General features: G+C 33.9%; 55 protein-coding genes and 2 riboswitches (1 of these 57 cut by a window edge). Of the genes, 35 read left to right on the top strand and 20 right to left on the bottom strand.

Translation table 11 applies throughout. The features are described 5' to 3' along the window. The first annotated feature begins 50 nt into the window (after window positions 1-50). Complete coding sequence (locus NBE98_RS06170) at window positions 51-692, top strand: hypothetical protein (RefSeq protein WP_250813656.1); 642 nt, start codon at window positions 51-53, stop codon at window positions 690-692. A 172-nt stretch (window positions 693-864) separates the two neighbouring features. Here NBE98_RS06170 and NBE98_RS06165 read toward each other — a convergent pair whose 3' ends face one another. Beyond that, window positions 865-1,800, bottom strand: coding sequence for a TDT family transporter (locus NBE98_RS06165; RefSeq protein ID WP_250813654.1), 936 nt, complete (start codon window positions 1,798-1,800; stop codon window positions 865-867). A 12-nt stretch (window positions 1,801-1,812) separates the two neighbouring features. After that, window positions 1,813-2,277 carry a C-GCAxxG-C-C family (seleno)protein gene (locus NBE98_RS06160; protein ID WP_250813652.1) on the bottom strand — a complete coding sequence of 155 codons (465 nt, stop codon included), beginning with the start codon at window positions 2,275-2,277 and terminating at the stop codon, window positions 1,813-1,815. Window positions 2,278-2,573: 296 nt separating this feature from the next. Between NBE98_RS06160 and NBE98_RS06155 the strand changes: the two genes are divergently transcribed. Next, entirely contained in the window at window positions 2,574-3,572 is a 999-nt protein-coding gene (locus NBE98_RS06155) for a DUF4003 family protein (RefSeq protein ID WP_250813651.1), read from the top strand. Between the two features lie 25 nt (window positions 3,573-3,597). On the opposite strand, the gene NBE98_RS06150 is transcribed toward NBE98_RS06155, so the two are convergent. Together NBE98_RS06150 and NBE98_RS06145 are read right to left on the bottom strand one after the other, a co-directional pair. After that, a complete protein-coding gene (locus tag NBE98_RS06150; RefSeq protein ID WP_250813649.1) occupies window positions 3,598-3,861 on the bottom strand; it encodes a thioredoxin family protein in 264 nt (87 codons plus the stop codon). A 48-nt stretch (window positions 3,862-3,909) separates the two neighbouring features. Next, a complete protein-coding gene (locus NBE98_RS06145) occupies window positions 3,910-4,716 on the bottom strand; it encodes a protein-glutamine gamma-glutamyltransferase (RefSeq protein WP_250813647.1) in 807 nt (268 codons plus the stop codon). Window positions 4,717-4,934: 218 nt separating this feature from the next. On the opposite strand from NBE98_RS06145, the gene NBE98_RS06140 reads away from it, so the two are divergent. Further along, a complete protein-coding gene (locus tag NBE98_RS06140) occupies window positions 4,935-6,104 on the top strand; it encodes an iron-containing alcohol dehydrogenase (protein WP_250813645.1) in 1,170 nt (389 codons plus the stop codon). A 48-nt stretch (window positions 6,105-6,152) separates the two neighbouring features. On the opposite strand, the gene NBE98_RS06135 is transcribed toward NBE98_RS06140, so the two are convergent. Further along, a complete protein-coding gene (locus tag NBE98_RS06135; RefSeq protein WP_250817485.1) occupies window positions 6,153-6,614 on the bottom strand; it encodes a peptidylprolyl isomerase in 462 nt (153 codons plus the stop codon). 416 nt (window positions 6,615-7,030) lie between these two features. On the opposite strand from NBE98_RS06135, the gene NBE98_RS06130 reads away from it, so the two are divergent. The 3 genes from NBE98_RS06130 (at window position 7,031) to NBE98_RS06120 (ending at window position 10,988) form a co-directional block, all read left to right on the top strand. Beyond that, on the top strand, window positions 7,031-8,494 hold the full coding sequence (locus tag NBE98_RS06130; protein WP_250813642.1) for a leucyl aminopeptidase: 1,464 nt from the start codon (window positions 7,031-7,033) through the stop codon (window positions 8,492-8,494). 357 nt (window positions 8,495-8,851) lie between these two features. Beyond that, window positions 8,852-8,950: riboswitch (THF riboswitch) on the top strand. 67 nt (window positions 8,951-9,017) lie between these two features. Beyond that, window positions 9,018-9,575: a folate family ECF transporter S component gene (locus NBE98_RS06125; RefSeq protein WP_250813638.1), complete on the top strand. Its 558-nt coding sequence runs from the start codon at window positions 9,018-9,020 to the stop codon at window positions 9,573-9,575. A gap of 225 nt (window positions 9,576-9,800) precedes the next feature. Further along, the gene (locus NBE98_RS06120) at window positions 9,801-10,988 is read left to right on the top strand and encodes an MFS transporter (RefSeq protein WP_250813635.1); all 1,188 of its coding nucleotides are present in this window, start codon (window positions 9,801-9,803) and stop codon (window positions 10,986-10,988) included. Window positions 10,989-11,040: 52 nt separating this feature from the next. Here the strand turns inward: NBE98_RS06120 and NBE98_RS06115 are convergent, their stop codons facing one another. Then, window positions 11,041-11,370: a HesB-like protein gene (locus NBE98_RS06115; protein WP_250813633.1), complete on the bottom strand. Its 330-nt coding sequence runs from the start codon at window positions 11,368-11,370 to the stop codon at window positions 11,041-11,043. Between the two features lie 225 nt (window positions 11,371-11,595). Between NBE98_RS06115 and NBE98_RS06110 the strand changes: the two genes are divergently transcribed. The 4 genes from NBE98_RS06110 to NBE98_RS06095 all read left to right on the top strand — a co-directional run bounded on the left by NBE98_RS06110 (window position 11,596) and on the right by NBE98_RS06095 (window position 16,591). After that, window positions 11,596-13,452: an LTA synthase family protein gene (locus NBE98_RS06110; protein ID WP_250813631.1), complete on the top strand. Its 1,857-nt coding sequence runs from the start codon at window positions 11,596-11,598 to the stop codon at window positions 13,450-13,452. Between the two features lie 93 nt (window positions 13,453-13,545). After that, window positions 13,546-14,091, top strand: coding sequence for an MORN repeat-containing protein (locus tag NBE98_RS06105; protein ID WP_250813630.1), 546 nt, complete (start codon window positions 13,546-13,548; stop codon window positions 14,089-14,091). Between the two features lie 253 nt (window positions 14,092-14,344). Next, window positions 14,345-15,586: a serpin family protein gene (locus NBE98_RS06100; protein ID WP_250813629.1), complete on the top strand. Its 1,242-nt coding sequence runs from the start codon at window positions 14,345-14,347 to the stop codon at window positions 15,584-15,586. A 120-nt stretch (window positions 15,587-15,706) separates the two neighbouring features. After that, complete coding sequence (locus NBE98_RS06095) at window positions 15,707-16,591, top strand: DegV family protein (RefSeq protein WP_250813627.1); 885 nt, start codon at window positions 15,707-15,709, stop codon at window positions 16,589-16,591. Between the two features lie 80 nt (window positions 16,592-16,671). Here the strand turns inward: NBE98_RS06095 and amrS are convergent, their stop codons facing one another. Both amrS and amrA read right to left on the bottom strand, forming a co-directional pair. Beyond that, window positions 16,672-17,526, bottom strand: a complete 855-nt coding sequence (gene amrS / locus NBE98_RS06090; RefSeq protein WP_250813625.1) for an AmmeMemoRadiSam system radical SAM enzyme — start codon at window positions 17,524-17,526, stop codon at window positions 16,672-16,674. A gap of 19 nt (window positions 17,527-17,545) precedes the next feature. Continuing rightward, a complete protein-coding gene (gene amrA, locus NBE98_RS06085) occupies window positions 17,546-18,952 on the bottom strand; it encodes an AmmeMemoRadiSam system protein A (RefSeq protein ID WP_250813624.1) in 1,407 nt (468 codons plus the stop codon). A 152-nt stretch (window positions 18,953-19,104) separates the two neighbouring features. Here amrA and NBE98_RS06080 point away from each other — a divergent pair, with 152 nt between their 5' ends. Continuing rightward, window positions 19,105-20,349 (top strand): ATP-binding protein, encoded by a 1,245-nt coding sequence (locus tag NBE98_RS06080; RefSeq protein ID WP_250813623.1) that lies wholly within the window; start codon window positions 19,105-19,107, stop codon window positions 20,347-20,349. A gap of 16 nt (window positions 20,350-20,365) precedes the next feature. Next, on the top strand, window positions 20,366-21,049 hold the full coding sequence (locus NBE98_RS06075; protein WP_250813622.1) for a response regulator: 684 nt from the start codon (window positions 20,366-20,368) through the stop codon (window positions 21,047-21,049). Between the two features lie 237 nt (window positions 21,050-21,286). Here the strand turns inward: NBE98_RS06075 and NBE98_RS06070 are convergent, their stop codons facing one another. Next, window positions 21,287-21,436 carry a hypothetical protein gene (locus tag NBE98_RS06070; protein WP_250813621.1) on the bottom strand — a complete coding sequence of 50 codons (150 nt, stop codon included), beginning with the start codon at window positions 21,434-21,436 and terminating at the stop codon, window positions 21,287-21,289. 373 nt (window positions 21,437-21,809) lie between these two features. Here NBE98_RS06070 and NBE98_RS06065 point away from each other — a divergent pair, with 373 nt between their 5' ends. The 10 genes from NBE98_RS06065 (at window position 21,810) to NBE98_RS06020 (ending at window position 33,287) form a co-directional block, all read left to right on the top strand. Further along, window positions 21,810-23,231 carry a flavocytochrome c gene (locus tag NBE98_RS06065; RefSeq protein ID WP_250813617.1) on the top strand — a complete coding sequence of 474 codons (1,422 nt, stop codon included), beginning with the start codon at window positions 21,810-21,812 and terminating at the stop codon, window positions 23,229-23,231. A 98-nt stretch (window positions 23,232-23,329) separates the two neighbouring features. Next, entirely contained in the window at window positions 23,330-23,674 is a 345-nt protein-coding gene (locus NBE98_RS06060; RefSeq protein ID WP_250813613.1) for an FMN-binding protein, read from the top strand. A 119-nt stretch (window positions 23,675-23,793) separates the two neighbouring features. Continuing rightward, window positions 23,794-24,999, top strand: a complete 1,206-nt coding sequence (locus tag NBE98_RS06055) for a LysM peptidoglycan-binding domain-containing protein (RefSeq protein WP_250813611.1) — start codon at window positions 23,794-23,796, stop codon at window positions 24,997-24,999. A 186-nt stretch (window positions 25,000-25,185) separates the two neighbouring features. Next, a complete protein-coding gene (locus NBE98_RS06050; protein ID WP_250813609.1) occupies window positions 25,186-27,147 on the top strand; it encodes a WG repeat-containing protein in 1,962 nt (653 codons plus the stop codon). Window positions 27,148-27,312: 165 nt separating this feature from the next. Beyond that, the gene (gene trhO, locus NBE98_RS06045; RefSeq protein WP_250813607.1) at window positions 27,313-28,314 is read left to right on the top strand and encodes an oxygen-dependent tRNA uridine(34) hydroxylase TrhO; all 1,002 of its coding nucleotides are present in this window, start codon (window positions 27,313-27,315) and stop codon (window positions 28,312-28,314) included. A gap of 119 nt (window positions 28,315-28,433) precedes the next feature. Continuing rightward, window positions 28,434-29,423, top strand: a complete 990-nt coding sequence (locus NBE98_RS06040) for a hypothetical protein (RefSeq protein ID WP_250813603.1) — start codon at window positions 28,434-28,436, stop codon at window positions 29,421-29,423. Then, on the top strand, window positions 29,392-30,057 hold the full coding sequence (locus NBE98_RS06035; RefSeq protein WP_250813600.1) for a DUF4129 domain-containing protein: 666 nt from the start codon (window positions 29,392-29,394) through the stop codon (window positions 30,055-30,057). The genes NBE98_RS06040 and NBE98_RS06035 overlap by 32 nt, the downstream gene beginning before the upstream one ends. Continuing rightward, on the top strand, window positions 30,047-31,039 hold the full coding sequence (locus tag NBE98_RS06030) for a DUF4350 domain-containing protein (RefSeq protein WP_250813598.1): 993 nt from the start codon (window positions 30,047-30,049) through the stop codon (window positions 31,037-31,039). Before NBE98_RS06035 ends, NBE98_RS06030 begins: the two co-directional genes overlap by 11 nt. Then, window positions 31,018-31,956: an AAA family ATPase gene (locus tag NBE98_RS06025; RefSeq protein WP_250813596.1), complete on the top strand. Its 939-nt coding sequence runs from the start codon at window positions 31,018-31,020 to the stop codon at window positions 31,954-31,956. The genes NBE98_RS06030 and NBE98_RS06025 overlap by 22 nt, the downstream gene beginning before the upstream one ends. Window positions 31,957-31,973: 17 nt before the next feature. Continuing rightward, a complete protein-coding gene (locus NBE98_RS06020) occupies window positions 31,974-33,287 on the top strand; it encodes a DUF58 domain-containing protein (protein ID WP_250813595.1) in 1,314 nt (437 codons plus the stop codon). 180 nt (window positions 33,288-33,467) lie between these two features. Here the strand turns inward: NBE98_RS06020 and NBE98_RS06015 are convergent, their stop codons facing one another. Then, window positions 33,468-34,430: a stage II sporulation protein M gene (locus NBE98_RS06015; protein WP_250813594.1), complete on the bottom strand. Its 963-nt coding sequence runs from the start codon at window positions 34,428-34,430 to the stop codon at window positions 33,468-33,470. Window positions 34,431-34,500: 70 nt separating this feature from the next. On the opposite strand from NBE98_RS06015, the gene NBE98_RS06010 reads away from it, so the two are divergent. The 6 genes from NBE98_RS06010 (at window position 34,501) to NBE98_RS05985 (ending at window position 39,852) form a co-directional block, all read left to right on the top strand. Further along, window positions 34,501-35,193: an RDD family protein gene (locus tag NBE98_RS06010; protein WP_250813593.1), complete on the top strand. Its 693-nt coding sequence runs from the start codon at window positions 34,501-34,503 to the stop codon at window positions 35,191-35,193. Window positions 35,194-35,210: 17 nt separating this feature from the next. After that, window positions 35,211-35,591: a PH domain-containing protein gene (locus NBE98_RS06005; protein ID WP_250813591.1), complete on the top strand. Its 381-nt coding sequence runs from the start codon at window positions 35,211-35,213 to the stop codon at window positions 35,589-35,591. A 193-nt stretch (window positions 35,592-35,784) separates the two neighbouring features. Next, window positions 35,785-36,234, top strand: coding sequence for a hypothetical protein (locus NBE98_RS06000; RefSeq protein ID WP_250813589.1), 450 nt, complete (start codon window positions 35,785-35,787; stop codon window positions 36,232-36,234). Between the two features lie 115 nt (window positions 36,235-36,349). Then, complete coding sequence (locus NBE98_RS05995) at window positions 36,350-37,357, top strand: AI-2E family transporter (protein ID WP_250813587.1); 1,008 nt, start codon at window positions 36,350-36,352, stop codon at window positions 37,355-37,357. Window positions 37,358-37,455: 98 nt separating this feature from the next. Continuing rightward, window positions 37,456-38,382, top strand: a complete 927-nt coding sequence (locus tag NBE98_RS05990) for an alpha/beta hydrolase (protein ID WP_250813585.1) — start codon at window positions 37,456-37,458, stop codon at window positions 38,380-38,382. Window positions 38,383-38,406: 24 nt separating this feature from the next. Beyond that, on the top strand, window positions 38,407-39,852 hold the full coding sequence (locus NBE98_RS05985; RefSeq protein ID WP_250813583.1) for an NAD(P)/FAD-dependent oxidoreductase: 1,446 nt from the start codon (window positions 38,407-38,409) through the stop codon (window positions 39,850-39,852). A gap of 105 nt (window positions 39,853-39,957) precedes the next feature. On the opposite strand, the gene NBE98_RS05980 is transcribed toward NBE98_RS05985, so the two are convergent. Continuing rightward, window positions 39,958-40,947 carry a metallophosphoesterase family protein gene (locus NBE98_RS05980; protein WP_250813580.1) on the bottom strand — a complete coding sequence of 330 codons (990 nt, stop codon included), beginning with the start codon at window positions 40,945-40,947 and terminating at the stop codon, window positions 39,958-39,960. Window positions 40,948-41,101: 154 nt separating this feature from the next. Here NBE98_RS05980 and NBE98_RS05975 point away from each other — a divergent pair, with 154 nt between their 5' ends. From NBE98_RS05975 to NBE98_RS05965, 3 genes are all read left to right on the top strand, one after another. Beyond that, on the top strand, window positions 41,102-43,009 hold the full coding sequence (locus tag NBE98_RS05975; protein ID WP_250813576.1) for an ABC-F family ATP-binding cassette domain-containing protein: 1,908 nt from the start codon (window positions 41,102-41,104) through the stop codon (window positions 43,007-43,009). Further along, window positions 43,006-44,310: an alkaline phosphatase family protein gene (locus NBE98_RS05970; protein WP_250813574.1), complete on the top strand. Its 1,305-nt coding sequence runs from the start codon at window positions 43,006-43,008 to the stop codon at window positions 44,308-44,310. The genes NBE98_RS05975 and NBE98_RS05970 overlap by 4 nt, the downstream gene beginning before the upstream one ends. A gap of 108 nt (window positions 44,311-44,418) precedes the next feature. Further along, complete coding sequence (locus NBE98_RS05965) at window positions 44,419-45,699, top strand: MFS transporter (protein ID WP_250813573.1); 1,281 nt, start codon at window positions 44,419-44,421, stop codon at window positions 45,697-45,699. A gap of 52 nt (window positions 45,700-45,751) precedes the next feature. Here NBE98_RS05965 and NBE98_RS05960 read toward each other — a convergent pair whose 3' ends face one another. Further along, complete coding sequence (locus tag NBE98_RS05960; protein ID WP_250813571.1) at window positions 45,752-46,666, bottom strand: resuscitation-promoting factor; 915 nt, start codon at window positions 46,664-46,666, stop codon at window positions 45,752-45,754. A 282-nt stretch (window positions 46,667-46,948) separates the two neighbouring features. Here NBE98_RS05960 and menA point away from each other — a divergent pair, with 282 nt between their 5' ends. Both menA and NBE98_RS05950 read left to right on the top strand, forming a co-directional pair. After that, the gene (gene menA, locus NBE98_RS05955; protein WP_250813569.1) at window positions 46,949-47,896 is read left to right on the top strand and encodes a 1,4-dihydroxy-2-naphthoate polyprenyltransferase; all 948 of its coding nucleotides are present in this window, start codon (window positions 46,949-46,951) and stop codon (window positions 47,894-47,896) included. A gap of 20 nt (window positions 47,897-47,916) precedes the next feature. Beyond that, window positions 47,917-48,099, top strand: coding sequence for a cysteine-rich CWC family protein (locus NBE98_RS05950; RefSeq protein WP_250813567.1), 183 nt, complete (start codon window positions 47,917-47,919; stop codon window positions 48,097-48,099). 73 nt (window positions 48,100-48,172) lie between these two features. Here NBE98_RS05950 and NBE98_RS05945 read toward each other — a convergent pair whose 3' ends face one another. The 3 genes from NBE98_RS05945 to NBE98_RS05935 form a co-directional block, all read right to left on the bottom strand. Further along, complete coding sequence (locus NBE98_RS05945; protein WP_250813565.1) at window positions 48,173-48,859, bottom strand: DUF4367 domain-containing protein; 687 nt, start codon at window positions 48,857-48,859, stop codon at window positions 48,173-48,175. Further along, window positions 48,852-49,412, bottom strand: a complete 561-nt coding sequence (locus NBE98_RS05940; protein WP_250813564.1) for a sigma-70 family RNA polymerase sigma factor — start codon at window positions 49,410-49,412, stop codon at window positions 48,852-48,854. Before NBE98_RS05940 ends, NBE98_RS05945 begins: the two co-directional genes overlap by 8 nt. Window positions 49,413-49,616: 204 nt before the next feature. After that, on the bottom strand, window positions 49,617-50,126 hold the full coding sequence (locus NBE98_RS05935; protein ID WP_250813563.1) for a hypothetical protein: 510 nt from the start codon (window positions 50,124-50,126) through the stop codon (window positions 49,617-49,619). A 276-nt stretch (window positions 50,127-50,402) separates the two neighbouring features. Here NBE98_RS05935 and NBE98_RS05930 point away from each other — a divergent pair, with 276 nt between their 5' ends. After that, entirely contained in the window at window positions 50,403-51,977 is a 1,575-nt protein-coding gene (locus tag NBE98_RS05930) for a DEAD/DEAH box helicase (RefSeq protein ID WP_250813562.1), read from the top strand. 80 nt (window positions 51,978-52,057) lie between these two features. Here the strand turns inward: NBE98_RS05930 and NBE98_RS05925 are convergent, their stop codons facing one another. From NBE98_RS05925 to NBE98_RS05905, 5 genes are all read right to left on the bottom strand, one after another. Continuing rightward, window positions 52,058-52,891, bottom strand: coding sequence for a DegV family protein (locus tag NBE98_RS05925; RefSeq protein WP_250813561.1), 834 nt, complete (start codon window positions 52,889-52,891; stop codon window positions 52,058-52,060). Window positions 52,892-53,116: 225 nt separating this feature from the next. Next, window positions 53,117-55,264 (bottom strand): HAMP domain-containing sensor histidine kinase, encoded by a 2,148-nt coding sequence (locus tag NBE98_RS05920; protein WP_250813560.1) that lies wholly within the window; start codon window positions 55,262-55,264, stop codon window positions 53,117-53,119. Further along, window positions 55,242-55,934: a response regulator transcription factor gene (locus tag NBE98_RS05915; RefSeq protein ID WP_250813559.1), complete on the bottom strand. Its 693-nt coding sequence runs from the start codon at window positions 55,932-55,934 to the stop codon at window positions 55,242-55,244. Before NBE98_RS05915 ends, NBE98_RS05920 begins: the two co-directional genes overlap by 23 nt. Before the next feature lie 178 nt (window positions 55,935-56,112). Next, the gene (locus tag NBE98_RS05910; RefSeq protein ID WP_250813558.1) at window positions 56,113-56,592 is read right to left on the bottom strand and encodes a CD3072 family TudS-related putative desulfidase; all 480 of its coding nucleotides are present in this window, start codon (window positions 56,590-56,592) and stop codon (window positions 56,113-56,115) included. Window positions 56,593-56,652: 60 nt separating this feature from the next. Beyond that, entirely contained in the window at window positions 56,653-57,219 is a 567-nt protein-coding gene (locus NBE98_RS05905; RefSeq protein ID WP_250813557.1) for a CD3073 family putative ECF transporter S component, read from the bottom strand. A gap of 237 nt (window positions 57,220-57,456) precedes the next feature. Further along, window positions 57,457-57,545: riboswitch (cyclic di-GMP riboswitch) on the top strand. Window positions 57,546-57,656: 111 nt separating this feature from the next. On the opposite strand from NBE98_RS05905, the gene NBE98_RS05900 reads away from it, so the two are divergent. Continuing rightward, a protein-coding gene (locus NBE98_RS05900; RefSeq protein WP_250813555.1) for a hypothetical protein crosses the window boundary here: on the top strand, window positions 57,657-57,671 show its 5' end (the start). Its footprint extends 372 nt past the window's final position; 15 of the gene's 387 nt are visible here — the first part of the coding sequence; the start codon lies at window positions 57,657-57,659; the stop codon falls past the right edge of the window.

Raw genomic sequence — 57,671 nt, 5'->3', positions numbered from 1 at the left:
AAAAGGATTAATAACCTTTTAGTATAGGGTAAAATTAACGGAGGGTTAAAGTGGACAAGATATACAACGGAATAGTCATATTTGGTGAAATGGGTGCAGGTAAGGATGCTCTTGCTGAGTTGATTTGTAAGTTAAGAGAAAAAGCTAAAATATATAAGATAAGCGTATTATGCAGAGAAATGATGAAAGTATCTAAGGTTAACCCAATGTGGAGAGGTAAAGAAAGATATATAGGTCAAACTCTTGCAGATAGAATAAGGGATTTAGATATAGATATAATGTGCGATTATATACTCACTCTTATCTATGAAAAAGGGCAAAGAAAGTATGGATGGGATAACAGCCATCTTAAAGTAGAAGACTTTAACAACGCCCTTTTAGAGCAGCTTTCAGTAATAAGAAACGATGAACTTTCAATCGTTGTAGGTGGGCGAACTATAACTGATTTAAATTATTGGAGAAATAAAAACTATTTAATTGTAGGAATAAAGGTAAGTGAAGAGGTTAGAAAGGATAGGCTGATTTCTAGGGACGGACAAGAGATGGTTAAAAACAGCAGCTCTCAGCATAATACTGAGATTGATGTGCCGTACATTATAAGTAATCTTTGCCACGAGGTTATCTTAAATGATGGAACCTTGGAGGACTTAAAGGACTCAGCTGAAAAAGTACTACTTAAGTACAACTTTTAGATTTTCACCTAAATAATTATCAATCCTAAGTAAACTATATCCTTATAGATTCGTTTTAATTAATGCTAATATAAACAGCATGCTGGATATTGAACTGCTCACTGCCAAGTAGACAGGGGGCAGTTCATATATACCAGCATGCTGTTTTTGTGTGTGCTAAGCTTTTGCTGAACTACTTTTTTTCTATAGCGCGTTCATTTGCAAAAATGAATTTAACGTATCTATATAGAACATACAAAACAATAGCAACAGCTATTATTTCTTCAAAACTTACTATATACTTTAGAAATCCGATACTCTTGCCGCTTTTAATTAAAAATCCATTAGTAAGCTTAATAGCTATTCCACTTATTACAAAAGGAAAGGTAAAGGATGAATAACTGGGATAAAATTTAAGTGTAAGCATTTTTGGCATAAGTAAAAGTGCTGCAATAGTCATAATTAGTGACAAGCAAGCTAGAAAAACTATAATTAGCATGCTCTTTGTCTGAAAGGAGTTCATGTAGCCAGCTAAGCAAAGGCTTGCAGGAGCTGCAAATATAATTATGGTTGGAAGTGCTGGCTCTGGAATTTCCTTAACTACTAAAACTCTATATAAAACTATGGGAAGTAGAATTAAATAGCCTATAAATGCAAACCAAAATATATATCTTCCAAGAGCAGATAAGCTATAAGTTGGTGCAGTTACACTTGCTGCTGCAATTCCAACATAAACAATAAAGCTGCTTGGAAAGATTTTTTTGATATTGAACTTGACAATATATTTTAATGTAAAATAAACAATCATTACGCAATGAAGCAGCACTCCTATGATCCAAGCTGCGAAAGCTAAGCTGGACGCATAAGGCTTTACATTAGTGGATAGAAGCATAACTCCCATTGGAAAGGTACACATAACACCACATACTACTGGATTATTTAACCCTTCAGTGACAGCTTTAGGCTCAGTTAGTGCTTTTAGAAGTAAAAGCACTAAAATAATTGCGGAAACAAACCCGAAAACATTTCTGTATATGTTTCCATAGGACAATACTAGATTTCCTGCTGCTGCTAATCCAAGCATGAGTCCTGATATAGGGATAGGTAGTTTTTTAAGTATTGATCTCATACTGCTACCTCATTATTCATCAATATTTTTTAGATTAAGTTCTCTAACTATTATTTCAGCTGCCTTTTGTGCAATCTCGCCAGTAAAGGATATGCATTGAGCTTTATGTTCTCCAGAACCCATATCCATTCCATGAGTTAAAACCTTGCAGCATAAAACCTTGTGATTACTTTTGAAGCTTTCTTGAAGTTCGTTAGCAAGCTCAAGATTTCTTTGAACCTTTGGATCTCCACCTTTTGTTCTCCCAAAGAAATAGCTTACAGACATTACTCCTCCGGATACTGCTCCACATACGCATTTTGATTTGCCTATTCCAACTGGAAAACCTGAAGCCATTGCAATCATTTCATCAGGCATATCAAGTTCAAAATTATTTTTTATAGAACTGACAATTGCCTCTGAGCAGTAGAAATCTCCTCTTCTAAAAGCATCCTCTGCATCTTGTCTTATTTTTTTAATGCTAACTTCTTTTTTCATAATTATTTATTCCCCCTAATCATTGTTAAAACTAAAACACCATGTTAAGTATACTATCTTTTAAGACATTCTTAAAACTATTATTTGTATTTATGATAGATGCTTGGCTAACTATAGAAAATTATAATAAAACGAAGAAAACTTTCGATAACTAAAGCTCTGATGCATTATTTTTGAAAATCAGTCCTATATAATTAATTGTAAGGAAATTTAATTCTAAATAACGTAAGCAATTATTGAAATATAGTAATTAATAACTTATAATAGAATTAATAAAAACATTTTTGGAGGGTATTATGGATCTATTATTAAAAGAAAAAGCTGACTTAATGATCGAGAATTATCATGAGCTTAAGAATACTTTCAAATGGGATACAAATCTTTTTAAACATTTTGCAGCTATGATATACGCTACAAAGGGAAAAAGAGTGAAAGCGGATAAAATTAAAGAAGTGAAGAATTTTATAAAGAATGAAACAAGCTGGACGTCTTATTTTAGGGGAACGAATGAATTTATGCTAGCTAGCTTGTTAAGCATTGAAGAAAACTACGAGGAATTTTTTAGAAATATGCTTCAGGTTTATGACAAAATGAGAGACAAAGGACTAAAGAGAAGTGTTCAGCTGCCAATAGCAGCTTATACAATAGTCAAGGAAGCATCTAGAGAACAATGGGATGATAAGATTGTTAGAATGACTGAATTCTATAGTAAAATGAAAGAGAATCACTTTTGGATTACATCAGCAGATGATTATGTTTTTGCAGCTGTTTTAGCATCAACAGATTTAAATGTATGGGAAACAACTAACGATATGGAGAGGTGCTACAACTATCTTAACAGTGAAGGATTTTACAAGGGAAACTATCTTCAGACCTTATCACATATTCTTGCAATTGGTGAAGAGACTGTAGATGAAAAATGCAGTAAAGCAATTAAGTTAAATGACAAGCTTAAGAAACAAGGCTGTAAGCTTCAATATCATGGTTTAGCAACATTAGGGTTGTTAGCACTCATAACCACTGACCTTGATAGTATAGCAAAAGATATTAGAGATGTTTATGACTATATTTATGCAGAGGATGGATATGGCTTGTGGAGCCTTGATAAAAATATGAGAACAATGCTTGCTGCTACAATAGTATCAGACGTTTATGTTGATGAAGTCAAAAGAGGTGTTATGCAAGTAGCGCTGGGAAACAGCATAAGTGCAATAATTATTGCTCAGCAGCAGGCTGCGGTAGCGGCAGCTTGTGCTGCCAGCGCCTCAGCGGCTGCTTCAGCTAGTTCCTCATAAGCAAACAAATTATAAAAGCTGCAGATTATTCCTCTGCAGCTTTTTCAAACACGTTTTTAACTATTTCCTTAGTAGGCACGCCCTCATGAACCTTTGTATCTCCAACATAATAAGTAGGAACATAATAATAATCAAATTTCTTAGCTTTCTCAGGTTCTGACTCTTCATCTATGATTTCAACTTGAAGATCCAGGTACTTAGGATTTTCTTGTACCAATTCCTCCATCCATCCAAGTGCTCTTTTACAGTGAGGGCACCAGTCTGTTATGAGCATATATATAGGCTTCATATTGCTTCAACTCCAATCTACAATAAATTATTTTAAAAGTATTATACCTTAGTATCTGTAGAAAGGATAGTATCTAAACATTTCAAGACGTAATCTTTCTAGAGAATTAATATATATGTCTGCCAGATGCCTGAAATTAGGGCGGGCAACATTTTTTGTTAGATAGGCAGACTTTTCTGCATGAGATTTTCTATGCTTGTTTAGTGATTTAATAATGTTATTAGCATCCTCAATACCTATTCCATGACCATAATATTTTCCATTTCCTAAATCTATGGCATTTTCTCCCTGCCATTCATGTTCTTTTGGATTATAATCTGGATTTTCAAAGTATAGACAGTCTCCAGGAATAAAATCTCCTTCAATTTCGCTGCTAAATACTCGAAGGTCATTATCAAAATAGTGCCAATTGAGAAGAATAATATTATTAAATAATTTATCAAATAGGTCCTCAGGATATATATTCAGTATAGCCTTGTAGTAAAGCATGACTATAGCTGTAGAACACTCGGTTCCATATTTTGAACTGTTTTTAAAAATATCATTTATGCCTTGGGAAGATGCTGCACTAGTTTTAAGCTTAAAACCGCCTTCTTCAGTTCGTTCCCAAAACGTAGGATTGCAAAATGATTCCTTAAAAACCTTAAATTTAATATTCCCATCATTTAGCTCTATAGAGGAGGTGATAATATTTTTTCTCATATTCAGCTCGAACTTAAGCTGGTTTAAGGAACTATATTTATAAATATCTTTGCTTGCAGCCATTGTATTAATAATTTTAGTTTCTAAACTATCATCAGAGTATTCGCTTGTAAGAGTTTTAATATCAGCTTCGTATCCAGGAAACTTTAACATGCAGGCTTCTCCTTAACAATTACTACCCATAATATAATGTATTATTGTGTGTTGTTGATTGTTACTGGGAAGATTTATGAAGAACATTTAAATGCATATCCGATAAATATATGTTAGTTATTTTCACTTCATGTAGTAGAAATGGTATTTTCTTTTATAAGAAATATGGCTATAATATAATTTGCATGGAAATATATAGAAAAGGCTAGGTGATAAGTATGCAAAACTTTACTTTTAAAGTTGCAACGAAAATCATTTTTGGTAAAGAAACTGAAAATAACGTAGGTACCGAAGTTAGAAGATATACAGACAAAGTTTTATTTGTTTCAGGAGGAGGCAGCATAAAAGCTAGCGGGCTTTACGATAAGGTCATAAAGTCTCTTAAGGAAAGTAGCATTGAAGTTATAGAGCTTTTTGGAGTTAAGCCGAATCCAAGATTAAGTCTTGTAAGAGAAGGCATAAAGCTCTGTAGAGAGAATAATATTAACTTCGTATTGTCAGTTGGCGGAGGAAGTGCTGCAGACACTGCTAAAGCCATAGCTGTAGGTGTTCCTTATGATGGTGACGTATGGGACTTTTATACTGGAAAAGCTATTCCGCAAGAAGCTCTTCCAATAGGTGTTGTTTTAACCATTCCTGCCACAGGAACTGAAGCCAGCACAAGTTCAGTTATAACAAATGAAGATGGCTGGTATAAGAAAGGGGTTAACTCAGAATTTATTAGACCTGCGTTTTCAATATTGAATCCAGAGCTTACATACACACTTCCGCCATATCAAACTGCCTGTGGGGCTGCTGATATTATGGCACATATAATGGAAAGATATTTTACCAATGAGAAGAATGTAGATTTAACAGACAGACTTTGTGAGGCAACCTTAAAGACTATTATTAACAATGCTCCAATAGTCTTAGATAAGCCAGACGACTATGCAGCAAGAGCAGAAATAATGTGGGCTGCAACTATTGCGCATAACGATTTGTTAAGCACAGGCAGAATTGGGGATTGGGCTTCACACAGAATTGAACATGAATTGAGTGCTATATATGACATTGCACATGGAGCTGGACTTTCAATAATTTTCCCAGCTTGGATGAAATATGTTTACAAGCACGATATAAATAGATTTGTGCAATTTGCAGTAAGGGTATGGGATGTAGACTTATCATTTGGAAATTTAGAAGTTGTTGCATTTGAAGGCATTAAAAGAATGACTGATTTCTTTAAAAGAATAGGGCTTCCAGTAACCCTAAGAGATGCAGGAATTGATGTTGAAAGATTTGAAGAAATGGCTGACAAAGCAACCGCTTCGGATACGCTTACACAGGGAAGTTTTGTTAAGCTAAATAAGCAAGATATAATCAATATTTATAAGCTAGCAGAATAATAATGAAAGAGGTTCCTAGGTGGAGCCTCTTTCTATTTAAATAAATTATTATTTTATTTCTACAGTAACCTTTTTCATTTTTTGAGGTTCAACTGGTTTATCGTTTTGTCCTCTTTTAACATTTACTATCTTATCAACAATTTCTATGCCTTCAATGACTTTGCCAAAGGAAGCATACTCTCCATCAAGACCAGGATAGTCCTTATGCATTATGAAAAATTGTGATCCAGCAGAATTAGGACTTTTTGATCTAGCCATGGAAAGAACCCCTCTTGTATGCTTTAAATCATTTTTAAAACCATTGTTTGTAAACTCCCCGGGAATGCTGTAACCAGGGTTTCCAGTACCATTACCATTTGGGTCGCCGCCTTGTATCATGAAACCTGGAATAACTCTATGAAAAATTAAACCATCATAAAAATTCTTTTGAATTAGGCTTATGAAGTTATCTACAGTTTTTGGAGCTATATCAGGGTAAAGCTCTGCCTTTATTTTTGAACCATCTTCCATTTCTATTGTAACAATTGGCTTTTTACCACTGTATTGGCTTTTATAATTTGGATCTGGTTTATTATCAGAGTTTTCAGTGCTGTTAGGCTTTTGAGCAGAATTTGAGTTAGCTGTGTTTTGCTTATCCTCAGAAGCTGGTTTTGGAGAACAGCCTGACAGAATAAAAATAGTAAGTAATGTCATAGGCAGAATTAATTTTTTAATTACTTTAGTAATATTCATTGTGTTAGCCTCCTTAGTATGTTGCAGTTGTGAACATACATATATTACCAGAGCTTTTGATTAAATTCAATACTATATTTACAGATAATTGTTTAATTGATAATCATGTTTAGTTGATAAACTTTATGTGGAATGCTATAATCACAATAAACATATACTAAATGGGTATTGATTAAGAAACGGAGGAGATAAGAATGAATATAGACTTAAACAATATAAAACCCCAAGATGCAGAGGCAGTTATAGTTCCGGTTTTACTAGATAGTGATAAGCTGGCAACAAAGGATACTGCAGAGCTTTTAAACAGGCTTAAAACTAAAGGGAAAATTAAAGGTGAGCATGGTGAGGTATTCAGCACAATGACTGCTTCACAGGATATCATATTTATTGGTCTTGGAAAAGAAGAATTGCTTAATGGTGAAAAGGTAAGAATAGCTTCAGCAAAAGCAGTTAAAAAAGCTAGAGAGCTTAAAGCAAAATCACTTTATGTTCAGCTTATAAACAGTGACAAGCTTTGCTACGGGACTATAGTAAAAGCCATGGTGGAAGGCTTAAGATTTGGAGATTATAAATTTGACAGATACAAAACAGATAAGAAGGAACATACTGATTTAGATATATGTCTTGGTGGTGTATCAGAGGATAAATTAAAAGAAACTGAAGAATACATAAAAGAAGCTAATAACATTTCCAATGCAACCATAATAGCTAGAAACTTGGTTAATGAACCTTCAAACGTATTATATCCAGAAACTCTAGCAGAAGAGGCTTTGGAGTATGGAAAACAGTTTGGTTTTGATGTTGAAGTATTTGATGAACTTCAAATAGATGAGCTAAAGATGGATGCGTTTTTATCTGTAGCTGAAGGCTCAAACAAAGCTCCAAGACTTATTGTTATGAGATACTTTGGAAATGAAGATAATAAATCAGAGATTCTTGGACTTGTAGGTAAAGGCTTAACTTATGATTCGGGCGGATATTCAATAAAACCAACTGATGGAATGGTAACAATGAAATCAGATATGGGCGGTGCTGCAGCGGTTATTGGTGCTATGAGCGCTATAGCCAATCAAAAGCTTAAGATAAATGTAGTGGCAGTGGTTGCTGCCTGTGAAAATATGATTTCTGGTGGAGCTTATAAGCCTGGAGATATTATTGGTTCCATGGCAGGAAAGACTATTGAGGTACTAAATACAGACGCAGAAGGAAGATTAACTCTTGCTGATGCAGTTTACTACATTGTGGAGAAAGAAAAAGCTTCTAGAGTTATAGACTTAGCAACCTTAACTGGAGCAGCTTTGATAGCGCTTGGAACTACAACAACTGCGGTAGTAACTAACGATGATGCATTTTATAAAGAACTTGAAGCAGCTTCAGCGAAATCAGACGAAAAGGTATGGCAGCTTCCTGCTTTTGAGGACTACAAGAAAATGCTTAAGTCTGATATAGCAGATTTAAAGAATATTGGAGGAAGACATGCAGGAACAATAACTGCTGGCTTATTCATTGGCGAATTTGTTCAGAGCAAACCATGGCTTCACCTTGATATAGCAGGTACTGCTTGGACGGATGCTGACAAGGATTACTTCTCAAAGGGCGGAACAGGAGCAGGAGTTAGAACTCTATACTATCTTGCTAAAAATACAGCTAAAAAATAAGTTGGTGATAATATGAATATAAGATTTAATGCTGAGGCAACAGAAGCTCTAAAAGCTTTTGCTGCTCAGCAGCCTAATAAAGTTATAAAGCTAAAGGTTTTATCAAGGGGCTGAGGAAAGCCGGCGCTTGGGCTTGCTCTGGAGGAGCAAAAAGAGAAGGATATAGTTAGAACTATAGAGGGGATAACCTTTGCAATTGATTCCAAAGAAGAACTAGAGCTAAAAAATGTTGAGATTCTTCATAGTCCGTACTATATAAACCATGGTTTCTATGTCAAAACTTTTAGTGGAAGAAAATAAATTTATATATTGTATTTAGTAATAAAGAAAAATAAGATATAATATAAAGTATAGAAAGGCAGAGTAGATAGTTGTGCGTTAAGTGCTAGTTGGACGGGAAGTTGCCACTGGACGAAAGCTTTAAAAGCTGCGGTACAATTGTCGCATTCCGCTGCCACAGAATAGAGGCTCAACCTCTTTTTGTGGCGTATTGCCATTAATATTAAGAGGAGGAGTTTTTTTTATGCAAAAAATTATTGATTCTATCAAAAAACACTTGGGCGTTATGAGAAATCCGAGGATCATAGTATTCATGGGATTATTCGTTGCGATGGAGGTAGTGCTGACAAGGTTTGTTGCAATACAAACACCAATAGTAAGAATAGGCTTCGGGTTTATTCCAATTGCTTTAGCAGCTATAATGTTTGGTCCTATGGTAGGTGGAATAACTGCAACACTTTCTGATTTAATAGGTACATTTCTCTTTCCCAAAGGACCATTTTTTCCAGGATTTACTCTTAGTGCGTTATTAGGCGGAGTTATCTACGGCTTATTTCTTTATAGAAAGCAGGTTACAGTAGTAAGAGTTGGAGCAGCAGTTTTAACTATAAAACTATTTATTGATTTAGGACTTAATACCCTTTGGCTGAATATCCTCTATAAGAAAGCCATATTTGCAATACTGCCAACTCGTTTAGTAACTAGTGGTATAATGTTTCCAATACAAACATTGCTTATATTTTTGGTGTGGAGGTATGTAGGTCAAGTACTTCTAAGGCAGACTGCCAGCAGTAATATTTAAAAATTAATTTATGAAATTTAAGCCCTCAAGCATTAACTTGCGCGAGGGCTTTCTTGCTCAGTATATCCTAAAATACCTTTTGATATATAAACCTTTTTAAATTACGTAATTTCTACACTTAGGTTTAAAATATTTAAGTTAATTATCTTAATTTTATTAATAACTACTAGCTATTTATTTGCTGTGGTATACTTTATTAGAATATTAAAGAAATGCATAGAGGGGATGGTTCTAATTAACAAAGAGATAAAGAAATTTAGAATTTATATGTTTTTTTATTGGGCAATGATGTTAAGTGTGGTAGGAATGTATACTATGTATATTCTAGAGCTTGGTTACTCAAAACGAGAAGTAGGTATTGCAGTTACAATATATACTATGTCAAGCCTAGTTGGACAAAGCTTTATCGGATATTTAGTAGATAAATTTGGACATATAAAAAATATAGTCTTAGTTTCAATAAGCATGGGAGTAATAGTTGGTATAGGATTTCCTTTTACAAGAGCAAGCTGGCAGATATATTTGCTTATTTTAATATGGGGCTTTTTCGTTGCAGGTGTTAGTCCTTTAAATGATGCATGGTGCATAAATATCCTTAAAAAATATAATCAGCAGAGTAATTTTGGAAGAGTGAGAGGCTTTGGATCTATAGGTTATGGATTCTCAGGAGCCTTGCTTGGAGTATTGCTTCAAAGCTTTGGATGGAGAATTTACGGTTTCTATATCACAGCAGCTGTTATTATAATGCTTGCTGTTACTTACACCATATCTGATAATGAAAATGCTCATGGCAGCAATCAAAATCAGAAAAATGAAACGGATATTTCCTTTAAAGAAGCAATATCAGTAATCTTTAGGACTAGGCAGATTGTTATCATGATTATAATCATGTTTACTTACAATTTTGCGATGAGAGGAATATATAATTATCTTGGGATTTTGGTTGGAGATTTTGGAGGAGGAGCTTTAAGTTTAGGGCTTACATATTTCTTTGATGCTTCGCCAGAAATAGTGACATTTTTCCTTACATCAAGGCTTTTGAAGAAATTTCACAGCAAAAGGCTTATCCTTGCAGCCTTTGTACTTCAGATAATAAGGCTTACGGTTATTTTGATATTCAGTAATGCAGTAGCTGTAATATCAATGGGTGTACTGTCTGGCTTTGCCTTTGGGTTAGTTACAGCATCGTATAAAACATATATATATAATCTGGCTCCAGCAAAATATAAGGCAAGCTGTTTAAGTCTTTCCGAATCCATAATAGGTATATCTGCTATAACTAGTGCACCTATATTTGGTTTTGTTTTTGCAAAGTTTGGTACTAATTCAGCAATTTTGTTTGGACTTATTATAAATATCCTTGCTGCTTTAGTTATGCTGAAAGATATAGTTTTTTTACGTAAGACGGCTTAAACAAAAGGACTTTAGATTACGCTATGTTGAGTAATCTAAAGTCCTTTTGTTTTTAATGACAGCCTGAACAGCCTCCGCCGCAGCCACCTTCTGATTCTAGAAGTGGTCTAAGTGAAAGGCCCATTCCATCATTTTCTTCACTTGATAGAATAGTCATAGCGCCAAATTCGTCTATAATTTCAGGTTTAATTACAAAAGTAATATCCTTAACCTTTTCAACAATATCATTTTCTTCTTTATCTCCAACTGAGATATTAAATGATGGGCCGCTTCAGCCAGAGCCTGCTAGATAAATTCTAATACTATTATTTCCTACATTATTTTCATCTAGGAAGGCTTTAAATTCATTATAAGCTTCATCGCTTAATATAACTTTTTCCATTATGTATCCTCCTGTAAATTAAGATAATTGATAATTATTATCAGCAATGATATTATTATGCCTCTATTTTATATAAAATGCAATAGTTTTTTACATGAATAAATACATGAGCTAATTAGCAAGATATTTATTAATAAAATATTCATAGAATGACCACTGAATGGACATATAAAAACATTAAAATTTTAATGTTGACTAAAAGGAAGGGAGATGAGAGGATTGAGGATGACTATTAATGTACCAAAGAGTGTCAAACAACATTCAATCATTATAACGCTTTGTTTATCTTTTGCTTTGGCAGTTGTTACTAATTTCATTCTTCAATATTCTCAGCTGTTAAAAAGCTTACCTTTAACAGTTCAGTGGATAAGAGAAAATATAATTAATTTTACAGTTGGAACAAGTTTAATATTTTTTATCTATTTAATTATAGCCTCATTAATAGGAAATATCAGTGTGAGTTCCATCCTTGGTTTAATATTTTTCTATTTAGTTGCATTTGCCAATATACAAAAGCTGTCTATTTTGGGTGAGCCTCTTTACCCTATAGATTTTTATCAAATAAGATTCATTAAGCCGCTAATCGAAATGATTGGAGGAAATATAGAAGAAATAATTATTGGGGCAGGCATACTTATTATATTGATTGCTATAGTACTAAGGAAAGCACCTAAGTTTACTATAAAGCTATCAAGCCGGTTTGCTATGCTGGTGCTTTCAGTAACAATTGTTTACTGCTATGTTAATTATGATAAGACCTTTGTTAAAAAGTACTTTGCTTTAGCTGGTATAGAGCAGATAGCCTGGGATCAGCGTGGAAATTATGACTATAATGGATTTGTGTTTGGAACCTTATTTAATTTACAAAGTGTTTCCATGAGTAAACCCGAGAATTACAGCCAGGAAACGGTTAAGCAGATAGCTGAAAAATATAGATTGGAAGCAAATAAAATTAATGAAACAAGGATAGCAGCTGGTTCAGAGGAGATAAAGCCAAACATCATTTTTATGATGTCTGAAGCCTTCTGGGATCCTACAAGACTTAGTACATTAGAATTTAGCGAAGACCCTATGCAAAATTTAAGACAGATTATGTCAGAACAATCTTCTGGTTTGCTTCTTTCACCAGTATTTGGAGGAAATACAGCAAACACGGAGTTTGAAGCTCTTACTGGGTTTTCTATGTATAATATTCTCCCGGGTTCTATACCCTATCAGGATTCCATGGAAAAGAAGAAGCAGGTACCATCAATAGTAAGCATTCTTGAAGATGAAAATTATGATACTTTGGCGTTGCATGCTTATAAAAAAATGTTTTATAAAAGAGACAGAGTTTATAATACTTTAGGATTTAATAATTTTATCGGTGACAGTGATATGAGGTATCAAAATGCATTAGTTGAAAATACATCTATTTCTGATCAATCCGTTGTAGACGAAATACTCTATCAATTAGAGCAAAAGGATGTACCTACTTTTATGCACGTAGTTACAATGCAGAATCACTTTCCTGCCTATGAGGGCAAGTATGGTAAGGAGACAATTTCTATAAAGGGTTTAACTCAGGAAACTACTGCGGAGCTGGAAGCGTATTCCCAAGGAATTAAAGAATCAGACATTGCAATGCAGAATCTTTTTGAAGGGTTGGAAAAATTGGATAGACCAACTATAGTAGTGTTTTTTGGAGACCATCTTCCAAGCTTAAACTCAGTGGTTTATAAGCAGGGTGGCTTTCCAGATGAAAACAGTAATGAAGGAAAGAAGTTATATTCAGAAACACCTCTTTTAATATACTCAACTAATAAGTTGGACAAAAAGGAACTTAATACTATAAGTCCGGCTTATCTTGGAGTTAGTTTGTTTGACTTGCTCAACAAGCCTGTTATACCTTACTATGCCATGCTGGAAGAATTGAAGAGCAAGCTTCCAGGCTTAAAATCTGGAATAACTATAAATTCGCAAGGAAAGCTAAATGCTGAACTTGAAAGCGAGGAGAAGGATCTTTTAGCAGAATACGAGCTTATACAATATGACTTGCTTATGGGAAATCAGTATTCATTACCTATCCTTTTCGATAAATAAAGTGTATAGCTTCGTGAGAAACTATAGTATAGTTTTGAATTTTAGTTTAAAATAAAGTTTATCCTATACTATAAAATTTAAGGAGATAAAGATATGAAGAAAATTCAACTAAGTGATGCTAGTTTAAATAAACTTAAAGCAGGAACTGTTAAAACACACCAAAGCGAGCATGTTCACGGCGGAACCTATTTTGGCGAACGCAAGGACGGCAAGATGGATGGTCAGGGCATTTATATATACAAGGATGGAAGTAGATATGTAGGAGAATGGAAGGATAACCAAATGCACGGTCAAGGCACTCATACTTGGACTAATGGAGAAAAATATATAGGTGAGTGGAAGAACGATGAAAAGCATGGTCATGGCATATATATTTGGCCAGATGGCGACAAGTACGTTGGCAACTGGGAAAATGGAGTGAAGTCAGGTCAGGGAATATATACCTGGTATGATGGAGAAACCTACATTGGAGAATGGAAAGAAGATTTAAGACACGGTCATGGCATTCATAACTGGGCAGATGGAGATAAATATACAGGTGAGTGGAAGGACGATAAGAGAGAAGGAAAAGGAATGTATGTGTTTGCTGATGGAGAAGTGCAAATTGGTGAGTTTAAGGATAATGAGTTTGTAAAGTAAAATAGAAATTAAGAAATCCTGCGAGAATTTTTAATACTCGCAGGATTTTTTTATTACATATATAATGCAAAAGTTCTAATACATTAATGGTGTCCCAAAAACCCTTAAAGCTTGGGTATTTTGTGACAGCATTAATGTAAGAACTTTATTGCATTATATACAGATAAAAAAGTTAACAATATAACTTTTTCAATGAGCAAACGTATAAACTATAGAGGGTTGAGAAATTTTTTAAGAAGAGGAGAAGGGTAAAATGTATAGAACCAAAAGAATATTAGGGATTATTCTTTCTTTTATTATGCTGTCGGCTTCAGGCTGTTCAGCAGGAAAGCCAATAGAGGTAAATAATAAATATACTATAAAGGCTCAGCAGCTTGCTGTACCAGTGGATAAAATTAGTAACGCCAACAACAAGGTAGCTTTTAAGTTTCTAAGAGAAACTATAAAATCTAACAGTAAGGATAATATAGTAATATCTCCGCTAAGTTTAAACACTATACTGTCCCTTACGCAAAACGGGGCAGCAGGAAATACTAAGGTGGAAATGCTTAAGGCTTTGGAAATGGAAGGCTATGATGATAAGACTATAAACGATAGCTATAAAAATATCATAGCTCATTTCAACAGTTTAAAAGGAATTGAGACCAAGCTTGGAAATTCTGTTTGGATTGAGAAAGGCGCAGCTGTGAAAAAGGATTTCAAGGCAGCAGGGCAAGAGTATTATGAGGCTGAAATAAATGAACTTGATTTTTCAAAGAAAAGCTCAGTAGATTCTGTGAATAAGTGGGTTTATAATCATACAGCGGGAAAAATAGATAAGATAGTAGATTCCTTTGATTTAAACACCTACATGACTCTTATTAACACTGTTTACTTCAAAGGTAAATGGAGTAAGCCTTTTACTGAAAGTCATACTAAGAAGGCTCATTTTACTAATTCAGAGAGCAGAACTGAGAATGTAGATATGATGCAGGAAAGCTTGAGTGTGGAATATCTTAAAAATGACAGCTTTGAAGCAGTAAGAATTCCTTATGAGGACAATAACTTTGGTATGTATGTGTTCTTGCCAAACAAGAGCAGAAGTATAGATAAGCTCATGAAGGATATGAATTTGGAAAGCTGGGGCAACTGGATGAAGGATTTTAAGAAAGCGCAGGTTCAGGTTTCACTTCCAAGGTTTAAAATAGAATTTGAAGAAAAGCTAAACGATATGCTAATGGATTTTGGAATGAAAGAAGCTTTTGGAGGTAAGGCAGACTTTAGAAATATTACAGAGGAAACAAAGCTGTATATAAGCCTTGTAAAGCAAAAAAGCTATATAGATGTCAATGAGGCGGGTACAGAAGCAGCTTCTGCTACAGCAGTTGTTATGAAGAGTGTGTCTATTGAAGCTGATAAACCAATAAGTTTTACTGCGGATAGGCCGTTTATATATGCTATAGCTGATAAGAAAACTGGTCTTATTGTCTTTATGGGGAAGGTAGAAAAGCCGTAGCTTATAAAGAGATAAATTTTTCATCAATAGTATATATAATAAAGTTGTAAAGGTTTCTATTGTATGATAGCATTATTTTAACAGCATACGACAAATTATTTAAAAGAATGGAGCTATTATATGAAGGATTTTCAGATATTTACGGATTCATGCAGCGATTTACCTATAGACTATATAAATGAAAAAGGAATTAAATTTGCAAGTTTAAGCTGTAGCTACAATGGTAAAGAATATAGGGATGACTTTGGTCAAGACTTATCTCATAAAAAGTTTTTTGATGATTTAAGAAATGGTCAAATGCCACTTACTTCACAGCCTAGTGTAGAAGAATTCTATAGAAAGTTTAAAGAGATTGCAGACAAACAAAAGGACATACTGTATATATGTGTATCTACTGGCTTAAGTGGAACAGAAAATAGTGCCACTATAGCTAAAAACATGATTTTAGATGAAAATCCTGAGATTAATATAGTAATCGTAAATACTTTAACCGCATCCCTTGGACAAGGGCTTATGGTTATGAAAGCTGTTGAAATGAAAGAAACAGGAAGTTCCTTAGAGGAAATAGCACAGTTCATTGAAACTAACAAGCAGAACCTCAATACTTATATGACTGTAGATGATTTGAGCCACTTAAAAAGGGGTGGAAGGATATCTTCAACTGCAGCAATACTTGGAATGGTGCTTCATATTAAGCCTATACTCACAATAAATAACGAAGGAAAAGTTATGGCTCTTTTAAAGGTTAGAGGAAGAAAGGGCTCAATTTCGAAGCTTGCAGAAATCCTTGCTGAGAGAATAGAAAATCCAGAGGAACAGACTATTGGAATATGTCATGGGGATTGTATTGAGGAAGCTCTTGCTTTAAAAGATAGTATTTTAAAGCTGGTTAAAGTGAAAGATGTTATTATGAACTATACCGGGCCAGCAGTCGGGACTCACGGAGGTCCAGGTAATTTAGCTATATTCTTTATGGGAAAAGAAAGACAGCAGCATTTAATATAAATTTGGATCAAAAAATCACCTTAAATATAATCAATATATTTGAGGTGATTTTTTGCTACATTTCTTTAAAGATTTATATTTTAAACATTTCCAAGCCCTACTCTGTTGAGATATTTTTTAGCTGTTTCTTCAGCCTTGAACATAAAATCCACGTCAGTAGGAGGATTATTCATCTTGTATCTAGGGAAGTATCTTGATAGATGAAGAGGGATATTTCTGTCTATATTTCCTAAAAACGTAGCAATTTCCTCAATCTCTTCGAGGCTGTCATTCTCGCCGCTTACCACTAGTGTAGTCACTTCTACATGGCAGGACTTAGCAGCGATTTCAATTGTGCTTAGTACAGGTTTTAGGCTGCCGCCGCAAATATCTTTATAGTATCGATTGCTGAAGCTTTTTAAATCTATATTCATTGCATCAACATAAGGAAGAAGGGCTTTTAAGGGTTCCTCGCTTATATAGCCGTTAGTTACTAAAACTACTGCTTTACTTTCATCTGTTTCCTTCAAAAGTTTGGCACAGTCATACACATACTCATACCATATGCTTGGTTCGTTGTAGGTAAAGGCGATTCCTATATTGTCCTCTGTCGTAAGAACAGTTGAGACAAGCTGTTCCTTTGAAACAAATTGGCTGTCAGGTTTATGCTGGGATATACTGTAGTTTTGGCAGAATGAACAGGTAAAATTGCAACCAAAACTCCCTGCAGAAAGAATCCAGGTATTAGGCCTAAAATAATGGAGTGGCTTTTTCTCAATGGGGTCCAGGGCAAGAGAGGTTATTTCACCGTAGTTTAGATTATAAAGTTCACCATCCTCATGAAGCCTGACACTGCATTTTCCAAAGTGTCCATTTTCTATTACACAATTATGAGGACAGAGGTAGCAGTGTATTTTATCTTTTAGCTTTTCATAATACATAGCTTTTACTTTCATAATTTATCATCCTTTAAGCTTATTCTTCCTTATGTCTTATTACCTTAAATTTTTTTATAGTATAAGGCTCGTGCTGTCCTATGCCAGCCTTTTGAAGTGCTATAGAAAGCTGTTCCTCTACTGTATCTACGCCTTCAAGATCAGGCAGCAGCAAGCCTCTTCGTCCTCCGCTTGCAACTATTACTCCGTATTCCTTTGGATTCAGTTCAGTTTTTTCAGCCGGTAAAGGCTCTGTAAGCACATCTACAGAGAAATCTATATTCAAAAGTTCGCTTTCCTGAACCTCACCGAAGCGGGGATCCTCAACACCTGCCTCAATAGCATTTCGTACTATTTCTTCTGCAACAGAATCAGTTGTAGGCAAAAATGTTCCTATACAGCCTCTTAGCTCACCATATTTTTTTAAAGATACAAAAACTCCTCGCTTAGTATTTTTCATTTCCTCAGTTACATAGTTTGGTATATGTTTCATTGGTTTTCCTGTAGTTAGGTAGGTTGTTAGACTTTCTCTTGCAAGTCTAACATAAGGATTGCTTTGACTTAATTTCTTCTGCTGAGCTGCATTTTTAAGCTCTTCTAACTTTTTTAACATTGATTCACTCCCAGAGGCAGAGTGCAGACTCATAACTCCATAGCCAACCCCGAAGGTTCCTTCATAGCTTAAAAGCTCTCCAGTAAACTTTTTACCTTCTAAGGCTCCAAGCATTATTAGTACAGAACGTCTGCCGCATTCCCCAGCACTGCAGACAGTCTCTCTGTCCATATTAAAAAGCCCAAGTACATCTCCTTCCTGAAGCTTAGAAAGAAATTCCCTATCAAACTTTTCCCCATAAGGACTGAAGTCATAAGGTCCTTCTTCCTTAAGCCTGTGAGATAAATCTCCACTAGCTATAAAAATAGCATTTTCATCTAGGTTTTCTACAGCTTTAGCTATCATCATGCCAAACTTGTAAAGCTCCATATCACTAATGGGAGCGTATGTTATATGAACAAGTTTGTAGTTCTTATAGTATTTATCTATAAAATACAGTGGTACTAGAGCTCCATGGTCTATGCTAATAGAAGCGTTATATTGGTTTAAAAGCTCATTAGTAGCCATTACAGCAGGTATATCTTCTTGCATTGAAAGTTCAAATATTCTGCTAGTAAGTGATTTGTTTATATCAATATTAAGTGAAACTTCAGGAACACCAAAGTTTTTTAAACTACCTTTAATTTTATCTTCATATGCAAGTGCAATGGCATCCTGAAACATGGTGCCATGAGGTGTAATTACAATTATTGTGCTTGGAGCCTTTTCAGAGATTTCTTTTCCAAGTTTATTTAAGCTGCTACTTGTTGTACTTATTTTTTCTTCCTCGCCTCTTCCTACTTCAGGAATAACAATAGGAGGATGAGGCATTAAATAAAATCCATTTATGCTCATAAGCATGATCACTTCCTTTCATATAGAATTATTTTTACCTATTAGTGATATTAAAATTATATAAGCAATAAGAAATTTTCTTTCAAAATTTGTCGAAATATAATATAATGTGATTAGATTGTTAAAAATTTATTAAGCCAATGGGAGGAACTATGAAGCTTCAATATAAAATAATGGTTTTTATGACTATTATTCTTACAGTTACTCTAGGTATAGTAAGTTTATTTTCCTACTATGAAATGCAGGAAAATGTTAAGGAGCAAATGAGCAGAAATGTTCAAAACACTGCTGCGGTAATTGCAAGCATGAAAGATATTCAAGAGGCTATTGGAGATCCTAATGGAGCTGATAAGATTCAGGAAACAGTAGAAAGAATAAGACTTAAGACAAAAGTTCAATTTATAACCGTTATGGATATGGATGGGATAAGATACTCTCACCCCTTACCCGAGAAGATAGGTAAAAAATTTACTGGAGATGACGAGGAATCTTGTTTAAAAAATGGACAAACCTATGTAAGTGAAGCACAAGGAAGTCTAGGATATTCGTTAAGAGCATTTACTCCGATATATAAAGAGGGAACACAGGTTGGGGCAGTGTGTGTCGGAATACTTATTGGTGATTTGAATAAAGAATTTTTTAGCTTGCTTAAAAGGTTTATACCTTATATAGGCATAGGACTTTTTATAGGGGTTGTAGGTTCTGTTATCCTGGCCTATAACATTAAGAAAACTATTTTTGGAATGGAACCCAATGAAATTGCTTGGAAACTTAAAACCAAGCAAATGGCAGAAGCTTTGACAGGGTTTAAGGAAGTTGCATGGAACTTAAGAGCTCAGAATCATGAATTTATGAATAAGCTGCAGACTATTTCTGGACTAATTCAGCTTGAGGAGTATAACAAGGCTGTGGAATTTATACAGCATACTTCAAATGTAAGAAATGAGCTTATATGCACTTTAAGCAACAGTATAAAAGTTGCACCTTTAGCTGGACTATTGTTATCCAAGTATAACAAAGCTGCAGAAGCAAAAATCCAGTTTGATATAGATGAAAAATCCTACTTAAGCAGATTGCCTGACCGTATTAACGAAGACGAGTTGATTTGTGTAGTTGGGAATCTTATTGAAAATTCCATAGAGGCTGTTATGGGGAGTTCAGACGGCAAAATTGGTTTTTCTATCGAAGAAATGGATAGTAAAGTTTATATTAAAATTTCAAACAATGGGGCACCAATACCAGAAGAGTTTGGTAAGAAGCTTTTTGAAAGAGGTTCGTCAAGTAAAGAGGGCTTTAGAGGCTTTGGACTTAATAATGTTAAGCAAATAATAGATCAGGTTGGTGGAGAGATAAACTATACAACGGGAAATGAAACAACTTGGTATGTAACTATTTAGAATGGAGGTGTTTTAAATGATAAAGGTCATGCTAATTGAAGATGATCCAATGGTTATGGATATAAATACAAAATTTGTAGGTAAATTAAGCGGCTTCAAGGTTATTCATCGCACTGGAAATGTTGAAGAAGCTAAAGAAAAAATTCAGGAGCTTTCTCCTGATCTAATCTTATTGGATGTATTCCTGCTAAAGGGCAATGGTCTAGAACTTTTAAAATGGATAAGAAGCAAAGAATTAAGTTCAGACGCCATACTCATAACAGCAGACAAAAGCATTGGCGCTGTTCAGGAAGCCTTCAGATACGGTGCTGTAGATTATCTTGTAAAACCCTTCACCTTCGAAAGATTTAAGGAAGCTCTAACACAGTACAAAAAAAGATATGAGAGCATAAACGTGTGTGAGGAAGTGCAGCAGGATACTATAGATAAGTTTATTCTAAGTTCAGTTAAAGAGCCTATGGTTAAGGAGGAAATGAATCTAACTAAAGGTTTAAGTGTGCATACCTATGAGCAGATAATGATGGCAGCGCAAAATAAAAAATCCTTCTTTACTGCGGATGAACTGGCAGATGACCTTGGAATGGCAAGAGTTACAGTAAGAAGATATCTAGACTATATGGTTAAAGAAAACAAGCTGCAGCTAGAGGTTGAGTACGGAAAGATAGGAAGGCCGACACATTTTTATAGAGCTATATGCTAGCAAAACATTTTAAATCATCAGTTGCTGCTTTATCTCGCGGAAGAAAAAGTTAAAAAGTTAAAAAGTTAAGAAGTTAACTTCTTAACTTTTTAACTTTTTGCTCTGTGAAGGAGAAGGCTGCAAGGCCTTTTATTTATAATCACTTCAAGTATTTCGTTGACTTAGAAAAGGATACATAACTTGATTGCATAATTAGTGTATTCTCGTGCCATAGTTGTTCTATTTCAATCCTAACCTTTAATAAGGGTCTTTAAAAAAATATATTCCTATAGCTGCAATCACAGCCAACAGGATTGCAGAGGTTATTACTAGGATTTGATTTTTATTTTTTTTACCGTAGATTATTCCTATAATTGCAGCTATTGTTAAAATAAGACCTAGGGCCATACTTTATCACTCCTTCATTTCAAAATATATTTTTCTATATATTTATTTTGTCTACACTTTATCTAAAACATATACACTCTCATATTATTGATAATTGATACATAAAAAAGCTCAACTAATAATTAAGTTCGTTCACCCATTTTACAAGTTTGAAACAAACCATAATTAAATTATACCATATCTTGTATTTAAAGTATCAGTGTAGCTTATTACACCACAATTACAATGAATAAATTCAGATAATTTTTATGCTGCCAGCTATTACCCACTTAAAGACCATAAAGACCAAAAAGAAATAAAAGACCATAAAATTGATTGTTTGTTAATTAACAAATATACTTTTGGTATAACAACATTGGGAGGGGAAATAGGAATGAAGAAAAAGGTATTATCATTAGTTATGGCAGCATTGATTGCAGCACCTACAGCCATGTTTGCTGGATGCGCAAAGACAGAAAGTGCAGATATAGTTATTATAGGAGCTGGTGGAGCAGGGCTTTCAGCAGCAGTTGAAGCTTATGAAAATGGAACAAAAAAAGTAGTAGTTTTAGAAAAAATGCCTATAGTTGGTGGAAACACTAACAGAGCAACAGGAGGACTAAACGCAGCTGGAACTCCTCAACAAGAAAAGGCTGGAGTAAAAGACAGCGTTGAACTTATGATAGAGGATACTATGAAGGGTGGATACAATAAGAACAACCCTGAATTAGTTAAAGTATTAGCAACAAATGCTAAAGACTCAGTTGCTTGGATAACTAAACTAGGTGGAGACCTAAGCGACGTTGGTAGAATGGCAGGAGCAAGTGTTAACAGAACTCACAGACCAACAGGTGGAGGAGCAGTAGGAGCAGAAATAGTTGCAACTCTTAAGAAGGCTGCTGAGGATAGAAAGATAGATGTAAGACTTTGGAACAAGGCTACAGAAGTTGTTGTTGATAAGGAAGGAAAGGTTTCTGGAGTTAAGGCAACAAACAAAGAAGGAAAAGAATACACAATAAATGCTAAGGCAGTAGTTATAGCAGCAGGTGGGTTCTCAGCTAATGAAAACATGGTTGTTAAGTATGATCCAAACCTTAAAGGATTTGCTACAACTAACCATGCAGGAGCAACCGGAGACGGAATTGATCTTGCTACAAAGCTAGGAGCTAATTTAGTTGATATGAAGGAAATCCAAACACACCCAACAGTTGTGCCAGGTAAGGCTGTAATGGTTACTGAAGCTGTTAGAGGAAATGGAGCAATCCTTATAAATAAAGATGGAAAAAGATTTATAAATGAGCTTGAAACAAGAGACGTAGTTTCAAAGGCTATTCTTTCACAGAAGGATAAAGTTGCTTATCTTTTCTTTGACGATGGTATGAGGAAAAGCTTAAAAGCTACAGAAGAATACTTCAACATGAATTTAGTAACTGAGGCAAACAGTGTTTCAGAGTTAGCAGATAAGCTTAAGATAGATAAAACAGCTTTTGAAGCATCAATAAAAACCTACAACGATGCAGTTGCAGCTAAGAGTGATGCAGAATTTAAGAGAGCAGATATGCCAAGACAACTAAATCAAGGCAAAGTTTATGCAATAGAGGTTACTCCAGCTGTTCACCATACAATGGGTGGAATAGTTATAAACACAAATGCTCAAGTAGTAAATGCTGATGGACAACCTATAAAGGGCCTATTCGCAGCAGGAGAGGTTACTGGAGGGGTTCACGGTGGAAATAGACTAGGTGGAAATGCGCTTGCTGATATAGTTACATTCGGTAGAATAGCAGGAAGAAATGCAGCTGCTTTAGCAAAATAACAATAGCCCCCAATAATTTCATTATAGATAATTGACTAAGCTAATGTACAACTAGCTTAGTCAATACCCCTTATTAAGAATAGAAGGAGAGAAAACGTATGAAAAAAATAGTTAATATATTTGCAGCAGCAGCTTTAACTGCAGTATTATTAGTTGGCTGCAGCAGTGGAAAATATAAAGATGGAACTTATGAAGGTACTGGAAGAGGAGCTTCTTCTGATATAAAGGTTTCTGTACAAGTTGAAAAGGGAAAGATTAAAGATGTTAAGCTTGTAGAACAGAAGGAAACTAAAACTTTAGTTGAAGGTGTCCAACAAAACATGATTCCGGATATAATTAAAAAGCAAGGAACTGATGGAGTTGAGGCTATAAGCGGAGCAACAAATTCCTCAAAGGGAGTTTTAGAAGCTGTTAGCAAGGCTTTAGAGCAAGCAAAAAAATAGCAGGGGTTACTGCTATAGGTAAATTAGATGGAAAAGCAGGGTTTAGTTCCCTGCTTTTTTTTACCCTGAAATCGGTTATAATGGAACTACAAAAAATGTCGAATACAGGGGGCTATTTTATGAAAAGAAAACTTCTTTCAGTTGTAGTGTCAGCAATTATATTATCAAGCACATTTATTCCTACAGCGGCTTTTGCTGCAGAAACTCAAACAACCTATAACGTGGTTTCTGGTGATTCACTTTGGAGGATAGCTGCAGCTTACAAGGTATCAGTTAGTGATTTAAAGAGTTGGAATGGACTTACTTCCGATGTTATTTATGTTGGACAAACTCTAAAGGTTTCCCCAATACATATAGTTCAAGTTGGGGATACTTTATGGCTAATTTCAAGAAAGTATGGGACAACTGTTGATAGCTTAGTGAAGCTTAATAATTTAACTACTACAACCCTAAAGATTGGGCAAGTGATAAAGATAGCTGAAACAGCAGCTCCAATTTCTGTTTCAACAGGAACCATTGAGTATAAAGTGGTTTCAGGAGATAATCTATCAACTCTAGCGAAGAAATATGGTACTACAGTTGAAGATATAATGAAGCTTAATAATTTAACTTCTACAACGATATATGTTGGACAAGTATTGAAGATACAAGGAAGTTTAGTACAGACTCCTGCTCCTGCGCCGGTTCCATCTGCACCAGTTATTGAAACTGTGAACTACAAAGTGGTATCTGGAGATAATCTTTGGACTTTAGCTCAAAAGTATAAGACAACTGTAGATGCAATAATGAAAACAAACATGCTTGTTAAAGATTACGTTATGCCAAATCAAATATTGACTATACCAGTTAACTCAAATGTAGCAACAAAACCAGTAGGTATAACAATGATGACTGCAAGAGTAAATAGCAACTATGGTGATATCTATACTTGGGATAATGCCATGAGACTCTGGACAGTAGGAACAACAGGAACTTTAAGAGACCTTGCAACAGGAAAGACTTTTAACATTAGATACTATGGTGGCTCAAACCACAGTGACATAGTAACATTAACTCAACAGGATACGGATATAATGAAATCTATATACGGAACTTGGTCTTGGAACAATGATCATAAAAGACCAATGGTGTTAACTTTCACTAAGGGTGGAGTAAATTATCAGATGGCAGTAAGCTTAACGGGTATGCCTCATAGTTCCACAGACAATTATACAAACGGCATGGCCGGACATTGTGACCTATATTTTTACAATTCAGTAGGGCATTCAGATCCAGTAATAGATCCAGTTCACCAGGCAAATATATTAAAAGCAAACGGAAGATAATCAAAAACAGGAGGGGACTCCTGTTTTTTGTGTTTTAAAATATAAATTGAAATTTATTAGCCATATAAATTCTTATATTCCTATATTCTTGTATTGTTACCAATGCTGTAGAAATGTATATAAGCACAGTTACTACTTATATTTCATATGATATTTATAGCAACAATTTAATGAAGGGAATATGATATGCCGTGCAGAAACTGTTTAATTAGTATTGTTAATAATTTTTTACCGCCTGAAGCCAGATTGCTTATAAGTAAGGATCAATATAAGAGACCAGCTATATTTTTAAGAGATGTAGATAATGACTATGAAAACGAAGTGATTGCTTTTTATAGCTTAGAGGGAGCAAGATATACTATAGCTCTTAAGAGAGAAGAAAATAACTGGTATGTTTTATCTAATGTAAGTCAAAAATCACGATTGGATTTAGGAAATAAAGCAAGGAATTTATCTTTAGCTCCTGTTAAGGTTATAGGTGGAATTAAATACGGCTACATTGATAATAAAGGCCAATTTGTAATAAAACCTAGGTTCGACTATGCTTTTAACTTCCAGAAGAGTGGTCTTGCTATTGCAGGAGAAAATAATATTTTTGGGCTTATAGATACCAAAGGAAATTATGTACTTAAGCCTAAATATGACAGCATAGACGAATTTTCAGAAGGCAGGGCTATAGTTAGAGACAAGTCGGGTGCTAAGATAATAGATGAGGCTGGAAAAGAAATAACATCAAAGGCCTATAATTATATAGGAAGTTTTAGAAATGGTAGAGCACAATTTGGGGGATTAGGATCTTCAGAAAAATATATTTATGGATATTTAGACAGAATGGGCAATGAAGTAATACCTCAAAAATTTGAAGAGGCTAGCGATTTTATAAATGGAATAGCTTTGGTTAAAATAAATGATAAGCATTATGCTATTATAAATTTAAAGGGCAAGGTGCTTCAAACTTTTAATTATAACTTTGTTGGAAATTTAGGCGACGGATTATTAATCTTCCAAAAAGAGGCTGGTGAAAAATATGGTTATATTGACTTAAGAGGGAACATCGTAATACAGCCTCAATTTGAAGGGACACAAGGTTTTGAGAATGGAAGAGCTGTTATAAATGCTGCAGCTGGTTATAAAACTAAATATGGGCTTATCGATAGGAAGGGAAGTATTGTAATTAAGCCTCTGTATGATAATCTGAATTTGCTTGGAGAAAACAGGGTAAGTGTAGGAAAAGCTACAGACATTGAAAAGCCGTATATGGGTTCAAAGTATGCTGTTGCTGATACAAATGGAACCTTCCTTACAGATTTTATTTATAATAATATAGAAAAATATAATAGAGGCTTAGCTTCTGCCTCAGACAATAAAAATACATTCTTTATTGATAAGAGTGGAAGGATAGTAAAAACAATGCCAATTGTCAGCGGAGGTGGAAGTTTGATAATTCAAGGAGAATTAATAAAGGCTTTTGTGGATAATAGAACATCCTACTATAATATGCAGGGAAAGCTGGTTTGGAAGCAGAATACAACGATTCCTCTCGATAATCAGTATAAAGTAATTGAACAAAAGTTTAATCCTAATAAGGATTATTTGGTGTACTATCCACAAATAGAGGGAATGAAGAACAAAAGGGTACAACTTGATGTAAATAATAAGTTAAAGAAGCTTTCGCAGGTTAAAGACATTCCAGGAAATGTTCAGCTTGAATCAAGCTATTCTGGAGACTTTTCAGTAGAGTTTTTCAAAAAGAACTTGCTTGTTCTCGAATTAAATGGTTATGATTTTCCTTTTGGTGCAGCTCATGGCATGCCTACAAAGGCTTATCCGCATATAGACCTAGTAAGTGGAAGCTTTTATGAGCTTAAAGATTTATTTAAGCTAAACAGTAATTATGTAGAAGTGCTTAGCGATATCGTAGGAAATATGATAAAAACCCAGCCACAGTATGAATACGTATTTCCTGATTCTTATAAAGGCATACAACCCAATCAGCCTTTTTATATAGATGAAAATAATCTATACCTTTATTTTACACCATATGAAATAGCACCTTATGCAGCAGGATTTCCGACGTTTAAAATACCATTTAAAGATATAATGTCAATAATAAACACACAGGGCAGCCTCTGGAAGGCCTTCAATTAAAGACGTATCCCTTGAGATTTTTTATTCTCAAGGGATTTTTTATTGGAAATTGATATAAAGTTTTAGGTGATAATATTTATCATTTACAAATTATGCAGATTGTTTTATTATATTAGTAGCTAAAAAAGTTTAAAAATGATAATAGAGATTTAGAAAGGGCTAAAGATGAACAAGGAATATAGAGTTTTGCTATATTATAAATTTATTAAAATAGAAGATCCCGAGAATTTTGCTAAGGAGCATTTAGAGCTTTGCAAGCAGCTTGGGCTTAAAGGGCGTATTTTAGTAGCAGAAGAAGGCTTGAATGGCACAGTTTCAGGAACTGTAGAGCAAACTAATGCTTATATGGAGAAAGTTCATTCAGACTCAAGGTTTGCTGATATGGTTTTTAAAATTGATGAAGTAGAAGAAAATGCCTTTAAGAAGATGTATGTAAGAAATAGAAAAAGTATTATAACCTTGCTTCCAGAGGATGATATTAGTCCCAATGAAAAGGTAGGTGAATATCTAAAACCAGAGGAATGGTACGAAATGCTTCAAAGGGATGATGTGATAGTAGTTGATGGAAGAAATGACTATGAATATGAACTAGGACACTTCAAAGGTGCTATAAAGCCAGAAGTAAAAAACTTTAAGCAGTTTCCACAATGGATAGCAGAAAACTTGTCTGAATATAAGGATAAGAAAATATTAACCTACTGCACAGGTGGAATTAGATGTGAAAAACTTACTGGAGTATTTTTAAATCAAGGCTTTAATGAGGTGTATCATCTTGAAGGCGGCATAGTGACTTATGGAAAGAATGAGAACACCAAAGGAAGACTTTTTGAGGGTAAGTGCTATGTGTTTGATGAAAGAATTTCTGTGAAAATAAATAACACTGAGGAAGATGTAGTTGTATCGAGGTGCAAGCATTGCGGACAGCCTAGCGATAGATATATAAATTGCACAAATGACGACTGCCACGATCAGCACATCTGCTGTGAAGCTTGTGAGAAGGTGCATGAGGGCTTTTGTTCTGATAAATGTGTTGAACATGTGAAGCTTCATCCTAATAGAGACGCTAGAGTTAGACTTAAGGAAAAGCTAAAAGTTTATGAAAAATATAATCAGAAGCATATAAAGCTTGTGGAGGCTTCCAAGAGATTAGGCAAGCTTCAAGCTTAGAAGGTAAATATATACAAAAGATGTAATCCTTATTAGGTGATTATATCTTTTTATTTTTTACTTCTTATAGTAAAATAGAAATTAGCATTGTTAGAAAAAATTGGCATAGGAGATTTTATATGGGTATAATGAGTCTTTCAGAGATAATGGACAAATCAATTGAGATTTTACGAAAGCATGTGAAAAGCATAGCGTTATTTACTATAGGTTATGGAATTGTAGCTTTTATTTCTGTCCTATTAATTATAATTCTTGGTGTTATAATATCAGCTTTGTTTGCAGGACTGCTTGAAAGCTTTTGGCTTATGGGTATATTTTTAGCTTTCATAGGTATACTAGCTGCAGCTTTTGGTATAAGCCTTTATGCTGGAACTATTAAAATTGTTAGTCAGGAATACACAGGTGAAACAGTTTTTGCCCAAGATGCAATAAAAATTTCCTTTAAGAGCATTTTTAAGGTTTATGGAATAATACTTATTGGGGTATTAATGTTTGTACCAATTGGGGGCATATTTTGGCTTATTGGTAAGTCTGCATTTGGAATATTTGACAAGATGATGTTTAACCTTGATATGTATGCAGGAAGAGGTTTTTTATTTATAATACCACCGCTTATTTTTGTGCTGGCTATAGTCTTTGTGATAATGGCATATGCAACCTGGTTTGACTTTACCCTAAATATTTTAGTAATAGAGAAAAGAGGCATAATTGCTTCTATAAAACGAAGCTTTAGTTTGATTAGAGGCAGCTACTGGAAGGTATTTGGGTATACGCTTTTATTTAGCCTAACTGTATTTGCATTAAGGGCTTCTATTGACACTTTATTAGCAGTGGTTTCAGGATTAGTTTATCTAATTGCCAAGTTTTTAAATATTAGCGAAGATTTTATGACCTTCTTTAGTATAATTTATGGATATGCAAATTGGCCTATAAGCCTTATTACATGGATGGTGATAAGTCCTATATCTATCATAATGATATCTATGCTTTATTTTAATCAAAGATTTAAGAAGGAAGGTTTGGATATAGCCTTAAAACTTAAGGAAATTCAAAAAAATGAGGAAAGGAAGCAAGTAAGTGAAGTTACTGAGTTTAATGATTCCCTCTAAAGATAAGTTTGATGATGCTGTACATGGTATATTAAACCGTACAGAATATGCGCATTTAAAGAATCCTATAAAGGATTTTATAAAAGATATTAAGGATAATCTGTCAAATGCCTTACAAAAGTGGTTTAAGAAGAAGCTTTTAAATATGGATAATCCAGCTAAGGTTTCAGATACACTTTCAACAGTGTTCATGATAATTGGGATATTGGCTATCATGGCTATTATAGTAATTATAATAGTTAAGATTAATAAGACCTTTGAAAGAAAGAAAAGAGTTAAGGAGATACTCGGAGAAAAAATTGACCACAGGACTACACCAGCTACTTTAAGACAAAAGGCTTTAAGCTTTAAGAATACAGGAGATTTAAGACAGGCTGTTCGTTTTGAGTTTATTGCACTTCTGCTTTTAATGCATGAGAAAAATTTAGTTTATCTTGATGAGACTAAAACAAATGAAGAAATATTTAAGTATTTACGAAAGAGTAATTTTGATAGGGCAGATGTATTTAAAAGAATTTCAGATATATTCAATCAAACTTGGTATGGACACAGGCTAGCTGATGAGGAAAGTTATAATCAGTGGAGCGAAGGGGTTGAGCTTTTGTGGAAGAAGGTGATTGAATATGAAGGCTAGAAAAAGCAGAGATTTAATTATATTTTTAATCCTTATTCCAATTTTTCTTTGGGCAGCTTTTTTTGTTTCAAGCAGGATGGAAAATAAGCTTCCAGCTTATTCTGTTATAAACAAATCTTCTATGGGATCTAGTGTGTTTTATGAAACATTAAGGCAGCTAAAGCTTCCAGCAGAAAGAAGTTTGAAACCTGTAATTGAACATGATATAAATACAATTCAAATTGCTGCATCTGGAGGAAGCTTTAATTTGAATAGCGAGGAGCTTAAAACATGGCTTAATCAAGGTGGAACTTTAATACATTTAGCTCCAGAAAGCTTCCGTGTTGTAGAATTTGATTTGAAGCCTGAAATAAGAGGAAAGTTTATAATTTATAAATATGGAAATGGAATAGTAGTAGGATATGATGCTTTTCAAATAACAAATAAACAACTCATGAGCAATACGGCTGGAGCCTATGAATTGCTCGAAGAGATAGGCAAGCAAGGTAATAAAAAGATATATTTTAATGAGTCCCATCTGTATGATAAACCATCAAATAAAACTTTATGGGATTATGTGCCTTTATGGTTAAGGTTTTTAGTATTCCAGATTATATTGAGCCTGGCAGCATTTTTCTACTGCAAGGGCAAGCGTTTTGGAAAGCCTATAGCCTTATATGATGAAGTTGAAAGAACTGAAAATGAATATCTGTACTCAGCCTCTTCTTTATATAGACAGACGAAAGCATACGATTTGATAGCTGATATATACTACAGCAATCTATTAAGGCAACTGAAATCTAATGAAGAAGAATGGATTGAGGAGTGGGAAAGACAGGGGCTTGCAGAACTTAACAAAGCAAAGCAGGTTTATGAATTTATGAAGGATACAAAACTAAAGAAAAAGAATAAAGATTATACAAGAATTATCAGCGTTATTGAGCAGCTTAATAAAGTGTTAAAGAAAAGGAGAGATTTATATTGGAAAACCTTAAGAAAATAAATGATGAGCTTAAAAAAGTTATTGTTGAGCAGGAAGAGCTTATAGAACAGTCAATAATAAGCCTATTAAGCGGAGGGCACGTACTTCTTGAAGGGGTACCAGGACTAGCAAAAACCTTGATGGTTAGAGCACTTGCAAAGACACTTTCATTGGATTTTAAAAGAATTCAATTTACTCCAGACCTTATGCCAGCAGATATAACGGGTACAAGAATTTTTAATCTGCAGACAAGAGAATTTGAACTTAAAAAAGGCCCAGTATTTACAAACTTTATCTTAGCAGATGAAATAAATCGTACACCACCAAAGACACAGGCAGGCCTTTTAGAGGCAATGTCTGAAAACACAGTTTCTATCGATGGAGAGATGCATGAACTGCCTATACCTTATATGGTGTTTGCAACACAAAATCCTTTAGAGTATGAAGGCACTTATCCTCTTCCTGAAGCATTGGTAGACAGGTTTTTAATGAAGATTATTATTGATTACCCCTCTAATAATGCGGAGAAAGAGGTTTTAAAAAGGCATCATGAAGGATTCTCAAGTATTGATTTAGGCAAATGTAATTTAGAAAGAGTATATACCGCAGAGGACATTTTAAGAGCTAGAGAAGAAGTGAAAAAGGTTAAGGTGGAAGAAGCACTGTTGGAATACGTAGTAAACATAGTTTCTGAAACTAGAACTAATCCTACCATTGAAATAGGAAGCTCGCCAAGAGGCTCAATTGCACTGCTCCAGTGCTCTAAGGCTTGTGCTTATTACAATGGAAGAGACTATGTAATACCAGAAGATATTAAGAAAATGGCAATACCTACCTTGAGACATAGAATAACCCTAAAGCCTGAATTAGAGCTTGAAGGGGTGAGGTCCGATGAAGTTATTAGAGATATTTTATCTAAAGTAAAAGTACCAAGATAGAGAGCAGGGTGATAGCTTTGAATATAACCAGAAGGTTTATATATTTACTTTGCTTTGGTATTTTGCTCTTGGTAATTGGGGCTATGTTGAATATCTCCTTTAGTATTTTTATAGTATATAACCTTTTATGTGCTTTGCTGCTTCTAATTGACTATTTTATATCTCCAGGACAAGAGATTCTGCACATAGAGCGAAGAGACAGAGAAGAATTATCTATATACGAAAGAGAAGCTATAGAGTTTGAGGTGTATAACAAAGGTGATAGTATATTTAACATAGAATTAATAGATGAGGTTCCAGAATTTAATTTTGAAACAGGAAATAAGCTTATGAAAGGCTTTGTCAATCCTCATGAGAAGAAATTATTTCAATATTTTGTTACACCTACAAAACGTGGAGCTTATAAATTTGGAAATGTTCATGTGAGATATGAGGGGAAGCTAAAGTTGTGTGCTAAGCAATTTAAGCTGGATTTAGATAAAGAGTATAAGGTTTACCCTAACTTGAAAAATTTGAGAAAGTACAGAATGAGCATAACAAATAACCGCCAGCTAAAGCAGGGTGAAAAAAGTCTTAGAATGCTTGGACGGGGAACTTCCTTTGAGTCTCTCAGAGAGTATGTAGCAGGAGACGAATATAGGAAGATTAACTGGCAGGCAACAGCCAGGGAAAATAAGCCTATTGTAAATCAATACGAGCCAGAAAAAAATCAGCATGTTCACATATTTATAGACACTGGAAGACCTATGAGCTACAGTGTGAGAGGTTACAGAAAGCTGGATTTGGCAGTTAATACCGCTTTAGTGCTTTCTGACATAGTTAATCAAAATGGAGACCAATCAGCTTTGCTTATTTTTAATACAGAAGTAAGCAATATGCTGCCACCAGGAAAGGGAGCAGGACATAGAAATCAAATGCTTGAAGAGCTTTACCACATTGATTATACAAATCAAACCTCAAACTATGAAGAAGCGTTTTATTACTTTAAGAGAAAGGAACGTCATAGAAGTATAGTGTTTCTTTTTACCGACTTTGAGACAGTAGAGGAAGCGGAAAATATGCTTAGGACACTGCCTGTAATAAGCAAAAATAATCTTGTGGTTATTATGCTTATAAGGAATGAAAGCTTGGAAAGTTTAGCTGCACAGAAAATAAAAAACCAGCAGGAGCTTTTTGATAAAGGTGTGGCTTTAGAGCTGCTAAATGAAAGAAAGAAAATAAAAAATCTCTTAAATAGGAGAGGAATTTACTGCTTGGAATGTGAAGCGGAGAAAATAGAAGTTGAGGCAATAAATCAGTACATTAGGATTAAGAATAAGACCTTTATGTAGGTCTAGATTTTTAAATTGTGTTGACTTGTAGAGGGTGAGATCATCTGGAAGCAGTTTGCTTTCACATAAGAAGTCTAGAGCTCCCTTAGTCTGCTTAATGGCTTTAATTATGAAGCTCATCCTCTAAATCAACATTATTTTAAAATAGTGTACTTTACATTATGAATCAACGATATTCTGTTAATTATGTTTTCTTTTAATTAAGTATGGTACAGCAAAATATAGTGATAGTAATACAGCGGTTATAGCTGCAAAAATTAACTTTATTTCCTCGGAAATGTTAAGTGGAGTAAAGAAACCTTCAATAACTCCTGCAATTACGAGCATTAGTATTACTCCTAGAACAAGGGATACAGCTTTTTTTGAAGCATTTATGAGGGAGTGCTTTCTTGTTAGCTCTCCAGGAAGGAACATGCTTTTAGCAATCGTTAAACCAGCTGCACCTGAAATAAAGATAGCAGTTAACTCGATTACTCCATGAGGAAGTATCAAGGACCAGTAATGCTTAGGATTTCCGTACATATACATAAGTGCTGTAAGGGCTCCTAAGAGAGCACCGTTAAAAAACAAGACGTATATAGTACCAAGTCCGAGAGTAATACCAAATACAAAGGCTCTTAGAGATACAGAAATATTGTTAAACATTATATAGCTGGACATTAGAGGATAATTCCACTGACCTCCTCCACCTCCAGCAGTTCCGCTTTTAACTCCTTCTACCATGGCTTCAGGAAGAAACATGTTAGCATTGTCAGGATTAGCAGCAACTAATATTAAACTTAACAACAGTCCAAAAGCAAAAACACCAAAGGAGCTTAACACAAACCATTTTTGCTCCTTTAAAAGCCTTGGGAATTCGTAGCCTACGTACTTGAAAAACTCTCCAGGAGATACTTTTCTTACAGCATAAACATGGCTGTGGCAACTGCTAATAAGAGAGTTTAAATAATTCTCGGTGTTGCTTTTAGGGTAGTGAGTTCTAGCGTAGGCAAGGTGGTGGCTGCACTGTCTAAAGATGCTTAGGAACTTCTTAACTTCATTTGAAGGCAGAGACTTAATGCCTTTTTTATTGATAACAGTAGAGAGACTTTCAAGCTCTCTCCATGTATTTGAATTTGTTTTAATAAATTGTTCTTCTTTCAAAATTTTCACCTCAGATATATTTTAACAAATATAAAGGTAATTGTATATAATTGGATTTTAGGAGGCTAGTATGAAAAAAATAAAAATTACAACTCCGGAAAATATAGAAGTTGAATATACTTTGGCCGACATCGGTTCTAGAACCGCGGCTGTAATTATAGATTCTTTAGTGCAGGGATTATTTATTTTGATTTTAGGAATTGCAATAGTTCTTATAATGGTATACTCACAAGATTTTTGGCAGCGATACTACGGTTGGATCGTTGGAATTTCACTTCTTACTTATGCAATTATTACCTATGGATATTTTATAGCAATGGAACTGAGCATGAATGGGCAGACTTTAGGTAAAAAGGCTATGCACCTTAGAACTATAAGAACTAATGGTCAACCAATAACCTTGAAGCATTCTGCTATACGAAACCTTTTTAGAGTATTTGCAGATATGTTAGGTATTGGAGCAATACTTATATTCTTTAACAAGCAGCATAAAAGACTTGGAGATATGGCAGCATCCACGATTGTGGTTGTAGAAGAGAATAAGAGCAGACCAATAACCTTGGAGGATCTTTATAAAGACAGGGATAACTTGAGTTATTACCTATCTAAAGAAGAACAGGAACTTCTAAGGGATTACTTTAATAGAAAAAGCTCCATGACAGATTACTCAGAATTAAGGGAGGAATTAATAAATTATTTTAGCAAGAAATTTCAAGATTTAGGCCTATCAAATCAGTGGGAAGAATTCAAAAATAAATTTTAAAACAGGGGGAAGTAAAGATGGCTGATGTAATATCTAATGTTTATACTTTTTATAACGAGGTATCAATACCAGATAATATGAGAAGGCTTCTAACAGATACAGAAACACCTTTATTTGCAGTAAAAACCTTTAGAGATACTGCTGTATTTACTGACAAAAGAATATTAATTGGTGATAAGCAGGGGATAACCGGGAAGAAAATTGAATATGCCACCATTCCTTATAAATCGATTATCACTTATGCGATTGAAACTGCTGGAACCTTTGATTTGGATGCTGAAATTAAGCTTACCCTTTCAGGTGGCATTAGAATTGAGCTTCAGTTTTTAAAGGATAAGAATATGAATCAACTATTATTTAGAGTTTACGATACAATAACAAAATTTGTGATTGTATAGAATTATATACAGAGAGCAGGCAGATACATATGAAAAGATTATTTGCCTGTTTTTTTGATTAGATATAGATTAACGTTTTTTTGAACTAATTATTATTTCTGTTAAAAAACTCAAACTAGTTCATCTATTTTACGTATATAACATTGAGAGATGTAATTTATAGAGGGATATAATTTTAGGAGGAACGAGATATATGATTAGGTCAAGCTATAAAATAGTTTTAACTATTTTCTCTTTGGCAATATTTTTAACGCTTGGAGCATGCGGCAATAAGCCAGATACAAAAAAGGTTTTTAGCATTGAACATTTTCAAAGTGAAATGAAAGCAAAAAACTATAAGTTTGAAATAAAGGATGTAAATAAGGATTTTCTTCCTACTGAAAGAAAACGAATGATAATTGGCGATAAAGCTATAGATATTTATTTGTTCAACAGCAGCAAGCAAATGGAGAAGGAAGCAGGGCGTATTGATAAATATGGAAGTGGATATAGCAATGGCAGCAAATCAATAAAGGTAGATTGGATTTCAAAACCGCATTTCTTTAAAAAAGGAAGTATTATTGTTCAGTATATTGGTGAGGATAAGAAAATTATTTCTGATTTAAAGGATATACTAGGAGAACAGTTTGCGGGGGATGAATAGATTGAGACATTCCTGTTCACAATAAGGCTAACATAATGTTAGCCTTTTTAGGTGAAGGGAAGGATGACCTATATATAAGAAAGTACTTCATGTTCTAATAATTATTAATTTAATTTTGATAGGAAGTATCCTTTTAGGAAGGATAGTTTTAATCCATAGACTTACAACAGCTGTTACTAAGACACTTTTAGTGCCGCTGTTTATTTCAACGCTTTTTTTCTATATTATAAGGCCGCTTAACAATATATTTATTAAAAAAGGGTTGGGAACTGGCAAAGGGAGTTTGCTAAGCTTGCTTATATCAGGCTTTATTTTAAGTGGACTAGTATACTATTTCAGTCAGTATGCCTATGGACAATTTAAAGATTTAAGAAATAACCTTACTATAACAGTTAAGCAAAACAGTGATATTAAGGGAATTATAAGCTATTTAAATCAGTTTATAAATAGTAATCAATTCTATGCTTTAGCTGTGGATATGACCAAGAACTATATTCAAAAGATAGGACAAAACTTTATGAGAATGGCGGGATACTTTATGAATACTTTTTCAATGGTATTTCTCATAATAGTTATTGTTTTTTACATGCTAAAGGATGGACACAAGTTCAAGAAAAAAACGTTAAGGTTTGTGCCTGAAAAATATAAAAGTGTAGCAGATAAGCTTCTTTCCGAAAGCGATGTAATACTAAGCCATTACGTCACTGGTCAGGCAAAGGTTGCATTATCCTTGAGCCTCATGATTTTTACAGGCTATAAGATTATAGGAATGCCAAATGCTATGATTTTATCAACTATAACTTTCATTCTTGCCTTCATACCTTTTGTAGGATTTTTTATATCTATGATTATTCCTGTAGTAATAGCTTTAGGTATGGGAATATTAATGTTTGCAAAGCTTGTGGTTGTGTTTATAATTGTTCAAACCCTTAAAGGAAGAGTAGTTGTTCCGGCAATCATGGCTAGAAGCATGAAAATACATCCACTCACAGATATCTTTTTAGTTATAGCTGCCATAGCTGCAGGAGGACCTTTTGCTGCTTTTGCAGTGGTACCTATATATGCAATTATAAAAAATGCTGTTATAATTATTAGAGAGAACAAACAAATGTTTGAAAAATAATGTTTCTAATTTTTTACAAGATATAGTATAATAGTATTAGAGTGTGAGATGGTATTTCCTTTACGGGGATACCATTTTGTTTTTGGGGGGAAGATTTTATGATATCAACAGAATTTAAACTTACAATGAGAGATGGGCATGAGAGTCGCATTTTCAAATGGGAGCCGGAAAGTGAAAATAAGATAATTGGTATAATCCAGCTCGTGCATGGTTCCTGTGAGCATTCAAAAAGGTATGAACACTTTGCAGACTTTTTAACTCAGAACGGTTTTTTGGTATATTCCAGCGATTTAAGAGGACATGGACAATCTGTTGAGTGTAAAGATGATTTGGGATATTTTTCTGAAAACAATGGCTGGAGCATGGTCGTAGAAGATATATATGAGTTAACTAAGTATATAAAAGAGCAGCATAAGGAACTTAAACTTGTTATGTTAGGGCATAGTATGGGGTCATTCTTAGCTAGACACTATTCATCAATCCATGGTGAAGAGTTAGACGGACTTATTGTTACAGGAACAGCTCATAACCCAAGAATTATAACAAAGTTTGGGAAGTTTCTTGCTGAAAGAGATATTAAGAAAAATGGGGCAAGAAACAGAAATATGACTTTAAACAGTATGTCCTATGATTCTTTCAGCAATCAATTCAAGCCTATAAGAACAAAACAGGACTGGCTTAGCAGGGATGAGTCCATAGTCGATAAGTATAGATCAGATGAATTGTGCGGTTTTGTGTTTACTTCAAGTGCTTTTAGAGATATGTTTGATGGCTTGCTATTTATAACTGATAGGAAGAATATAAGCAGTACGCCAAAAAACTTGCCTATACTTATTTTGTCAGGAGAAAAAGATCCTGTTGGAAGTAACGGAAAAATGGTTAAGAGAGCTTATAAAGAATATAAAAATGCAGGTATCATAAATGTACAGATGAAACTGTATAAAGACATGAGACATGAAATTTTAAACGAAATTGGAAAGGAAGAGGTTTATCAGGATATTTTAACTTGGATAAAAAACATATAGCCTGTGTGTGGGGAAGGTGAAAATGTGTATGATATAACAATAATAGGTGCAGGGGTAGTAGGTGCATCTATAGCAAGAGAACTTTCAAGGTATTCAATAAGAATATGCTTAATAGAAAAAGAAGAAGATGTTACTACTGGAGCTTCTAAAGCTAACAGCGGTATTGTACATGGAGGCTATTCAGCTAAATATGGAACCTTAAAAGGTGAACTGTGCGGCAAGGGCAACAGGATGTACGAGCAGCTGAACAAGGAATTAAACTTTGGTTTTAGAAGGACAGGGGCGCTAGTGGTTGGTTTTAGTGAAGAGGACAAAACAAAAATAAGACAGCTATATGAAAATGGTTTAAAGTTAGGCAGTGATGATTTAGAAATAATCCATAAAGATAGAATAAAGGAAATAGAACCACATATTAGTGAAGAGGTTACAGCAGCCTTATATTCAAAAAGTGTAGGAGTAACCTCGCCTTATGAGTTTACTATTGCTCTAGTGGAAAATGCTATTATGAATGGTGTGGAGCTTAAGCTTGAAACAGAAGTGACAAGCATAGAAATTAAAGATGAGTACTTTAATATTAAGACTAACAATGGAAATATAGATAGTAAATATGTTATCAATGCAGCAGGGCTATATAGTGATAAAATAGCTCGTATGATTGAAGCTGACAACTTTAAAATATGCCCCAGAAGGGGACAGTATATATTGTTCGGCAAGGATCAAGGGCATTTAGTTAATACTGTTGTGTTCCAGGTACCAACGGAAAAGGGAAAAGGAATACTAGTAACAACAACTTACCATGGGAATTTTATGATAGGGCCAAATGCTGAAGAAATAGATGATAAGGATGATGTTGCTACTACAATAGAAAGTCTTGAGAATGTTATTGAAACAGCAAGAAAATCCATAAAGGATTTTGATATTAGAAGGGCGCTAACTAGTTTCTCAGGAATTAGAGCAGTAAGCAGTACAGGTGATTTTGTTATTGAAGAGAGCAGAGTAAAAGGTTTCATAAATGTAGCAGGAATTGATTCGCCAGGGCTAACCTCAGCACCGGCTATTGCTTTGAAGGTAGTTGATATCGTAAAAGCTTCAGGATTAGAATTAAGGGAAAAGCCTCATTTTAATCCATACAGAAAACCTTTAATAAGAATAAAGGATGAAAGTTTTTATGGTAGGATTGATGACAAAGAGCCTGAAAGGAATATAATATGTCGATGCGAAAAAATAACGGAAGCTGAAATAGTAGATGCACTTCATAGAGGAATACCTATAAAATCAATTGATGCTGTAAAAAGAAGAGTAAGGGCAGGGATGGGAAACTGTCAGGGAAATTTCTGCAGAAACAGGGTAGCAGCAATTATAGCAAGGGAACTTAAGATTCCTATAGATGAAGTTTCTGTTAGAGGAAAGAAAGCATCTGCTGCATCTTTAAGGGCCGATATAAAACTTATTAGAAAATGCAGCAAATAGATAAAATAAACAGGGCTCATACAGTTTAATTAAATGTATGCAGCCCTATTTTAATAGATAATATAACATCATAAAACCTTGAATTAATATACTAGTTATCTTAATCTAAAAATCTTGTTCAAGTCTTACCCAAGTTTCAAAGTCGGAAGGTTTTTTTTCATGTATCAGAAATACTCGTGCACCATGAGAGTATCCTTCTTTACCGTAAGATGCATAGCCAGTGCTGCGTCCATAACCTAGCATAATATTTTGGAACTTCCCAGCATAATCATTTATATGATCATGTCCTACAAATACGCCTTTAACATCTCCTGCTTTTACTAGCTCATCAAAGAGTCCAGAATTAAATTTTGGACTGCACTCTTCTTCGTTTCTCGCACCTAAAGCAGCGCCGCTGTCCCACATAACTTTAAACTCAGGAATAGGTATGTGAAAAAACATCAGTGATGGGATTTGTTTCTTATACTTTTCTTTTAATTGCGCTGAAGTATTTTTATACCAAGCGATTTGAGATTCCTTAATGTATTCAAAGTCATTTTGATCAGGGGAATACTTTCCTGAGTCTATCATATAAACATTAAATCCAGGGGTATCACCCCTTGAGCTTTTAACAAGAAGATTATAGTTGCCTACCCTATCATTATCTATAATCCCCATTTGACTTATATTGTATGGAAAGGACATATATATTTTCAGCATTTCTTCTTTAGTCATTATTTTATGCTCATCATCATGATTACCAAATGCAACAGCCCAAGGAATCTTCCTTTTTTCCATAGGGGCTGCAATGTTAGCAATTGCTGTCTTTACATCAGAAGCAGATCTGCACTTTCCATCTATATTATCACCGGTTAGCACTACCAGATCAGGTTTTTCATAATCCAATATCTTATTCATCAAGCTTATAGTTCTAGGATCAGTCATAGGACCGTCTTGAATATCAGCAAATTGAACTATTTTAAATTTGCCGTCAGTATTAAATTTCAGGTCAGGCTTAAGGATGTTATTAATATCCTTACTATACGCTATAGAAAAGAACAAGCCTAAAGAAATTATTGTTGCAGCTACTATAAACTTTATCTTATGAAGCTTCATATGTGTTGTCCTTTCATTTTATAAGTAGTGTGATTTTATTATTAGAGTTACCATATTTAATGATAAAATTCGTGCATTTAGAAATTAATTGCTCTTTTTCCGCTTGTGTGTTATAAAGAAATAAAAAATAATAGACTACAATAAGGAGAGCAGTATGAACATATTAAGTGCAGAAAATATATGGAAGAGCTATAGCGAAAAACAGCTTTTAAATAATATAAGCCTCGGAATAAATGAAGGAGACAAGATAGGGCTTATCGGTGTTAATGGTACTGGAAAGTCTACTTTCTTAAAGATACTAGCAGGCATAGAATATCCTGATGAGGGAAGAGTGATAGTAGGTAATTCCGTTAAGATAGAATATATGTCCCAAAATCCAGAGTTTGATGCTGAAGCCACAGTACTTCAGCAAGTTTTCAAGGGAAATTCGCCTATAATGAAACTTATAAGCGAATACGAAGAAGCGCTCCAGAATTCTCAGAATAGCGATAAGATAGTGAAACTAACTCATAAAATGGATGAGATGAATGCTTGGAACATCGAGAGTGAGGCCAAGACTGTTTTAACTAAACTTGGAATTTCTGACTTTAGCGCTAAGGTTGGGAGTTTGTCAGGAGGACAAAGAAAGAGAATAGCTTTAGCTTCTGCTCTTATCAATCCGTCAGACCTATTAATATTGGATGAGCCAACTAACCATCTTGATAATGATACAATAGATTGGCTTGAGCAGTACCTTAACAAAAGAAGAGGCGCTGTACTTATGATAACCCACGATAGATATTTTTTAGACAGAATTGTAAATGAAATAATTGAGTTAGACAGGGGCAGCCTGTATCTATATAAGGGAAACTATAGTACCTTCCTTGAAAAAAAGGCAGAAAGAGAGGAACTTGAGGCGGCAACAGAAAAGAAGCTTCAAGGTCTGTTTAGAAAAGAACTTGCTTGGATCAAAAGAGGAGCAAAAGCTAGAACAACTAAGCAAAAGGCTAGAATTGATAGATTTGAAAACCTGAGTGAGCAGCTGGTTGGTGTGGCAGATGAGAAGTTTGAAATTTCAGTAGGAAGCAGCAGGCTTGGCAGGAAGGTAGTTGAGCTTGAACATATTAGTAAGTCCTTTGGAGATAAAAAGGTTATTAATGATTTTAGCTATATAGTTTTAAGAAATGATAGGGTAGGTATAGTTGGTCCAAATGGAAGCGGTAAGTCTACATTAATGAATATAATTGCAGGCATCGTTAAACAGGACAGCGGAGTTGTGGATATTGGTGAAACAGTTAAAATAGGTTATTACTCTCAGGAAACTCATCATATGGATGAAAATATGAGAGCAATTGAATATATAAAGGAATCAGCCGAATATATTGAAAATGCGGAAGGCTATAAAATAACAGCCTCACAGATGATGGAGAGATTTTTGTTTCCTGGTTCCCTTCAGTGGACTCCTATATCTAAGCTTTCAGGTGGTGAAAGAAGAAGGTTATATCTATTAAGAGTTCTTATGGAAGCACCAAATGTACTATTGCTTGATGAACCTACAAATGACTTGGATATAGAAACTCTTACAATATTAGAAGACTATTTAGAGGATTTTCCCGGAGCAGTAATATCTGTTTCCCATGATAGATATTTTTTAGACAGAATGGCTGAAAAAATATTTCTTTTTGAAGGTGAGGGAAAGATAAAGCAGTATACAGGAAATTACACAGATTTTAAGGAAGTAAATGAAGCTGAAGCAGAAACTAATAACAGGTCAGTGGATAAAAGTAAGGATGCTGTGAACAAAAGTTTGGAAGCTGTGGATAAAAAGAAAGAAAAACCTTTAAAGTTTTCTTTTAAGGAGCAAAAGGAATATGCTGAGATAGATTCAGTTGTTGCTGATTTGGAAAGCAGAATAGAAGAAAGTGAAGTAAAGATTAGCAGTGCTTCTACAGATTACACCTTGCTTCAAGAGCTTTTAGCTGAGAAAGAAGATTTAGAAAAGCAGCTAGAGGAAAAAATGGAAAGATGGGTTTATTTAAATGAGTTAGCAGAAAGAATTGAAAAAGAAAAGGAGAATAAATGAGTAGAAAAGCTAAGCATTTAATTATAATATCCTTCGATGGATTATCTAGCTTGGATTTTGATTATATAAAGGAGCTTCAAAACTTTAAAGAGTACCTTAAAGAAGCTTCCTATTGTAAAAATGTATATAGTGTGTATCCAACGGTTACTTACGCTGCACATGCAACTATAGTTACGGGTAAGTATCCTAAAAATCACGGTATTGTTAATAATACCTTGCTGCAGCCGGAAAGAGAGTCTCCAGACTGGCACTGGCAGAGAAAATATATTAAGGGTGAAACCTTTTATGATGCTGCAATTAAAAAAGGTATGAAGGTTGCAGCACTTTTGTGGCCAGTTACAGCTAAGTCAAAAATTCAGTACAATATGCCTGAGATATTTGCAAACAGACCATGGCAAAATCAAGTTATGATTTCACTTTTTAACGGAAGCCCTATTTATCAGCTGGAGCTTAACAAGAGATTTGGTCATATAAAGAGAGGCTTAAAGCAGCCTTACCTGGATGACTTTGTTCATCAGTCTATGTTGTATACAATTAAGGAAAAGAAACCTGATATTACAATGGTTCACTATGTTGATTTAGATTCTATGAGGCATTATCATGGCTTTAATTCAAAAGAAGCAATGCAGGCGTTAAATAGGCATGATAATAGGCTTGGAGAAATTATTGAGACTCTTAAAAAATGCAATATGTATGAAGAAAGTACAGTAATAGTACTAGGAGACCACAGTAGCTTGGATGAGAATAAAATTATATGTTTAAATGTACTTTTAAAAGATAATGGATATATAAAAGTTAATTCTAGTGGGAAAATAACTAACTATAGAGCTGTAGTTAAAAGCTGTGATGGATCTGCTTATGTATACTTGAAAGATAAAAACGATGATATGCTAAAAGAAGAAGTATATTCTCTTATAGATAATTTTAATAAGAGGTATGACTGTCTAGAATCAATCTATACTGCACATGATGCGGAAAAGCTAGGGGCTGATCCAAGCTGCACCTTTATGCTGGAAGCAAACCAGGGATATTATTTTACAGACGAGTTTCAGGGGGATGCAATAAAAGAACTTAATACTGAAGAAATCGGTCGTAAGCCTCATAGAACTAGAGCTACTCATGGCTACTCACCTTTTAAGAAAAATTATGCAACTGTATTTATGGCATCAGGCAAAGGAATAAGGCAAGGCGAAATAATAAAGGAAATGAGTCTAGTGGACGAGGCGCCAACAATTGCGGAGCTTTTAGGAGTAGAGCTTGAACATACAGATGGAACAATTGTTAAACAATTCTTAAAATAAATTAATGAAATATTAATTATCAGCTGTTATAATATAGGTACAAGCATTTGTATAATAATATAAAGACTCGCCAGTTTCATATCTAAAAAGGAATACAAGGGGGATTATATGTTTAAGCTTACCAAAACGGAGAAGAGTTGGGCGCTTTATGACTGGGCTAACTCAGCCTATTCAATGACAGTTACTACTGCAATACTGCCTCTATACTTTAAATCTGTGTTTAACAATGCAGGTGGTGCACCAGAGGTATCTACGGCTTATTGGGGGTATGCAAGTTCTATTGCAACTTTATTCCTCGCAATAATTGGCCCTATACTGGGAACAGTTGCTGACTATAAGGGCTATAAGAAGAAGTTTTTTAACATATTTTTTATAATGGGAATAATAGCAACAGCAATGCTTGCTTTAGTACCAGATGCTAGTTGGGTAATGCTTTTAGTTTTATATATTTTATCCTCTATAGGCTTTTCGGGAGCTAATGTCTTCTATGATGCTTTCTTGGTAGATGTCACAACTGAAGAAAGAATGGATAAGGTTTCAACCTGGGGATTTGGACTTGGTTATATAGGCAGTACAATACCTTTCATTATAAGCATGGCAATAGTAATGCTTGCAGGAATTAAGACACTTCCCATATCAGTTCCAACAGCAAGTAAAATTGCCTTTGTTATAACCGCTGTTTGGTGGCTGGTGTTTACAATACCTATGCTTAAAGGAGTTCACCAGGTTCATGGAATTGATGTTGAACCAAATCCAATATTTAATAGCTTTAAAAGAATAGGAAAGACCTTCAAGAATATTAAGCAGCATAGAAAGGTTTTCTTATTCTTACTGGCATACTTTTTCTATATAGATGGTGTTGACACTATAATAAAGATGGCAAGTTCTTATGGTTCAGATTTAGGTGTAGACTCAAACACGCTGCTTATAGTCTTGCTTGTAACTCAATTTGTAGCTTTTCCTTTTGCAATACTTTACGGAAGGCTTGCTGAAAAATATAAAGCAAAGACAATGCTATTTGTAGGAATAATAATTTATACACTTATTTGTATCTATGGATATTTCCTAAAAACTAAGCTGGATTTTTGGATACTTGCTATGCTCGTTGGAACCTCTCAGGGTGGCATACAAGCATTAAGTCGTTCCTACTTTGGGAAGCTTGTTCCTAAGGAAAATTCTAATGAGTTCTTTGGCTTCTATAATATCTTTGGGAAATTTGCAGCTGTTTTTGGACCGCTGCTTATGGGTATAACAACTCAGATTACAGGAAAGAGCAATAATGGAGTGTTAAGTATAATTGTTCTATTTATAGTTGGGGGAATAATTTTAACTAGAGTACCTGATAATAATGAGATGGATGTTAAAGAGAAAGCTTTTTTAAATAAATAATACAAATGTAAAAGCCTTTCAGCGAAATTAAAATTTCGCTGAAAGGCTTTTCTTACTTTAATACATATACATTAACATGTTTTACTGCCCAATTGAGAGCTTCTCTTTTAGTATCAAAGAATACATCTATAGTATTTCCAATAATAGCTGAGCCGGTATCTGCAGCAATGGCAAAGCCATAACCTTGTACAAAAAGCTTTGTGCCATAAGGAATAACACTTGGATCAACTGCTATTGTACTGTAGCCTTCTGGGTTTCTAACAGCTTTGCGACCTGTAGCAGTATAAGCCGTTGTCCTGCCACCAGTTGGAGAGTAAGCTGTCGCTCTAGCCTTTATAACCTTTGAGTAAGGCATAGGATCTCCACCTCTTGATACAGGCATTAGCGGATAAGTTCCTTGAACTATAATTTTTTCTTTAGGCTGCTTAGAAACTATTTGATTCACTACATCTCTAAGTACTTCTTTTCCATTCTCATATGTAACCTTGAAGGTTGTTTTCTTTTCGCCTTCTTTTCCTTCTTGAACAATCTTTTTCTGAGTATTTGCTAAGCTGCTGTTGGTTTTTACAACAGTGCTGAAATCTATGGCTTCAGTTTCTGTAAGTTCTTTTACTTCTACTTTTACTATGCCAAGTTTCATGCCCTCAGTTAATTTTGTTTCTTTAGGCAGGCTTAGTTTATCTATCTCGTTTAGTGATATGCCTTCTGCCTTAAGCATGGAGTCTATATCCTCCTCGGCAGATAATATATCTTTTTCTTCATTGGCTACCTGAACAGTAATATTAACTGCACGTTTTATTGTTACAGTTGACTTATTTACAACCTTTGAATCTATAGAAGGCTCAATTTTATCCTTAGGACCTACAACGATGTTTTTTTCAGCTAAGGCTTTGTCTAAACTGTTTTTAAAAGTTATAAGCTTAGTCTGATTACCATCGATTACTACAGTAATCGTTTTTATATTCATGTAAATTACTGTAATTAATCCCGCTGCAATTAAGATTGATATTATAAAAGTTATGGTTTTCTTGTTTTTGACTTTTGTTAGAAAGTTTTGAATCGAAGTAATGATAATCCCTCCATTCTTTATTTTACTATTAGCAGTAAATATATGTAAAATAATAACCTCTTTTTTTTATTTTGTCAAATTTGACGTAGTTAAAGCTTTTACATTTATAAAAATAAGATATAATTAAAATGATATAAACAATGATAAGATAAAATCTATATGTGAATTGGGGGAAAAAAAGTGACGTTAATAAGCTTTTTAAAGTTCGTTGAGATTCAAACAAAGGTTGCAAGTGTAATCCCATTTGCAATAGGGACACTTTATGCAGTATACAGATATGGCAGCTTTAAGTCAAGTAATTTTATAATTATGTTTATTTCTTTGATCTGCTTTGACATGGCAACTACAGCAATAAATAATTATATAGATTTTAAGAAAGCTATAAAAAAAGAAGGTTTTGGTTATGAACATCATAATGCAATGGTTAAGCATGGAATCAGAGAGAAAACAGCTTTAGGAATAATATTTACACTTATAACGGTCGCGTCAACCTTAGGCCTTATTCTCACAGTAAGAACCAGTACGGTGGTACTATTGATTGGTATGCTTTCTTTTGCAGTAGGTATCTTTTATACCTTCGGACCTTTACCAATATCCCGTATGCCATTAGGTGAAGCTTTTTCAGGATTCTTCATGGGTTTTATAATACTATTTTTAGCTATCTTTATACATGTATATGATAAAAATATTGCAAGTTTAACCTACTCATATGATATTCTGAGTTTAAACATTAATATTTTAGAGATATTTAGAATATTTCTTATATCAATACCTACCGTAGGTGCAATAGCAAATATAATGCTTGCTAATAACACCTGCGATTTAGAAGATGATATAGCAAATCAGAGGTTTACCCTGGTGTACTATATTGGTAAGAAGAATTCATTAAAGCTTTTTGCATTTTTATACTATATAGGTTATGCAGCTATAATAGCTGCAGTTATTTTAAGGATTGCCCCTTTAACATTGCTGCTAGCTTTATTAACCTTGATACCTGTTTATAAAAATATAAAGACCTTCAGGAGCAAGCCAGTCAAAGCTGAGACCTTTATTCTTTCAGTGAAAAATATGGTACTTATGAATGTTGGTCAAGTTATAGCATTAGCAATTGCTTTAGTTTTTAAGTAAAAAGTGGAAGGAGAATACTAATGAACTTAAAGGAATCAGAAAAGATTTGCCCCATTTGCGGAAAAGATAATAACTGCCAGCATGGTCAAGATAATTGCTGGTGCAATAGCGTTAAGGTACCAAAGCATGTATTAGATTTAGTTCCAGAGGACAAAAAAGGAAAGGCCTGTATATGCAAAACATGTATTGAGAAATACCAATAGAATGAGTATGACAAAGGAGCAGGTTTAGCTGCTCCTTTTAATATTTTAGCTATTAACTTAATTTCTATAGAGATTATTTGAGAGAACATGCAATCTTTACTGCTTCTTCTGCAGATATGCCTCCCTCTATTGTATAAAGGTCATCATCTAAAAACCACCTAAGTTCGGTATTTCTATAATTACTTTCTTCAATTGATTTTATATATCCAACTGTTCCATTAATTTTAGTTTGGTCATATCCATCAAAGTTTTTCCAAGTTGATTTTTTTTCAATATTTATTATAAAACCGTTATTTTCAATGCTAAAATGAAGCCATAAGCTTTTTCTATTTTCATTGTTATAGATTATTCCTTGAATAACTCCAAGAACTGCATCTTTAGGAAGATAGGAAGGAACTACAGTAATATCGTTTAAAAACTGTTTTGCCTCTTCCATGGATTTTAATTCATAGGAAACTGTTGATTTTAAAGGATTTATTGATTGTCCTTCTGGCAAAGTTGATAGAGTGGAATTTTCAACAGTATTCATTACGCTTGGATTTTGCAGATTATTAGGAGATAGGACTTTGGAGGAATATTTCCATATTGAAGTACCTATTAATAGAATTGCTACGCAAGCTGCAGCAAAAAGAGGAGCTAATATAAAGTTATTTCTTCTCTTACGGATATTATATAGGGTTTTCTGTTTTAATTCCTTGCTAACATTTATATCCTTCATTATTTCATCAGCTAAGTTCCTAAAATCTTTTAGATTACTCAAAATACTCAATCCTCCCTTTCAGCTTATTCCTAAGAATGTCTCTAGCTCTATGGAGCCTGCTTCTAACTGTACCTTCAGCTATACCTAAAATACTACTTATCTCGTTAGTATCAAAGTCCTCATAATAATAAAGTATCACCACATCCTTTAGAGTGGAACGGAGCGATACGACTTCATCAAAGACCATTCTATTTTCTAAAAGCCTAAGTGCAGTTGGTTCTGGATTATCTTCGTCTTTATTCATAGGTATAACATCACCTGCAAGAAATACCCTTTTTAACCATGAACCTCTTAAAATATCCTTGCACACATTTATTGTAATCCTCATAATCCATGTTTTTTCACTGCTATGCCCTTTAAAGCTGCCATATTTTGTGTAAACTTTCATGAAGACTTCCTGCAAGGCATCCTCTGCTCTTTGAACATCTTTTAAGTATAAATAAGAAATCCTTAGAACATCGTTGCCATAAATATCTATCATCCTTTCAATTTCCGCATCCAAATTTAACTCATTACATTTTATCTTTTCATTCTTTGCCGTATGAGGATTCATGTATTCACCTCCAGTTGGTGTTTTATATAAGTCTTTGTATTATTAATTTTTTAATTGTTAAATCACTTATTTAGACGTAAGCTTCTCATAGAATGTTTCAATTTTTACAATAAAACATCATGAAATTACATAGGATACATGTAATTTCATGATGTTCTCATATTAATTAAGAATAATTTTTGTATTAGTAAATACAAACTAGCTTCATGCTTTTTTAGTTCGGATTTTAATAGCTATTAATATGATAGCAGCAAGTACTGGAATAACAAATATTAGTAGACCGTTAACATTAAAGCTATCTGTTTTATCAGGAATAGCTTCATTTTTCAGCTTCATATCATTCATCAATACAGCTTGCTCGCCTTTAACAACTTTTACAATATCATCTCCAAATATCTTATACAAATAGTCTGCGTTTTCCTTGTTGAAAGGCGTGATGCCGATTTCAACATATCCGTTAGCCTGGCCAGTATGAGTAACCTTAAAACCCTTTTGTTTAATTTCTCCAGCATGTTCTTCGAAGATATACTTATCAATTTGGCTTTGTTTTTCAAGGAGAAGCTTCTCATTGCCAGCGTTTTGAACTTGAACTTTAGCCTCGGGTGTGTTACTGGATTTTGCAAAGGCAGCTTCAGGAATACCTGCAACTAAGAAAACTCCTAATAAAGTAGCACAGGCTAGGATAAACTTAACTCCTAATAATTTTTTTGTCATTGATATTACCTCCTAAATACTAATTTTTTCGTTAGAGTTTAAATCAATCTTATGAAAATAAGCGTTTGATTAAACTCTTACTTATTAGACGAGAGAAATAAGGTATGCGCTCCAAGTTTTGTTATAAAAAATTCTTAAATTAGTATTTTATTGTTTTTATTTATAGTTTTTACAGATTTATATGCTTAAAAAATCAGCCTGTAGTATAATATTTCCTTGTGTATATCGGAATACTATACTATAATAGTATAATTGACGTTGAAAGAGGGATAATGAATGGAAAATGTAAAATTTAATGAATTAGGACTTAATGATAAAGTGCTAAGGGCAATAGATGATTTAGGGTTTGAAGAGCCATCTAGAATACAAGCAGAAGTAATACCTGTTTTACTTGAAGGCTATGATGCTATCGGTCAAGCGCAAACAGGTACTGGAAAGACACTTGCTTTTGGAGCGCCTATATTAAGCAAGTTTGAAAGAAGCGAGAATAATAAGATTCACACTATAATACTTGCTCCGACAAGAGAGCTTGCAATTCAAGTTAACGATGAATTAGTGCGTATAGCTAAGTATTCAAGAGTAAGAATGCTTCCAGTTTACGGAGGTCAGCCTATAGACAGACAAATAAGAGCTCTTAAAAGCGGAATAGACATAGTTGTGGGAACTCCAGGCAGAGTGCTTGATTTAATAAGAAGAGATTTAATCGACTTAAGCTATATTAAGTTCCTTGTGCTTGATGAAGCAGATGAAATGCTTAATATGGGCTTTATAGATGACATAGAGGAAATTCTTAAGAATGCTAGCAAAGAAAGACAAACAATGCTTTTCTCTGCAACTATGCCAGACGAAATAAAAAAGCTTACTAGAAGATATTTAAAGGAAGACAGCAAGCATATTTCAATAATAAAAAATACTATGACTGTTTCTACAGTAAGCCAATATTATTATGAAATAAAGCAAAAGGATCGTTTTGAATCTTTCTGTAGAATAATCGATGTTGATGAGCCAGCCTCAGCTATAATCTTCTGTAAAACTAAAAGGGGTGTAGATGAGCTTGTTGAAGCAATGCAGGCAAGAGGCTACAGCGTTGAAGGAATGCATGGAGACATGAACCAAAATCAAAGAATGAACACCCTTAGAAAGTTTAAGGAAGGTAATCTTGAATTCTTAGTTGCTACAGATGTTGCTGCAAGAGGAATAGATGTTGAGAATGTTACTCATGTTATTAATTATGATCTTCCACAAGAAATTGAATCCTATGTTCATAGAATAGGAAGAACAGGAAGAGCTAACAGAGAAGGCATAGCTTATACTCTTGTTACTCCAAGAGAATACATGACACTTAAGCAGATTGAAAAGGTAACAAAGAGCAAGATAAAGAGAAAAGAAATACCAACAATTGATGATATATTCCAAGCTAAGTTTAAAAATATCTTAGGAAGAGTTAGAGAAACTCTAGAGCAGGAAGAATACAAGAGATTCGTACCATTAGCAGCTGAGCTAGATGACGAATTTAACCTTGTAGACGTAGCTGCAGCCTTAATGAATATTGTTTATAACAAAGAAGTAAGCTTTGATTATACTGAAAATTCAATAGGAGTTACTGCTGGCCGCATAAGACTATTTATGACTGTTGGAAGAATGGATAGACTAAATCCTAAAATGCTGCTTCAATTCCTTAATGAAACTGCCAAGGTTGACAGAGAGGATATCGGAGATATTGATATTCTTGAGAAGTTTACTTTTGTTGATGTAAGTGAAAGAGTAGCAGATACAATATTAAAGCGCTGCACAGGCAGAAAGCTTTGTGGAAGAAAAGTTAATATTGAAATTTCAAAGCCAAAAAAGTAATAAGTAAACTCTGAGGTATATACTTCAGAGTTTTTTATATAAAAAATACTTGCTTAACTAAGCTAAGCAAGTATTTTTTATTAAAAGGCAATAACTATGCCGCCGTCATCGGCGTATGTAGAACTTAGTCCTTTTGTTTCAACAATTACTATATCCTTAAAGTTATATCTTTTCATAACTTCTTCTTTAAATTCGATAGCTCTTTCTAAACAGTTGCAATGAGCTATGCCCAAAACTTTTTCTTCAAAATTCTTGCCTTCTTCGCCTATAACGTCTATAAGTCTGTTAAAAGCTTTTTTATAGCCTCTTACCTTTTCAAAAAGCTTTATGTTTCCCTCATCGCCGCACATTATTGGTTTGATAGAAAGCATCGAAGCTACCTTAGCAATTATAGGGTTTAATCTTCCAGCTTTAGCTAGGTGCTCAAGGCTTTCAAGAAGGAAGAAGGTTTTCATTTCTTTTATAAATTTTGTGACCTTTTCAACTATCTCTGTTTCAGATAAATTAAGCTTAGTAAGTTCACTTATTTTTAGAGATACAACAACTTCTCCAGCTGAAGCACTAAAGCTGTCAAACACGTGAATAAATTTGTTTCCAACCTCATCTAAGAACATATCCTTAGCTAAAACTGCACTGTTATAAGAACCGCTTAAAAAATTGGACAGTGTAACTACAAAAATACTTTCAGGTCCTTTATATCTTTCCATATAATCATTAGGTGAAGGGCAAGCCGTCTTTGGCGGAGTCTCACATTCACCCATTGCTTTTACATATTGTCTTACGTCTAGGCTTTCATCATCAACATAGCTTTTATCGCCTAATTCTAAAATTAAAGGAGCTATTTCAACATTCATTTGTTTTTTCATTTCATCAGATAAATCACAACTGCTGTCTGCTACTATTTTTATTGCCATATGTATTCCCCCTTATATTGCTGGGTTTTAAATTATTAGTACTGCTCATTGTACTTCTATAATAAAGAGAAATAATCAGTATTTATTATATCTCTTTAAGGTTTATTTTATTAATATAATTGAACTATATCATATATTTGAGGGTTATACTAGTCATATTTATACCAAAGCTTACTCAATCTATAAAAAGTAGCACACTCAATAAATGAGTATGCTGACAAAGGATTATTTTTTAAATTCTACTATGGCTTTAAACAAATCGCCATCAATTTCAATATTAAGCTTGCCATTGTGAAGATCGACAATGCTCTTTGCAATAGCAAGTCCAAGCCCTGATCCTTCAGTTGCTCTAGAGGCATCTCCGCGCTTGAAACGATCAAATATTTCAACTACATCAAAGTCCATCTCATAGGCTGATATATTTTTTATTGTTATGGTGACGTGGTTTTCAGTCTCAACTAAATCAATGTAAACTCTCGTGTTTACTTGAGAGTATTTTAATGTATTTCCAATAAGATTTTCAAAAACTCTCCAAATCTTTTTTCCATCTAGATTTGCGTAAACCTTATGATGAGGTATATTTACTTTAAAGCCTAAAGCAGAAGTTTTTATTTTTTCATCAAATTCAGCAAGAGATTGTGTTAAAAGTTGAGCAACATCTACTTTTTCAATATTAAGCTCTACAGAACCTGAAGCCATTTTTGATGCTTCGAATAAGTCTTCTATCAGTACCTTCAGTCTTTGTGTCTTTCTATCTAATACACCGATATAGTCTTTCATTTCTTCTTTAGTTAGTTCCCCACGTTTTAATAAATCTACATAGTTTATTATGGAGGTGAGAGGTGTCTTTAAATCATGAGATACATTTGTTATTAGCTCAGATTTTAGTCTGTCACTTTTCATTTGGTTTTCTACAGCTTTACTGATGCCCAATTTCATATTGTTAATATTGTGAGCAAGTCTTGAAAAGCTGTTGTTTCCCTTTTCCTTTATTGAAAAACTCAAATTCCCTGCAACTATTTCACCTGTTCCTGCAACTATTTTATTTAATAATGAAGATTGCTTGATAATATAAGCAGTAAACAGAGCTATATAAAAAAGAAGGCAAATAACAAATAAATCTTGGTCTCCGCCAGTAATGGACATGGTAATAGCAAAGGTTGCTGAAATAACAATAATAATAGTTGTAATAAAAACAAAACTTCTAAGCAGTAAACTTTTATCTTTTAAACCTTTGTTAAACAAGATTTTTAGTTTATAGGCAGCTCCTCCAGCAAGAAGAGGTTTTAGTCTTTTCTTATTTTTAAGTATATCTATTAGTTCTGGTAAAGAAAGATAAAAATAGAATAAAAGAATGACTTTTAAAGTAAGCGTAAGTAATATACTTAGATTTAATTGATTACCGTAAAATAGAGTTCCGTCTTCTAAAAACCCTGGGATAAAAAGTAAGGCTATAACAAAAGCAATAAATTTTACGTCAAAGGGTATTTTTTTATATAAAGCTTGTATAGATGAGATAGGCTCAGTGACAGCAAGGTTACTTTTTAGAGATAATGTCAATAAAATGATACCTAGTGGTAATGTAAGAGCTAAAATCATGAGTTCAGTTATTGCTCGGAATCTATTTTCATCAAAACTTCTGGATAGTGAAAGATGAGTTCCACCATAAGGAACAATAATGTAACCTTCATAGCCTAAATCTAAAAAAGGGTGGTTATAGATTTCTTGCTTAGAAGATGTAAGAGGTAGATTTATTGTGTACATAGCATTGTTTTTTATATATTCCTTAAAGTCGTTTATATTTGGCAAATTAGTATATATGGTATTAGTTACAGAGTCTTTAAGGTAATATCGCAAATCAGTTTTTGCTTCAAATCTCTTTTTAAGTTTGGAATAATAGTCACTGCTTCTATCGATAAGTTCCTTCTTAAAATCCTCTTCAGTTTTATTATATTCTTTTTTTATATCCTCTAATTTTTTCTTTTTTTCTTCCTCTAGCTTTGCAAGTTTATCCTTGTTTCCTGAACTCTCAGCCGCCTCAATTTGTAAGCTGTAAAAATTTTCTGCTTCCTGTATAGCTTCCTTAAGCTTAGTATCTTGATAAAGGATGGATGACTTTAGTTCTTCCTTACTGATTTTTTCATCTGCTGGCTTACTCAAGTAGTCCTTATAATTAATGTTGTATTCCATGAATAAGGACATAAACTCCACTAGATTATTTTTAAAGTCTTCACTTTTAAAGTAGGCCTGACTTCCTAAAAATTGAACATCGTTTTTAAAGTTTTTCAGAGCTAGGACTGAAAGAGAAAGCATATATAAAGACAAAATAAATGAAACAACTTTTAAACTATTATTTTTCAATCTTATATCCAATACCCCACACCACCTTTAAATATTTTGGTTCCTTTGGATTTATTTCGATTTTTTCTCTAATTCTTCGGATATGCACTGCTACAGTATTTTCTGCATTGTAGCAAGGCTCTCGCCAAACTCTTTCATAAATCTCTTCAATAGAAAACACTCTACCTTTATTAATTAGAAGCAGTTCTAAAATTTTATATTCGATAGGAGTCAGTCTTACTTCATCACCATCGACGCTTACAAGCTTAGTTTCCTGATTAAGAACAAGACCATTAACAGAAAGCTCGTTATTATTTGTTTTAAAGTTTCCTAAATTCATATATCTCCTAAGTTGAGATTTTACCCTTGCCACGAGCTCCATAGGGTTAAAGGGCTTGGTTATATAATCATCTGCACCCACATTAAGACCTAATATTTTATCTGTGTCTTCGGACTTAGCAGATAAAATTATTATAGGAAGATTTTTCTTTTCCCTTATTTTAAAAGTGGCTTTGATGCCGTCCATACGAGGCATCATAATATCCATAAGAATTAAATGAACATCATTTTCCTCAAGCAGCATTAAAGCATCAATGCCATCCTTAGCTTTTAACACACTTATATCTTCATTCTTTAGATATATTTCTATAGCATCTCTAATTTCGTCTTCATCATCAACAACTAAAACATTATATTTACCCATAAGTCCCCCGCCTTTCCTTTAAGATTATACCACCTTCTCATGTGATTTTTTAGTTACATATTTATTATAGAAGTTATTTATTACGATTCAGTATTTAAATTTCTTACAAATTTATTAAGAATGTAGTTTTAAACGAAAAAGGGCAGTTCAGTTGAACTACCCTTTAAGCAATTAATATTTAATTTTTTAGGAACGTCTTAACTTTAGCTGCAAAGTCGTTGAAGGTTTTATCATCATAGTCTGTAGGAACCTCAATATAATTTGGGGTAATTCCTTTTGAGGCAAGCATAGCAAATATTTCTTCCATTAAAATTCCTCTTCTATCAGAGATACTGCAGGTTGGACTATGATTAATTCCTATGATGCCACAAAACTCATAGCCATTCTCCATGTATATTAGTAAATCCTCCAATATAGGTTCAAAAAGTTTCTTGCAAAGCTCTCTGAATTCAGCAGTATCATACTCCTCCTTATTCATTGGCTTTCTTGTGATTCCTAGATATCTAAATTCAGGACAAGGAAGTTGAATTATTCCTACTCCACTATCTATTATATCCTTTGCAAAGCTAAAGGCCCCTCTTGCTCTATCAAGGGGTTCCACTACGCTATTTTGATTAAAAATACAGTGACTTGTTAATAATATTTTTTTGCTTCTCATTATAAACCTCCATTAAAAGTAAAGGACAGAGTAGTTTTTAAAACTATCTATCCTCTTAAGCTATGCTGAAAGATCAGCCCTATTTTTGTATTGAACGGGCACATACTTCATTGCTAAAAGTACCAAAAGACATGAGCCTATCTTATCGATAAAATTTCCTGTAATTCTAGGAATAAAGGCGGCTGTGAAGATTTTCATGCCGGATTTTTGAAGAAATAAAGTAAAATAATCATTTACAGAGCCTGTCAATCCACCAAAGAAACCTACCGTAATTAGTGTCCCTAAAATAGGACAAACTATTGAGAGTATTAAGCCTGAAGCTATGGCATTAACTACGTTAAATTTAAACTTTCTTGCCATATACCCAACAATTAAGCCCACTGCTGCATTAATAATAAAGTAAGGAATATCCTTTGGGCTGCCAGAAAGTATAGGAGTAAGAATATTAGTTAAGCTGCCTACAGTTGCTGCCTGCCAAGGGCCAAATAAAACTGCAATAAAAATTGTTCCTATAGTATCTAAAAATAAAAGTGGAATATTTAGTCTCGTTACAACTGTGCCAAGAACTATATTCATAGCAATAGCCATAGCACCCATAGATAGTAAAAATACTTTTTTGTTATTCATCGTAAACCCCCTTGTATTATTGTTAAGCTCGTAAAGGCTATTAACCTTATCGCTCTTAAGAGTATATATCAATATTTATTCTAAGAGGGGCTGCACAATAAGTAAAATAGATAATTTCTATATTTGACAACCTAGGTATTAATAATATTAATACAGCTTTTAAAATTTCTAGAAAATTATGAATAACTCATTGTATTGTACAAGCTACTATGGTACAATATGGAATAGAATTAAATATATAGAAAAGAGCAAATTCTCTGAAAGGGGAAGACGCAAAGCCACGGGTCTAAGGACAAGCAATTGTCTATGACGGCCGGGTTGCCTATGGAAGTATATCTAAGAGTGATAGGCATGCGTTCTATTACTTTTTTTGCACTTCGGGCACTCTATAAGTTTAATTTAAAATTTATACTTATATTGTACGGGAGGGTATACTCATGAAAAAACTTTTA

Source organism: Clostridium swellfunianum, assembly GCF_023656515.1.
Lineage (GTDB): Bacteria > Bacillota > Clostridia > Clostridiales > Clostridiaceae > Clostridium_AT > Clostridium_AT swellfunianum.
This window is presented reverse-complemented; position numbering and strand designations above follow the sequence as displayed.

Excerpts from the sequence above, each read along its gene's own strand:
- NBE98_RS06095 (WP_250813627.1), top strand. The coding sequence starts at position 15,707 with ATGAAGGATTTTCAGATATTTACGGATTCATGCAGCGATTTACCTATA.
- NBE98_RS06075 (WP_250813622.1), top strand. The coding sequence starts at position 20,366 with ATGATAAAGGTCATGCTAATTGAAGATGATCCAATGGTTATGGATATA.
- NBE98_RS05950 (WP_250813567.1), top strand. The coding sequence starts at position 47,917 with ATGAACTTAAAGGAATCAGAAAAGATTTGCCCCATTTGCGGAAAAGAT.
- NBE98_RS05905 (WP_250813557.1), bottom strand. The coding sequence starts at position 57,219 with ATGAATAACAAAAAAGTATTTTTACTATCTATGGGTGCTATGGCTATT.
- NBE98_RS06125 (WP_250813638.1), top strand. The coding sequence starts at position 9,018 with ATGCAAAAAATTATTGATTCTATCAAAAAACACTTGGGCGTTATGAGA.
- NBE98_RS06135 (WP_250817485.1), bottom strand. The coding sequence starts at position 6,614 with ATGGAAGATGGTTCAAAAATAAAGGCAGAGCTTTACCCTGATATAGCT.
- NBE98_RS06120 (WP_250813635.1), top strand. The coding sequence starts at position 9,801 with ATGGTTCTAATTAACAAAGAGATAAAGAAATTTAGAATTTATATGTTT.
- NBE98_RS06030 (WP_250813598.1), top strand. The coding sequence starts at position 30,047 with ATGAAGGCTAGAAAAAGCAGAGATTTAATTATATTTTTAATCCTTATT.
- NBE98_RS06110 (WP_250813631.1), top strand. The coding sequence starts at position 11,596 with ATGACTATTAATGTACCAAAGAGTGTCAAACAACATTCAATCATTATA.
- NBE98_RS05925 (WP_250813561.1), bottom strand. The coding sequence starts at position 52,891 with ATGGCAATAAAAATAGTAGCAGACAGCAGTTGTGATTTATCTGATGAA.
- NBE98_RS05940 (WP_250813564.1), bottom strand. The coding sequence starts at position 49,412 with ATGAATCCTCATACGGCAAAGAATGAAAAGATAAAATGTAATGAGTTA.
- NBE98_RS06155 (WP_250813651.1), top strand. The coding sequence starts at position 2,574 with ATGGATCTATTATTAAAAGAAAAAGCTGACTTAATGATCGAGAATTAT.
- NBE98_RS05965 (WP_250813573.1), top strand. The coding sequence starts at position 44,419 with ATGTTTAAGCTTACCAAAACGGAGAAGAGTTGGGCGCTTTATGACTGG.
- NBE98_RS06005 (WP_250813591.1), top strand. The coding sequence starts at position 35,211 with ATGGCTGATGTAATATCTAATGTTTATACTTTTTATAACGAGGTATCA.
- NBE98_RS06055 (WP_250813611.1), top strand. The coding sequence starts at position 23,794 with ATGAAAAGAAAACTTCTTTCAGTTGTAGTGTCAGCAATTATATTATCA.
- NBE98_RS06000 (WP_250813589.1), top strand. The coding sequence starts at position 35,785 with ATGATTAGGTCAAGCTATAAAATAGTTTTAACTATTTTCTCTTTGGCA.
- NBE98_RS05990 (WP_250813585.1), top strand. The coding sequence starts at position 37,456 with ATGATATCAACAGAATTTAAACTTACAATGAGAGATGGGCATGAGAGT.
- NBE98_RS06080 (WP_250813623.1), top strand. The coding sequence starts at position 19,105 with ATGAAGCTTCAATATAAAATAATGGTTTTTATGACTATTATTCTTACA.
- NBE98_RS06145 (WP_250813647.1), bottom strand. The coding sequence starts at position 4,716 with ATGTTAAAGTTTCCTGGATACGAAGCTGATATTAAAACTCTTACAAGC.
- NBE98_RS06130 (WP_250813642.1), top strand. The coding sequence starts at position 7,031 with ATGAATATAGACTTAAACAATATAAAACCCCAAGATGCAGAGGCAGTT.
- amrS (WP_250813625.1), bottom strand. The coding sequence starts at position 17,526 with ATGAAAGTAAAAGCTATGTATTATGAAAAGCTAAAAGATAAAATACAC.
- NBE98_RS06165 (WP_250813654.1), bottom strand. The coding sequence starts at position 1,800 with ATGAGATCAATACTTAAAAAACTACCTATCCCTATATCAGGACTCATG.
- NBE98_RS05935 (WP_250813563.1), bottom strand. The coding sequence starts at position 50,126 with ATGACAAAAAAATTATTAGGAGTTAAGTTTATCCTAGCCTGTGCTACT.
- NBE98_RS06065 (WP_250813617.1), top strand. The coding sequence starts at position 21,810 with ATGAAGAAAAAGGTATTATCATTAGTTATGGCAGCATTGATTGCAGCA.
- NBE98_RS05975 (WP_250813576.1), top strand. The coding sequence starts at position 41,102 with ATGAACATATTAAGTGCAGAAAATATATGGAAGAGCTATAGCGAAAAA.
- NBE98_RS05930 (WP_250813562.1), top strand. The coding sequence starts at position 50,403 with ATGGAAAATGTAAAATTTAATGAATTAGGACTTAATGATAAAGTGCTA.
- NBE98_RS06160 (WP_250813652.1), bottom strand. The coding sequence starts at position 2,277 with ATGAAAAAAGAAGTTAGCATTAAAAAAATAAGACAAGATGCAGAGGAT.
- amrA (WP_250813624.1), bottom strand. The coding sequence starts at position 18,952 with ATGAGCATAAATGGATTTTATTTAATGCCTCATCCTCCTATTGTTATT.
- NBE98_RS05970 (WP_250813574.1), top strand. The coding sequence starts at position 43,006 with ATGAGTAGAAAAGCTAAGCATTTAATTATAATATCCTTCGATGGATTA.
- NBE98_RS06070 (WP_250813621.1), bottom strand. The coding sequence starts at position 21,436 with ATGGCCCTAGGTCTTATTTTAACAATAGCTGCAATTATAGGAATAATC.
- NBE98_RS06040 (WP_250813603.1), top strand. The coding sequence starts at position 28,434 with ATGGGTATAATGAGTCTTTCAGAGATAATGGACAAATCAATTGAGATT.
- NBE98_RS06140 (WP_250813645.1), top strand. The coding sequence starts at position 4,935 with ATGCAAAACTTTACTTTTAAAGTTGCAACGAAAATCATTTTTGGTAAA.
- NBE98_RS06060 (WP_250813613.1), top strand. The coding sequence starts at position 23,330 with ATGAAAAAAATAGTTAATATATTTGCAGCAGCAGCTTTAACTGCAGTA.
- NBE98_RS06010 (WP_250813593.1), top strand. The coding sequence starts at position 34,501 with ATGAAAAAAATAAAAATTACAACTCCGGAAAATATAGAAGTTGAATAT.
- NBE98_RS05915 (WP_250813559.1), bottom strand. The coding sequence starts at position 55,934 with ATGGGTAAATATAATGTTTTAGTTGTTGATGATGAAGACGAAATTAGA.
- NBE98_RS05960 (WP_250813571.1), bottom strand. The coding sequence starts at position 46,666 with ATGAATATAAAAACGATTACTGTAGTAATCGATGGTAATCAGACTAAG.
- NBE98_RS05910 (WP_250813558.1), bottom strand. The coding sequence starts at position 56,592 with ATGAGAAGCAAAAAAATATTATTAACAAGTCACTGTATTTTTAATCAA.
- NBE98_RS06100 (WP_250813629.1), top strand. The coding sequence starts at position 14,345 with ATGTATAGAACCAAAAGAATATTAGGGATTATTCTTTCTTTTATTATG.
- NBE98_RS05980 (WP_250813580.1), bottom strand. The coding sequence starts at position 40,947 with ATGAAGCTTCATAAGATAAAGTTTATAGTAGCTGCAACAATAATTTCT.
- trhO (WP_250813607.1), top strand. The coding sequence starts at position 27,313 with ATGAACAAGGAATATAGAGTTTTGCTATATTATAAATTTATTAAAATA.
- NBE98_RS06150 (WP_250813649.1), bottom strand. The coding sequence starts at position 3,861 with ATGAAGCCTATATATATGCTCATAACAGACTGGTGCCCTCACTGTAAA.
- NBE98_RS06105 (WP_250813630.1), top strand. The coding sequence starts at position 13,546 with ATGAAGAAAATTCAACTAAGTGATGCTAGTTTAAATAAACTTAAAGCA.
- NBE98_RS06050 (WP_250813609.1), top strand. The coding sequence starts at position 25,186 with ATGCCGTGCAGAAACTGTTTAATTAGTATTGTTAATAATTTTTTACCG.